Source organism: Cohaesibacter gelatinilyticus (assembly GCF_900215605.1).
Taxonomy (GTDB): domain Bacteria; phylum Pseudomonadota; class Alphaproteobacteria; order Rhizobiales; family Cohaesibacteraceae; genus Cohaesibacter; species Cohaesibacter gelatinilyticus.
In genome coordinates this window covers 172,228-228,973 of record NZ_OBEL01000007.1, presented here as the reverse complement: position 1 = coordinate 228,973, position 56,746 = coordinate 172,228, and the positions used below count along the sequence as shown (strand labels likewise).

The window sequence follows — 56,746 nt, the reverse complement described above, 5'->3', positions numbered from 1 at the left end:
ACGTCGAACGCCGCCGAAACCGTTCCGTCTTGCGGCTCGGTCAACTCAGACGCTTCTTGTTTTGGGCGAAATCCTCGCCTTTCTTGCCATGCTTTGTACCTGGCCTTCCATGTAGGTAGGCCTTTCTCCTCGTTTTTCCTATCCATGATCAGGACAGCAATAATCACGGCAACCGAAGGTATCCCAATCAATGAAGACATCAATGATGCAAAGCCTAAATTGAAAAGCACTTCATCATAATTTTTGAGTTCGGCAACAAAACTGCCAACAAGGTAGAAGAAAGGAAGGGCCACAAAAAACGCGCTGAATATAATGACCAGCTTGATCTTCTTTCGATATTGCTCGTCGGCAAGCCCCAACATAAAGAGCGCAACCACAAACGCGACAACAGATCCAACAACGATAACAATGGCAATAGCAAATATAAGTGATAGAAGTGCGATAACGAGACCGAGTTGGCCTTCATTCGTGGTGCGGCTCATGCTGTCAGCCCTGTAGATTTCGCTCGATATTCTACGACGGTAGTTTGGTCTGGATCGAAATTAATGCGTGTCTATGTGCGAGTATACACTGCAACATCTTCAACTTAAAGGTGTCTACAAATATTCCCTAGATGCCAATGGCTGCTGCACCGAGCAGTATTTCTCATACTGCTGGTGCAACCAATCAGAGTGTATTTGCTGTTGGGTAGATTACCCATGTTTTCGGGTAGCTAGATACAGACCAATTGCAGCAGCAACCCCAGAGAAAAACCAAACACCTCTACCAAGAGGAGCCATCTCAGCACCTTTGGAATAGATATCAATCATCATAAACGACAAGGCTGCGAATATAACTCCGCCGACTAGAAGCAGAATTTTCCCAAGAGGTCGGAGGGCCGAGGAATTTCTCGCTTGGCTAGATGACTCTGTTCCTTGCCCAGAGATTTTCTCTTTGATGTGGTCAAATTCCTCTTCGGATATTTCACCGCCCGCAAATCTTTGCTCTGCAATCTTAAACGCATCTGACATCAGCTTACCTATCCTTGTCGGTTTCGTGTGTTTCCTATCTGAAGTTTTTGAAAATTTCTTTCTGATTTGAGTTCAAGAAATTCTCAGAAGATGGCATTGCCCTGTGAGTGCGAGTGTTACGGTCATTTTTGATGCCTAAGACGCTCTACGCCCTTGCCTACTATTTGATAGTGTTATATTTTCCATATAATGCCATCTTTTGAGAATAAGTTGGCATTGCATAGATTCCAGTCTATTTTGCAGACTCACGGGCATGCCAATAGCGAGCTATATGGAAGCCTGCGATCAGACGCCGTGGACGCCTATCAGCAATGGAGAAGGGCCGGGATTCTATGTCTGCGCATGCAAAGCCAAAAGCTTCCAACCACCCCAAAAAGGGGGCGTCTATAAAGGTTGAACCCATCAGGGATCTTGAAGCAATCAAACGCATAAAGGCACTATGCGCCAGCAATCCTCGTGATCTGTGCCTGTTCACCTTTGGCATCAATACTGCGTACAGAGCCGGGGAAATACTCACGCTGCATGTTGGTCAGGTTGATCATCTAAAGGCTGGAGATCGGTTGGAAATCAAGCAATCCAAGACGCGGAAATATCGTGCCATAACCGTCAATCAAATGGTGGTTGATGCTATTGGCAACTGGCTGAAGAGTCACCCGAACCCAATCCCCGACGCGCCACTTTTTGTATCCAAAAAAACCAGCAAATCACTCACAGTAGCCGCCGTCCACAAGATGCTGAAGCGTTGGTGCGGGGAAGTTGGACTGAAAGGCAACTACGGCTCTCATACAATGCGCAAAACATGGGGTTATCACCAAAGGGTGCAAAACAATCAGCCAATCGCTTTGCTCATGGCAGCTTTCGGGCATACAACGCAGGCTCAGACCATGGAGTATTTGTGCATTCAGGAAGCCGAAATTCAGGACCTGTATGGGCTAGAGTTGTGAAGTTGACGGCGTATAAGCATCTATAATGTCACGTGGGCCTTGCCTTTGGGTTGGTGGGTGGATTGGCAAATTCAACAAGAAATGCAGTCAAACAACAGATATAAATTCATTGACGGAAATGTTATGGTCGTAACTGATAAGACTAAAATGATTGTAATTTCCGTTGGTTATAGAAAATGAGCGCATATATTGATGATATAAAGAGTTTGATGAAAATCATTAATGATGTTCGCTCATCCACGCCAATTGAAAGTAATTTGGCTCTTCGTGTGGGTGTGAATATTGAATTGTCTGCCCAAGCAATTTCGTGTGTTGGGGAAAAAGATTTTAGAGACTACCTCTATGATAAAGGTCAAGAAATTATTCAGGAAGTCGGCGATGATGAATTTTATCCTATCAACCCCGCACCAAATTATGAGCTGATCAAACAGATCATGGACGAAGTTTACGAACGCTTAGAGTTTGAATTGACCTCTGGCTCACCAGTTATCGCTTAGTAGATATTACGTTTAAATTCAGCAAATAGGCTTGTAATACAAATTGCGCTGGTTTGCGCGTAGCGCAATTCGCAAGTTGTGCGGGGTAATACCCGCAAACTTGGAAAGGGGGCCCGCTGGCGCGCCCCCGTTTCATCCCCCCGGCCTTGGCGTTTACTCGGCATTGAGCCTCGCCACGCCATCCAACCCGTATCGCCGGATTGAGCCACTCACGGAAGACTTCGATCACCCTGCACCCATCGACCTAGGCAGTGTTCGTGCCCCTCCAAAAAGCTTTCTGCCTAGATATTACTGGCTGACAATTTGCGGAAACTTACCGCTAGAAAGAATTTTTCAGGCTTCCTGTGGGCAAAGCTATCAACGAAGTTGCAGTCAGCAATCTCAGGTTTATCATTATGGCAACTCAATCTAATTCGATTGGGTGAGAGGTTTATCAGGTGCCAAGTATTGAATTCGATAATGACTCTGTCCGCGCATCTCGTGCGGGTCACACATTTCATGAGAGATGGGCAGCTCGCCGTGCATTGCAACTTCTATTTCCGAGCGATGGTCTTAGTGCTATCGCTGTCGAAGGAATTTCGCACACCGAAACTGGACATCCAGGGCAGCGAGCAGAAGAAGTTGCCGATCTAGTATTTTACTACGGATCAGGTGATAACTTTGAAAACTGTTCAAAGCTTGAAACTGTACAATTCAAGTATAAGAATGACGAAGAGCCTGTTACGGCAGCTTACCTCAAGAAGACTATTGAAAAATTCGCGGACACGATTGTTGGCTACGACAATGAATTTTCTGCTGAAGTGGTTGATGCTAAGGCTTCTTTCATATTTGTTACTAACACACCTTTTAGCGCCTCTCTTTGGGAAGCAATTGCTGCGATCATTGACGGCAAAACACCCTCGAATTTCGGGGCAAAAATACAAACCCAAAATCTCCGGCGTTGGTGTGAGGATCGCAAGCTTGCTGATCCCGCTAGGCTCTTTAGCCGAACAGTGTTCAAGGCAGGAGAAGAAGGTCTGGCTGCTCAGGAAGGCGCTCTGAAGCGAACGCTAACGGACTGGTCTGTCAGTGAAGACACAGAAGCCAAAGCCCGCCTCTTTGAGGTGCAGAATTTGATCGTTAGGAAGGCTGGTCCTTCTGGTCAACGCAACAATCTTATTCGACGAGAAGATATTCTGAATGCGCTTGGCTGTGAGGTCGAGGACTTGTTCCCGGCTGAAAAGTGCTTTGCTACTATCGGGCAGATAATCGAACGAGAAGAGCTTTCGGCAGCTGGCAGCCTTGTAAAAAGCAGTTCTCCCGTCTTTGTTTATGCAGATGGTGGCGTAGGAAAGACGGTCTTTGTTCAGAGTTTTGCTGCTATGATGGCCAACGAGTTCGAAGTGGTTGTCTTCGACTGTTTTGGCGGTGGCTCCTATAGGTCTGACAATCACTCCCGCCACCTACCGAGGATCGGTCTCACGCAGATTGTCAACGAACTTGCTTTGAAGACACTTTGCGATCCTATTCTGCCGAGTGGAGACGACAGCAGGAAAATCGTACGCACAGCACGCCGACGCCTAGCGCAGGCGGCAAAGGCTGTACGAACACAATCCAAGAAGCATGGTCTGCTCATTATCATCGATGCTGCAGACAATGCGCAGCTAGAGGCCAACAGTCGGAGCGAACAGTCCTTTGCAAAACTGTTACTCGAAGCTGTTGACGAAGAGCCCATAGAAGGCGTGAGTCTTCTTCTAACGGCTCGTCCATACAGAAGGGCCAGCGTTATAGGCCACACGAGAGTGACGGAGCTTGAACTTGGTCCGTTTACCGAGGAAGAGGCCCGTGAGTTTCTGGCAGTTCGGAAACCTGATGCTTCTGATATCGAGATAACGACTGCTTTAACTCGTTCTGGCCGGAATGCACGGGTGCTCGACTATCTCGTTAAAACTTGGGATATCAATGTTGTCGCGGGCGATACGACAGCAGAGATAACAGTTCCCGACATTATTGCTCAGCACTGTGACAAGATTATTGGAGAGCTTCGTATCGCCGGATGGTGTGATGCAGAAGTCGTTGAGTTTTTTGCTGCAATATCCCTCCTACCTCCGCCAATTCCGCTTGATGAACTTGCCTTGGCGCTGAGTTGGTCTATTTCACAAGTAAAAACCGCAGCATCCGATCTTGCGCCTTTCCTAGATATGACCTCACATGGTGTTATCTTTCGCGATGAACCCACAGAGACATACGTTAAGGAGACATACTCGCAGCAGTCGGTAGTTCAGCGAGCTATTGCGGACAGGCTCCTTGCCGCACAGTCGAACTCAGCCTATGCTGCCGAGGCTCTTCCTCATTTCCTGGTTATTATAAAAGACAGCGAGCGCGCATTTGCTCTCGCTGAATCCACGAGTTTTCCAAGCTCAGTTCAATCGGATTTTGGGAAACGTCGCTTAGTCCTTGCTCGGCTTCGTTCAGCCTTTCGTTTGGCAACGGATGAGGGGGATTTTGATCGCCTCATAGGGCTCAGTATGCGGCTGGCTCAGATTACAACAGCTAATCTGCGAGGCGACGAGTTCATCAGGCGATCACCAGAACTGGCTATTCTCTTGGGTGATGCTGACTCATACCGTCGCCTCGTTGCTGATCGCACAGGCTGGAGAGGGGCGAAGAGCGCGCGTCTTACCATTGCTCATCAATTTGCTGGTGATAGAGAAGAAGCAGAAATCCAGTGTGACAGCACAGTGCGGTGGATTAATTGGCACGTTGAGCAGCCGAAAGATGAGACGATACCAAATGCGCCTGGTCCTGGTGCTACTGACTATGTAGCAATTCTGCTTCACAAAATAGTTGGCGGTGACTTTGAATTCGTAGATCGCAATCTTTGCAGATGGAATGACCGCTTCTCACTGTCCGTGTGTGCAGAACTAATACAATTAGTAGAGCTTTTCGACTTAAAGATACTAGAGCAACTCGCTGCGTTTGCGGAAAGCGACAAATGCCAGTCTAAGATGCTCAAACTTCGACTGCTTTCGCATCCTTTGATGCTTAGTCGGAAGCAGATCAGGCGACTGGCAACCGGAATTGGTACACTATCTCCGATCAAAGATGATAACCGTGATAACTTCTCACTTCAGCCTCCCAAGAATAGTTCAGGTGAGATTGTTGATGCTGCATTGACTACGCTGATTTACAGTTCCAGGAAATCTGCGGCCAACATATTAGGGAGTTTGATAGTAGATCGTCCCTCTAGCTACGATTATGGTGAGCATCATGCTTATTCTCGCGCGTGGGGGCCAATTCGTTACGCAGCAATTCGTGCATGGTCATCAGGTAAATCCCTAAAGTTCCATCATTTGCTACCGCGTGATGTGAAGATCGATAAAAATGCAAGGTCTGTATCAACTAAAGATGAGGCGAAGGCATTCTTAAAGAGCCTGACTGAACCCAAGCCTGCGCACATGCTTAAGAAAGGAGAGACGAAAGGCCTGCGGGCAAAGTTTAGCGACAGGGAGGTAGCAGAAATCAGTGGAGGTATCGAATGCGCTTTGTCGTTACTTCAACCGATAGAGGAAGCAGTGCTTTCTCGAAAGGGGATAACCGACGCTACGGTTATGACGTTTATGTCGCTTTGGAGCGAACTGTTGCGCAACGATGCCCACTGGCAGGCGGGGCGGTCGGTCGATTTACTTGCTCGCACAGTTGGTATTGGATGCTTAAATATATTGCTGACGCACGGGCATAGCATTGCCGCTCCACAGGCGGAGGCAATCGTAGAGTTGCTTTCCAGCGGTCGTTTTTACATTTCCCAGAAGATTGGCGTGTTGGCAGAACTTGCCCGGAAGAGCGAGTTGCATGAGGTTGCTGGCACATTTGCACAAAAGATAGCTGAGGAAATTCAGTCAGACGACAACATCGATCATCGTGGAACGTCTTATGCCGATTTGGCTTTTGCGCTCATGCCGATGAGCGTCGATGAAGCTAGGGAGTATTATCGACAGGGTTTGGCTCAGTTGGACCAGATGGGCGGGGAGAGCTACGAGCAAATCTATTCATTGCTCCATTTTGCTGCAGCTCAAAAAGGCGGGTTTGTAGCACCTCAACTCGGCCAACGGTTGATGAACCTTTGTCAGACGATTGTGTCTAACGAGCCCAGCAAGTTTGGTTGGACCCTATTTGCGCGAGCCGCTGCAAAGTCAATCGGCTTTCCGGCTATTACAAAGCTTGTTCGATGGCATAATCAAGATGTAGCAAAGCTCTCGTATGGTTTACCACAGCTTGCATGCTTCCTTGCTGAGAATGGGCATTTAGACCGACGACGTGCAGCATTCATACTGACGATATGTGAGGATCATGGCTGGTATGACTGGCAATCTGGAGATGCAGTTTTACAATTGCTCCAAAAGTCGACGCCAAAGGATCAACGGAACATCTTTTTTACGGTCCTTGAGAACTTAAAGATCAAGCACTCAGTCGACGGCTGGCCCAGTCTCTGGAAGAGCTACCTCAGGACAGCATCTAAGTTTCCTGACCTAATAACACCCAGTGATGAAGCTGAGATCGAAGCATTATGGGCTGAGGCACAGAAGAGGCAAGATGAGTTTAATGGACGCTATAGCTCATCGCCGGACTTTTCAGCAAGTCAAAATTCAGACCCAACCGAAGCTGATATAGACAAACGTATTTCTGAATTCGTTACAAACTGCGACCTTTCAAGCGCCCCATCGATTGATAGTGCCCTGAAAGAGATTCGTCTAGAAGACAATCTACCTTTCAATGTCTGGCAGCGTTTTATTTTAGCTCTGCGCGCAGTTTGTCCCTACTCAAAACGGCTATCTTTTATTCTCGCGATTATTGATGCCACAGAGATCGGATACTCCCAGTCCTTAAATATAGTTTCGGAATGTATAGCCGCATGGAAGGCTTCATCCGCACATTTAGTTGCGCAGACTGAAATGTTGGCCAAACGTCTTTTCGAGGCAAAGGGCGTCGAACTCTTCGAAGAGCAGTTTTCCAATCTCTCTCACGAAATTTCCTTGCTGTCTGATTTCTGTGGTGATGGCCAATTGGTATTGGAGCTTTTTATTCGCAAGGTGGCGGCTAATGAAGTGGAACTTGACGGTGATCAGTGGCTTCAGATTGCAACTGCCCTCTGTAATGTTGCTTCGGAGGCAGCAAGCTTGGAGGCTCTAGAGTTCATACTAGGAGGGCCTGCATCTCGCATTGCTGATGAGATCGGTGAAGGGCCCTTGCGCCCGGACCAGTTACTATGCGGAAATGAGGAAGATCTTTTTGCTGATGTGCTCTGGCATCTGCTTGGTGACAGTGATGCCTATATTCGTTGGACAATAGCGAGAGGCGTAAGCGATTTGATACGCCTCGGACTTTTGACGGACATAAGTAACCTTCTGTCTCGTTTTGATGTCAGAAGTGTTCCCGCACTTGCCTCAACCGACCACCTTCTTGCTTTTCAGAACTCCCAGCAGTGGCTGCTCATAGGGTTGGCGCGTACAACCTGGCTTGACCATTCGGCTTTGCAGGGGCTCCGAGCTAAGCTTCTTCAGCTCGCAAAAAGAGATGATATACACGTACTTCATAAGACCCACATCATGCGGGCACTTCGAAATATTGATGGTGGTCTTGATGATGCCGAATTGGCTGCATTACAAGTTGCTATTGATGAGCCCCCATTTGGTGTTGTTGTGAGCGATTCTTACGCTTCTGGCCCTGGTCCCACTACAACTTTTGCTTTCGACTACGACTTCACCAAAACTGAGATCGCGCCTCTGGCCAGATTGTTTAATCTACCACAGTCGAGCGTCGTAGAGGCGATGGGTTGTGAAATCACGAGGCTCTGGCCAGAAGCGGCGTCTATGAAGTTCTTTCCAGGCCAATCACGTTATCGGTGGGAGTTGGATGATCAATACGAATTCTATCGAGAGCATATTCAAAAGCATGCATTGCTGAGCGCTGCGACAACACTTTCCAAAAGTTTTCCTATGGTCATAAGACATTATGAGGTTGATGAAGAATCCCCTTGGCTGAGCTGGCGTAATCGGTACGACATTACCTTTGATGATGGTTCTTGGCTGTCGGATAGGAAAGATGCAGTTCCAGACCAAGCTAACGAGACTTTTCTTGGAAAGGGGAACGATCGACAACATACACTGCAAAGCCAAGAGGCGATCCTTCATAAATTAGGATTAGGGGATACTACAGAAAGTGAATTTCTGCCAATTTACGGGAGATGGACCTCACCTGATGGTGTGACGGTAAACATCACATCAGCTCTCACCGACCAAAAGGGGGCAATTGGGCGGTGCACGAATTTTGCTAAACGGTCCTCAGGGGACTTTTGGCTTCCTGAATTTTGGGAAGAAGGCTTTTATGATCGGCATCATAGACAGGAGAACCCATTTAATCCGTTTATCTGGGCGCCAGAGCGAAGAGGTCTTGGTATCGATGTGGGGGATGAGCTGGCTGCTGAGGGGGCGGCGATCCGCCCACGTCTCGGAATTGATCTAACTGCTACATTAGGCCTCATTCAGAGGTCTAGTGTAGCTGACTGGATTGATGCTGGCGAAAATATCGCTTTGAGGAGCCAAGTGTGGGGGGGATGGAAGCCGAATCCTGACGACGTTCGCTACCGTCATCAGGATAACGGAGAAATTCTTTGGGCCTCATCTAGCTGGTTGGACACCGCGCTAGCAAAATTGAAACAGCGGCTCGTTTTTACCATTACACTTTGGAAGTATAAATCGTCCAGAGACTATGATGATGTCGCTGGTGTAAAATATGTTCTGGTGGGGCTTTTGCAGAAGGATGGATCGCTTCGCATTTGGAATGCAAAAAAGGCGTCTAATCAAGATTACTGAGTGAGCTGTTTGAATAGGTATGCAATACATGCTTGTGTGATCGATTCTGAACCTGGTTCGCTTATAGTCGGCAACAGTTGATCTTGTGTCGAGCCGACGAGTTTGGCTAGGGGCCTCGCCCCGCGCGCTACAAGAGCCTTCCGCCCAGCTTTATTCGCATTAGCTCATTGCAGCCGGTTCCCCGCGAAGGCGCTTTCCGCTTTCCCCCCATTCTCGCCGAAGGGCAGAAGTTCAGTTGTGCCTGAACTTCATTCCCATTTGGTGTATAATTTCACGGACACAATTATTCGGAGATTACATTGAGAAAATTATCAAAAGAGGCAGCAGGAAACCTTCATGTTGATTTAGAATTATCAAGGGATTTCTTAATTTCATTTTCCCGCTTTGAGTATGCTCTAAAAGAAAAGCTGTATGTACATAAAGGTGATGCCGTTAAGCCATTGAAAGTAAATTACAGCAAGTTTGGTGCCGATATTCGAGATAGATTCAAAGAAAAGATGACAGGCGATCCGACACTAAAAAAGGCGGTTGAATATTTTTGTAGTGAACCTCCGAAAGAGCAAATTTGGGATGGAGAAAAGCCTCGCTGGTCTGAGCAAGAGACCGGTGTCGAAGCTACGTCAGACAACATGATCCAGCTAATTTATAGGGTTCGCAACAACTTGTTTCATGGAGGAAAAGGCTGGCTGCATCCAGAGGGAAACAATGAGCGTGACAAGTTGCTAATGGAATACGCGCTCGAGATACTAGAAGCAATGTTAGATTGCGATGAAGCACTAAAACATGAGTTCTCTAGTTATCAGTAAGATCTTTTCTCAGCAATCAGGTGAGTTCAATAAGCTCTTATTTGATTTCACTTGCTCCGTTTTTTCAAAGCTAGCATCCAAATTCAGCCACTGATAACGATCTGGTTTCTTACGAACATCACGTAAATAGTCATCGATTTCAGGGCGTTCCCAAAAATTTTGCATATTAACAATGAAGTACCCAAGGTCGCGAGATTCAAGTAGCGTGGTTTGGCCTAGCGCTTAAGTTTCAGGCTGAGTGTCTGCTCCCGATTGCGAGCGGGGGCGGGTGAAGTTTGCGAATGGGAAAGAAAGCGCGCGATGTCCTGGCGTAAGCTCCGAAGCTGATGCGCTTGCTGATTTCTAAGTTTGGTTATGCGTGTTTGCAGAACCAAACGCTGATTTAGTTGTTTGTCGACAAGCTTTTGATACTCATCGGCATGACGCAGGCGGGTTTTGCTTGCCTCATGTTCATTTGCTTGCCGGATTTTCTGATAATTATCGGTGAACCGATGCCATAGACCGCGAAGGCCACGCGGTAACCGAGCTGCACGCTCCAGATTCTCCGCATTCCATTCTTTACGTTGACGAGTTTCTAGCTTAGATCGTGCTAGTCGGTGCAGTGCGGTTAGCTCGAATCGGTATTTGGCGAATTTGGCTAACTCACTTGTGAATTTTTCACGCGTCTCATCGATATGGCCCCGAATGATAGGTGTCATACGTCTGGCTATGGTCGTCCGAGTTTCTTCGACGCTCAAAAGTCCATCGGGTTTTCCTAGGCGTGCATTGAGCTCTTTGTTTTTTATGCCAAGGAGGCGAGACAATGCATAAATCTCACCATTATAATCGAGGGCGACGAACCCTCGTCGGTCTCCCTTGGCAAGAAACAGTCCGTTATGGTGCATTGCTTGAGCAAAGGCTTTTGAGTCGTCTGAGCATTGCCAAGCTTCTTGGGCAGATTGTTTTAGCCAGCGCGGATCAATGCCTTGCCGCTTAGCCTGTTGCCATTCGGCGAGTGTGAAATTTGTCGGGTCGCGCTCGGAAGGGCTTTTTAATCCGTTCGGCAGTTTCCAGCCGTTTTCTAAGTAAAGTTCGCGCGAAACAGATTGCAGCTTGTTCTTGAAGAAAGAGAGCTGCTTTGCCGTCATGGTGTCCGCGTCAATTCGCGACCAAACACAATGCGCATGACGGCGGCCTTCCTTTTCATGGAAGACAATCGCGCGTGGCTGGCCGTTCATGCCAAGTTGGTCTTCAACCTGCCTTATTGCGCCTTCGAAGATACTGACTGAGACACTTTCACTCGCTGGTGGGTTTAGGCTCACAGAGAACAGATATTGCTGGCACTTGGTGCCAAGGCTGATCGCTTCGGCTTCTTTGAAGGCGTCGTGCAGATTGTCAGAGGCAAAGCCCCTGATTTCATGCACACGCACATGTTCGTTATCGTTTATCTTCATGAGATGAGCGGCGAGATTCGCACCAGAGCCGCGTTGTGAACCCTTGATAATCATTGATCGCGCTCTGTTTTAAGGCCTAGCGCTCTCATCAACAGGCTGCGAATCTCCTGCACGTCGCACAGACAATCGCACAGAAACTTCTCTGTTTCAGGGGTTATGGGTAGTGAGCCGATATTTGCCGCATGGGCGAGCTGGTTGAGATTGCTGGAAAGACGTGACTTCCCGAGCAGCGCAAGTGTTTTGGCCAACGCCTCCCGGTCCTCAATGGAAAGGCCCGTCCGGCGTCTCCTAAGAGGTTCGCCAAGCGCTTTAGCCTTGATGTAGGCACCAAGCGGCACGCCTGAAGCCTCATCGGCCAGGCGTGCGCGCTGCGTCTCGCTCAGCCGAATACAGAACGGGGAGGGCCGCTTGCGTTTCATCGATTTGGCGGATTCATTAAACTGGCACTTTACGGACATGGTGGCACCGGAGGCTTCTGCCTCAGGTGCTCAAGCTGGGTGTTCCATTCGGTCAGCGTTTCGAGCAATTCGTTCGAAGTTTCGCCATCAAGGCGCGCCATATTTCCTGCCTCCATATCTGTTCGGACCAGAAATTGTGCTTATCCGGAGGCATATATATTCAGCTCTACCCCCTGCGATCTTCCTTGCCGTCGAGCTTCTCTTCAATTCTTTGCAAACTATCAAAGATGCGTTCAATAGCACGGGAATAGCCTTTTACCTTTTCTTCCAGCACCATTACCCGCGCACGCAGCATGAAATGGGATCCGGCGACGCCAATGGCCAGTGTTACGACGTAGAGCAAATCTTTAATTGCGACTTCCATTGGACCTCTTCCAGCCACAGCGTTGGCGACCATATTCGTTATCTGCGTAGATTTTGCGCAACTCTTCCGGTTTCATGGCCCTTATGCTTTGCTTCGACAAATAAGTAGGGCTGTTCGTCTGGCACCAGCTATCGCGACCAGTGGTCGTGCATGCGTTTAGCAATGTCATCGTCATCAAGATGATCAATATCCGCATCGAGTTTCCTCCTGTTCTCGATATCTTCCAATATCTGACGTTGATGCTTGGTGCGCATGGCGGTCTTGCCTTTGGCATAAAAGTGGGCAGCGATAAGGGCAAGGCTACCTAGCAGGGCAAAAGTGGTAGCAACCCAGCGTCCCACTTTTGTGGCTGATAGCCAGGATAGGAGCACGCTCATGCGAAGATCTCTGTTGGAGAAGGGCGACCTGCATCATCCCAACGGGAATAGAGGGCCCATGCCGTGCCAATGAGGATGATGATGCCGATAGTGATGCCGATGATTGTGCCGCTACTGAGGTGATCTGCACCTTTCTGCAACTGGTCGACGGCTTGTTGGATGTTTTGAGTACAGATTGCACCGCCGCCAACAAAGCCAACACCGCTGCCTTTCAAGGTGCGGGATTTGGCAAGTGGCTTGGCATTCTGCGCCTGTTCGTGATCTAGGGGATGATCCGTTATTTCTAAGCTATTCTCCTGCCAGTTTGCCCATTTTCCAGAAGCTAGCTGATTGGCATGCTGTTCCATCTTGCGGGCATAGCGGCCTTTCAATCCTCCTCCGTTATAGCGGGCTTCTACAAGAGAGAAATCGCCTTCGCGAATAGCACGAACGAGCTGTTTGTTTTTCAGGAAGTTGGCAAAGGCAATGAGTTGAGCTTTTTCGCCAACCAGGAAGTCCTGCCACATATGATGGACGCTTTTGAAACCACAGACCTCATAGTTGAAACCCATGATCTGATAGGTGCCCATGGAGATGGATTTCAGAGCCGCCGTTGGATCAATATCCATAGCCATTTGCAAAAGCTCATAGCGGGCCTTGCTGTTACGCTGATCTTTGTAGCCACCGCGGCTGGGGGAGATGAAACGACGGCGAGCCAGGCCTAGCCGGATGGCTTTGTTCAGTTTGGTCTTGTTTTTCTTGCCACGCAGCTGACGATAGAAAATGTGTTTTTCAAAGAGGATCTTTATTCGCCCATCTTTGAACCAACCAAAACCACGGCTTTCAACCTTTGCGATGGCTTCCAGATTGGCAGGGTGACAGGATAGTTGTCTTGCGAGATTTTCAAAATCATCAGGCTCCAGGGCCTTTGCCGCACCTTTTCCCAGCATGATTGTCTCCTGAATTATCGGTGAATGGGGAGAGCGATCTTGAATTTCAAATTGAGCTCATGAATTTGCTGCACTGATTTTTTGCGCGCTTGAAGTAAACCAAGACTTTTGCGTTGGTTTTTTAACGGAACTTGACCAAGAACATGACAGCGACGGTTCGAACACGGTTGGTTGCTGCGCCTGTGGTGCCCGATAAACCTTGAACAGAACCGTAAGCTTCGAGGTTTGAATGTCCAGCTCCTGCAACATTGCCAACGCCACCGCCGTAAACAGGAACCTTATAGCTACCAGCGCTGTGGTTATGTGCTTTCACCGCGTCGGCTTGCCATGTCAGCATTCCACGACCGGTGTCTATCCCACGGCCATGATCCCAGCCGATGAGGTGCTCGCCGCGCCAATCTGGGAGAGAGAAAGTTGTCGAACCGTCCCCATTCCCCCATTGGGTATGTTGCTTGGAACCTTGGGATTGCAGCATTCCAGCGCTATTAACCGTAGCGAACAGATCGGGATAGTCGGTGCGATTGAGTGTGGCTCCGTTGAGCTCCAGATAATCCGCAGGTGGGACTTCAAAAGACCACACAATAATGGAACCAACTGGTCCGGCGCTGAAGTTGTTGACCTGATTCTGCAAGCTGTTAAGGGCGACTTTGGTTGCTTTCTCGGCCAAGGCGTCAATAACAACTTGAACTGAGGAATTACTCGCAGCGCCCAGCACTGTCCGCATCTCGGCTTCGGTTGTTTTGCCTACCAGTTCTCGGCCCTTGTTGCTCGCCGTGATCGGTGTGGCGCTGAGGGCGGTGTCTCTTGCGGCTTCGGCGGCGGTTTGAGCGAGGATGGATTGGTCTTTTGCGGTGATGGCTTGTGTCTTGGCGTCCAGTGCGGTGGTCGCGCTGTTGGCCGCATTTGTGGCGCTGGTTGTCGCTGTTTGAATACTGGCAATATTGTCGGCGCATTCCACCAATTTGGCCTTCACACCGACCAATGCTTTGACACCATCGGAGGCGTCAGCCAGTCGTTCGATGTCGGCCAGCAAGTCATCCAGATCTGCCAAATCATTGGATGCCTTGATCTTTACCGAACGGGAGACCTCTTCGCGTAGTTTGAGGAGGCAAGATGTGAGTTTGTCGAGGGCGCTTTCGACAATTTTCGGGTTCCAGGCGCCTTGATTGGGCAGGTCCGAGAGCTGAGTGAAAGGCGGGTTGAGCAGCAGGGTGATCTTTTCACCAGTGGGCAAGGGTGAGGGCAGAATGATATGGCCGGTGCCGTCTTCGTCCTGTGTTACCTGATAGGCATCCCCGCTCAGCTGGGTTTCTGTACCCTCGCCATTGGTATGCAGCACCAGCAGATGGGCTGGCTCACTGATCTTGAAATCAAACTCAAAATCAGTAGCCGAGCCATTGCCATCATAGGGGCCGGATTTGTTGATTTCGGAAGAAATTGTCATCGCAAAGACCTTCACTGTTACTGGATTGATGCTATCATCGCATTATCGATTTGTCTTTTGCGTAAATCACAACATTTGTTTTATGAAGATTGCCACCTTGTTCAATGACGTTGCGCCCTCTAGAGCGAGTCAAAGCCTTTCAGCTGAATCAGAAATCATGCAGAGAGCTTTAGTCAGCCTTGAGGTTCAAAATCAGATAAGCGCCAATTTCAGTATATTCGCTTTTGGTGCGGGCATTGACGATGCCGGTCGAGATCGTCACCAAATGTCCGTCCTCATGCTCAAACTGCATGGAGATCGAATCTCCGTTCTCGGATATATTGGCGGCGCGAAAACCGGCTTGTTCCAGACGGTGCTGATAATCCTGCAGATAATCTTTGCCTGGCTCCTTGGTGCGACCATACAGATCGATATGACAGTTTCTTCCCTCATTGACCGAGAGTAGCCCACCAATCTTGCTCAGTGCTTGTGGCGCTGGAAATTCAGATGGCCATGCGGGCGGAATATCGGAAAGCTGATATTCCTTGCCTGCTTCATAATCCTCGCAATAGCCGGCAGTCACAGGCAGGGAAGACAAAAGAAATAGAGAGATCACATAGGTCAAAAAACAGGGAAATTTCATCATTGTAAAAATAACCTTTTGTTTTCAAATCGAATTTTTCTCTTCGCTCAGTTGCTCTTTGTACGGTGCCTGCCGGGGTGAGGCTTGTCAAATATGTGGCACCGCCAAGGGTGGCAGTGGGGCTCTTTCAGCTTTGCCAGATTGGAATGCTCCCTGACCAAGGAAGCTAGATCATGATTTCATTTTGAAACAGAGCAATAATTTCAGCGTCTTTGAACTCTTCTTTCATCAGTTCAACAGCCCTACTTAGCACAGGGTGCGCATTTCTTATTTCGGTAATGCCGAAATAGCTTACTGAATGAAAATTAAACCCAAGTTCTTCAAGGATTTCATTGTCCAGCTCGCTAGACACCCTAACCATAGAATAGCTGTAGGAACTTGTAGAAAGCAGAGCATGCTTTGCTTGTACCTGTTTAAGGCGTTCCTCAACTTCCCGAGCGTCCAAACTGGTATGGAATACGGTTGCGGTTGACATGGCCTAAACCTCCCCTAAAAAGAGTGGAGTTACATTAAACCTCCACCTTCATTTTCTGCAGCGAATTTCACATCAGAGAATTCCTTCTTCATGTAGGCGATTGCGTCATTCAGGGTGAAGCCTTCTTTTCTCGGTCTTGACGACATGGCAAAATAACACATTGTATCAAAGTCCGTGCCATACTCTCTTAAGACTTCAACATCAAGAGAGTCGCTCTTACGTAGGGCATCGAACGGATAGTATTTTGTGAACAGGTCTCCCGCGTTATTTTATGAATATGACTTCCGCAACCATCACGCCGGACTGATCGTCGATCGCTTTATTAATTTCATTTTGCCCTAGGTCGCGGCATCGCCAGAGAGGATAAAGGGCAGTGACAGATCCTGATCCAGCCTTCGGTCAGCAACCGGACTGGCAATATTGAGGTAAGTGAGGGGGGCATGCGATTGCCAGTGGCCAAACGCAAAACCGGATAGCACGGGCCTTCCGGTTTTGGGGGAGGAGTGGGGCTTAGGTGTTGCGTCTCGGCAGGTTGTTCACTCACATTGATTATTGTTGACTGATTGGTGCGACCCGTATCGATCGAAAACCAATGGAATGACTATTTGATAGATCCATTAGCGACCATTGATGTGGTCTTATAGAAACTAAAGATGGAGTCTTCGGCACCATTCTCGATATGTTTGGCTACCTTGTTAAACGGAAAAGCAAATGTGTCATTGCCAAAGTCTATTCCCAAAGACCCTTCAGAATATGCCCATTGGCCACCATAATTCTTGACTATTGCTTCCCCAAGAAAAGACCCAAGAATGCTAGTATGTTGTTGTTTTACTTCTGGCTCCCAAAATTCACGGTTCCTTTCAACATAACCATCCAGCCATTCAATCGACTGTTCGTCCAAATCAAGCCTAACTTCCAGATTCTCGGCCAGGACGGTTTTAACAACTTCAACATTGGCTTTTATTGCTGCCAGGTTTTTCTCATCGACTAACTGATATTCATTCTCAGGCACAAAAGTGATCCCTCCAACTTGCGACAAGCTGCACTTGATGCAGCTGAGATAGCATCAAGAAATCGCTATCTATCAGATAGCATGTAGCAATTTCTAGCAAATCGCAAGCTTTGCGAGTATTCATTTTTTCTTCTTCTAGTGATTTAGTTTCTGTGCTTTGATTGGGTTTCTTGGACTATATGATGCTTGAGCTTTCTCATCCTGTTCCAGCCGTCCTGTGATGATTGTTTTGCTTCCGTCAGGTGCAGTAATGGTCAGGGTGTGGGCCGGGGCTGAGCCATGGCCAGTCACATTGAGTGAGCCATAGTCTCCAAGGTCAAAGCTCTCATTGATGTCTTCACCGCCTGCGGACTTGGTGCCACCCAGAACAAAGGCGTTGGTATTCCCATCATCAATGGCGGCCCAGAGCTCGCGCGCAGCATTCAATTGACCGGCCTTGTCCTGTTTGCTTTGCCGGTCCAGATTGATCTGCAGGTTTGCGCGGGCCGCTTCCTGCAGATCCGGATTGTCGATGGCAGATACGGCTTCTTCCATCTGCTTTGCAGATGGCCCAAGGGCACGGGAGGATGGACTGTCGAGAGAGGCGACAAGCACTCTATCAAAACCGTCAGTAATGCGTTCCTCTGGTGATGACTCGCCTGCAGCGGTAGAGCCAACCGGCAGGAAGAGTCCGTAAGCGGCGCTATTGTCTGCCAGCCAGTCCTGTACTTTGCCGGGTGCCTTGGAAAGGCTCTGCCCCTGATAGCGGATGAGGACCTTGTTCTGACCTTGCTGCGCACTCCAATAGTCATGATCCCCACCGGGTTTGATGGAAGCACGATCCTGATAAGGGAGTATCTCCAAGCCGTCCTGTATATCCTGCGGTGCATCTTCCATCAGGGCATCAAGATTGGTGGCAAAGGTCGGTGTCAGATCCTGATCCAGCCAATTAGATTGGCCATATTGAGGTAAGTGAGGGAGACTGGCTTGTGCGAGGCCAAACGCAAAACCGGGCAGCGCGGGCCGTCCGGTTTGGTTGAATTGCATGATTTAAGAGAAACATGCCACTACATGATGGTTTCATTGTCAAAAAGAGCAATGAATTCCACATCGCTGAACTCTCGTTTCATCATGTCTGCACCGTCTTGCTCTGCTACATCATGTTCATTTCTTAGGTCTGCCATGAAAAAACTGACTGTGTCAAAGTCAAATCCCTGTTCCAGCATCACTTCCTTTGTTTCTCTATCAGATGCCAGTGGAGGATCTATTTGAAAGTATATTTCAAACAACTCAGGATGCTTTGCTTCGATTTGCTTAAGGCGTTTTTCCAACTCTTTTACATCCAGGCTCGTATGGAAGAAAATCGCTGATGACATGAATGTTCTCCGGGTTATCACTATTTGATGATGATCAGATCTTCGAGGCCTGTTATTGGGGAACGAGCAGGATCTTGGGCAGACAGCAAGAAAGCGATCCGGTCGCGGAGTGGAATGAATTGCGATTTCATCACTATCCCTGAAAGACCAGTCTATTAGTCATCATCGTCATCCGGATCACCATCCAGAAACACCCACGAAACCGGATTATCCTCCAATATTGGGAGCAAATCGCACAACTTGTCAAAGTCCTCCTCTGAAAGATATCCCCATTCCAGCAATGATGCCAGATACCCATCCCAGCAGATAATAATTTCCCTTTTATGGCCTTCAGATTTAGCCGCTGCCAAGTGTCGGCTTATGCGACCTGACAATTCTCGATAATTTGGTTTGTCTATATATTTTGATTTGTCTGTCATTTTAGCTTCCAATCTTTTTTGAACTCAAAATCCTTGCCGATAATACGAACACTAGGGGCCGCTACGCCCCTCCTGCGGAAGTCACCCTTGGCCCGACTCCAGGCTCGTTCAACGATCTCTATAGTAATCCCCTCCTGCCCAATTACATCTACGGCAATGTTCAAAGACTGTCCCCGTCCTTTTGTTAACTTTCTCGACAGGCCCCGGGAAATCTTAGCAGAGTCAGTTTCCAGATCACCGATGAACTCAACGTCTTTCATACTTTTAAACTCGACTTCTATTCTGGTCTTTCCGTCAGAAATCCAGAAATCGGCCGATCTTTTCCCTTTCACCTTGCTTTCGGGAATCCTCTCCACTGATCTGCCCGCAGCCAATTCTTTCTCTACGAAAGAAAGCTCTTGCTTGCTCATGTTTTTATAGCTGCCAGTGAAGGTCCCGCTTTTGACACCAGTGCCATTTTTCTTACTGTTTACCGCAAATGACGGAGCGTCATCGCTAGATTTATTTGTTGCTCCGCCCGGAGCCTGCTTGCTGTTTGGGGCCGGGCCATTGTCCACTTGAGCATTGGCAGATGGTGCGGTTTTTGGACCTTGTGCCTTTCTTTTTACGGCATCGATAAGTCTGGAGAAGGGTGATCGGGTTGCCTTGATGATCCTTACTCGATCTTTCTTAGAAGCCGTCAGAAGAGCGGCACCAAGGCTTCCGGCAGCAACGACGAGGGTATCGTTCGGATCAATTTCTCCTCTTTCAACTTTTTGGATCAGGTCTTCCAGATATGGCTGAACGGCTGTTATGGCTTCTCCCGATACATCATCGAATGCTTGCGCTATCTGCTTGTAGCTTTCATCCTCCAGCAGCCCGGTCGCTCGCATACCTTCAGTGAAAGGATCGAGAAGCCGAAGCCCGTTGTGAAATCCCTCGGGGTCTTCTTCATAACGCTCAAAAAAGGTCTCAACGATCCCTGCAACAACATCTACTGATTTCGTTTTTATCGTTTCCCAAACTGTCGGTGAATCATTGGTCGAGACGGAGCTGCTGACGTCCTGCAAGGCTTGCAGTTCTGCTGCCTGATCGGGGAAGTCTGCTGCCAGTTGTTTTTGGATCAGGCTCTGCAGCAAGCCCGGTTCTGCGGCATCAAAGCTGCCCTTGGCGAACTCTTGGTCAATGCGGTTTTTGAGATTGATGAGGAATTGAGCGTTCAGCTTGGCTGCTTCCGGGTCAATTTCCCCATCGGGGCCAGCGGTAGAGCGGCCCAATTGCTGCAGCAACTGATCGGCCTGCTCGAAGGTGGCTTTGTAGAGCTCGGTTCTCTTCAGGGCCTGACTGTCTTGCTTCAGAAGGTCAGTCTGGTGTTGCTTCAGCTCTTTGAGGTCATTCCGGCTTATCTGATTGCGATAGGCATCAAGATCCTGCCCGGCAAAGCGGTCGGGATTGCTTGCCATCATGCGGTTGAGTTCCGACAGGGTAACTGCATCCGTTTGGATGATCCTGCCGCCCTCTCGAGCACGGATAAAATTGGTCGCCTCAGCAATGGTGGCGCTGCCCGCTGCCACGCGAATGTTGATCGGCACATCATCAAGGCTCTTGCCGTCATCAATGGCGGCCCAGAGCTCGCGCGCGGCGTGCAATTGCCCCGCCTTGTCCTGTTTGCTTTGTCGGTCCAGCTGGATCTGCAGGTTCGCACGGGCCGCTTCCTGAAGATCCGGATTGTCGATGGCTACAATGCCTTCTTCCATCTGCTTTGCAGATGGAAGAAGGGCGCGGGAAGATGGACTGTCGAGAGAGGCGACAAGCAATGTGTCAAAGCCGTCAGCAATGCGGGTCTCTGGTGATGTCTCGCCTGCAGCGGTAGAGCCAACCGGCATGAAGAGGCCATAAGCTTCGGCATTGTCTGCCAGCCAGTCCTGTACTTTGCTGGGTGCCTTGGAAAGGCTCTGCCCTTGATAGCGGATGAGAACCTTGTTCTGGCCTTGCTGCGCACGCCAATAATCACTCTCCCCATCTGGCTTGATGGAAGCACGATCCTGATAAGGGAGTATCTCCAGTCCGGTGCCGATCTGCTGCTGCGCATCTTCCATCATGGCATCGAGATTGGTGGCAAAGGTCGCGTTGGCTTCAAAACAGAAGCTTGGCAACTCTCAAACGATTACTGAGAACACGTCCAATTCTATTGAGACTTGTCACATTTCACAGAAGAGACGATTTTGTTACGATGTATTTTGTGATTGCTTGATTTGAGGAACAGTGATAATTTTTTCGTGGTTGCTCGTTCGACCGGACAAGCTGTACCGGCGGGTCACAAGTTTCTAGAGCTTGCGGTATCCCTAGGCAGGACGCTCTCTGCTGAAATGCTTTGAGTATGCAGCCCCTGCACGAGCAACTATTTTCTCTTAGTTTTCGGGGGCTGCTCTACGCTCAAGTTTTGTGAGCCTAATGATGAGTTCAACTCTTAAGGTGGGCTTTTGTCAATTGGGATGGCTGCATATGGCGATGCTGGATAAGGCAGTCAGTTTATTTTGGGGATGGAGAAGCTGTGCCTGCTAGTCCGTTCAACGCTCCGGTTTGGATACCTTTCATAAATGCTGCCTTCATTTTATCGGACCACCATCTAAATTGATCTTCATCACCGGGATTTGGATATATTGCATTTTCAGGAAACTGATTTAACAATTCTGCAAAATATTCTTGAGCTGCTCCTTCCCCGGCAGATACCAGAATATCAGAAGCGAAAGACATCAGCTTTGTCCTGATCGCATTATTTGCAGACATTTTGTTGAGAAGATCTGCAACCGGTTTGAAATTTTTTATTTTCGAAAGGGGAATAGCAGCCGGAAGAGCAGTCAAAGCCGCATAATTGGAGATACGCTGAGCTCGTTCTTCATCATATCCTTCCTTTCTTGCAAATTCATACAAAGCCTGACTTTTATCGCTATATGTAACCATATAGGTCATTAGTGCAGCCCCAGCTCCCCCGGTAAGAGCATTAGCCCCGCTGACCACTATAAGTTCAATAAGTGCTTTACCGGCTTCCTTGCCCAATTCTCCCCCGCTTAGCAGATCATTTGTTGCCCAGTTCTTTTCGATATACCCGTCAATCGATGTTCCTAGCTCATAGAGGAAGTGTTCTTCTATAGATTTTTTTTGATATTCGTGCAGAGCGGTTTCTTTTCTGGCCTTCGCTTCCATTCTTTTCCAAAGCTCCTCAGACATTCGGGTTTCAGCCTCGGCGGTGATAGCGGAACTATTGGAGTGTTTCAAAAGAAGCGATAAATCTGATTTGATCTTTCTTTGATCTTCTCGAATTTCGATTTGTTGGGTTCCTATATTCAGTTCCTTGTGTTTTCGGGCTATCGTTTGGAGACCATCTGAAACAAGACTGCCGCTACCATTTGCTACCCCTCGAAGAGTATCCTCAACTTCGCTAACGGCCAGATCTCCGGATCGCATCTTTTGAATTTTGTCCAGTGGAATGTCGGTGAGCTTGGAGAGTTCCTCATCTTTGAGAATGTGACCGAAAGGTTCCATGCCTCTGATATTCAAGATTTTAGATTGTAACTTGTGGTCTTTACTGGCTCGTAAAATAAGATTTCTTATCTCTTGTGGATCAAAGTTTTCATCATCTGCATGAAAACCAAGGCGTCTTCGAATTTCATCAGTCGGGATATCTATAATTTCATCTGGATGGAAAACTCCCTTTTTCACTTCCACCTGATTGCCAAAATGTGGCTTAATAACTCCTTGATTAAGAACACCTTTCTTTCCTCTATAATGGAACACGAACTGCCCTGGTTTGACAGGTTTTGCGACCAGCCCATATTTCTGCTCAAGTGCCACTCGGACATTCTTAGTTCTGGCCTTCTCCTCTGCATTTTCTTGTGAAATCCAGAGCTGTTCACGTTTTTTTAAAGCATTCAGATCAGCTGCTAGTTCCGCTGATCCAGAATTTGATAGTGGTCTGTTGACCATATATTGGTCTTTTAAAACAGCCGGATCAGTTTCATTTTTCTTCTGCCAATCCGGGATGAACTCAAAGAGACTTTGATATCTGTCACCTTTGTTTTTGTCGTAGTCAGTACTGGCTTTTTGCAGATATGACTGAAGATCTTCAAGGCCAGCACGTATCATGGCAGGTTCAAGATTGAGAAATTTCTGAAGAATTCTGACTGTTTCGTCTTCATCCTTCTCATTCATGACTTGCAGTAAATGTCGGATGACGAAGATCTCTTTTGGTGGAGTTTTCCCGCCCATCTGTTCCTGAGCGTTCTCAAGAAAATCTCTGCGGTATTCCTGCTCTTCGGGTGATAAATATTGCCTGGCTTGCTTGTGCGAGATATCGAGATCTCTTGAAGATTGCTCTTCTTGCCGGGTTGTGTTGCTACCGGTTTGCGAAGTTGGTGCAATCTGATCGTTACTCAAGACAGGTTTCTCCGTTGCAGCCTCCTGCGAACCAGCTCCAAATAACTTGGAAAAAAAGCCGCCAGATTGAGCCCACCTGTTCTCTTCTCTGAAAATTGACTTCTGTCTTGCAGCATTGTTGCTCATCATCATTGCTCCGAAAGAAAAGTTTGGTAGAGGCGAACACTCTCCTCGCCTGAGGGCTTGCGGCCGTTTGCTTGCTCGAACCGGTTCTCAAGCCGTTGACGCACGCTTGCCGGGATCTCGTCGGGATGGATTTTCAGGCGATAGGAGGAGGGGTCTGCAGGGTCGTCCACTTCAAAGAAGTGGCCGGCGCGGTCCAGATTGAACAATGGAATTCCGTCATCCAGCATGACTGGCAGAATGAGCCGATTGGTTATTTCCTCCAGCTCGTTATAGGTTGGCATGCGTGGTGTGCCATTGGGACGGTTGGCAACAGATTCGGCGATGAAATCATCAATCTCTTGCTTCAAAGTGTTTCGGAACTTGGAGAGCTTGCTCAGCCTTAGCCTTCTGGTCGTATGATTGCGGAGCCCCAGTTTGGTTCCAAAAAAGAAGTCATTTTCTTCCGGAAAGGTATCGAGTAGCCCGATCCGTTCCATCGCCGTTTCGGCTTGCTCGAAGGTGGCTTTGTAGAGCTCAGTTCTCTTCAGGGCCTGACTGTCATGCTTCAGAAGATCAGTCTGGTGTTGCTTGAGATCTTTGAGATCATTGCGGCTTATCTGGTTGCGATAGGCGTCAAGATCCTGGCCGGCAAAGCGGTCAGGATTGTATGCCATCATGCGGTTGAGTCCCGACAGGGTGACTGCATCCGTTTGGATGATCTTGCCGCCCTCACGGGTGCGAATAAAATCGGTCGCATCAGAAATGGTGGCGCTGCCCGCTGCCACGCGAATGCTGATCGGGACATCTTCAAGGCTCTTGCCATCGTCAATGGCGGTCCAGATTTCGCGTGCGGCGGCCAGTTGGCCTGCTTTGTCTTGTTTACCTTGCCGGTCCAGCTCGATCTGCAGGTTTGAACGGGCTGCTTCCTGAAGATTTGGATTGTCGATGGCTGCAATGGCTTCTTCCATCTGTTTGGCAGATGGTCCAAGGGCGCGGGAGGATGGACTGTCTAGAGAGGCAACAAGCACTCTATCAAAGCCGTCAGCAATGCGGGTCTCTGGTGATGTATTGCCTGCAGCGGTGGAGCCAACCGGCAGGAAGAGTCCGTAAGCGGCGCTATTGTCTGCCAGCCAGTCCTGTACTTTGCTGGGTGCCTTGGAAAGGCTCTGCCCTTGATAGCGGATGAGGACCTTGTTCTGGCCTTGCTGCGCACTCCAATAATCACTCTCCCCACCGGGCGTGATGGAAGCATGATCCTGATAAGGGAGTATCTCCAGTCCGGTGCCGATATGCTGCTGCGCATCTTCCATCAGGGCATCGAGATTGGTGGCGAAGGTCAGTGTAAACTCTTGATCCAGCCTTCGATCTGCACTTGGACTGGCCAAATTGAGGTAAGTGAGAGGGACAGAGCTGCCTGATGGCTGATCATTCTCACCCTTTGGCATAGAGGCTTGCCGGGATTGCGAGAGACTTGTGTCATGACGTCTTAAGGAGAGGATACCGGATATCTGGCTTTTGATCGCTTCCTCCTTGCGAACGAAGGAAAAGGTTCTGTCCAGCTCCTGTCGGTCTGTCTCGATCAGGCGTGGGCGCAGTTGGTCATAATCCTCAAGGGCAAGGGCCGGATCATCCTCCAGCTTTGCCAGCACCACATCCCTGTCGAGCTTTGAAGAATAGGCATGGGCAAGGACTGCAGCCTCACCTTCATCCAGTCCGTCCCGCTCGGCGCTGGCGCTTATATTGGCAAGGCCTGCCAGCCGGTATTTTTCCACGGCAACAGGATCATTGCGATCGGTTACAGCCTCTTGAACAAAATTATCGAGATATCGCTGATCCGCCTGCTGACCGTTCTTCAGGGCCTGCTCTTGCAAAAGCTGGTTGGCACGGTTGGAGGCATTGACCTGAATGGCCTCCATACCCGGTCTGATGTTATCTGCTTCGTCCTTGGGCGCGGTCTTCAGAAAGCCTTCCACACGGCGCACATCATCGACAGAAGAGCCGAAGTCTTTGAGATCTGGATCATCGGCATAGGCCTCGGGACCCTGCGCAATTTTCTGAACATCAGCGCGGTTTTTCTCCATGCTTTCGCTGAGCTGGTTTTTGACGCGGGTTTGCCTCTCGCGCTCGGCCATCTGGTCTTTCTGGTCCTGCTGCTCGCGCTCTTTTGCCTGGGCCTTGGCATTGTCCAGTCTTGCTGTTGCATGCAGGGCCTTGCCTGCTGTGCCGATGCCCTGACCAAGGCCGCTCAGCCCCCGGCCAATGGCTGCACCCATATGCTCAGATGTAGCCGAGACCTCAATATTGCGCTGATAGCGCGGTGTAAGACGGGCCGATCTTTTATAGTTCGGGACGATAGCCATTACTTGAAATACCCCGCTTTCTTCGCGTCACCGTAAGCCGTGCCAAAGCCGCCAATGAGCGAGCCCATGGCGCTGAGATAACCGCCTGTCGTGGCGGCCTTGGCTTCCATGCGATGGAGTTGTGCCTTTGAGCGTTTGTTCACTGCGTCGACATCATGGTTGTAGGCCTCGCGGGCTGTGTTGGTGCGCACGGTCAGGGCGTCCAGCTCGCCCATGGTCTTGGCATCCACCAAGGTATCGAGCGGGGAGCCATAGGCGATATCGACGCCATTTGCTGCCATGGCGGCGCGTTGGCGGCCAATCAGTTGGGAGACTTCCTCGCGTTTGGCCTGTTCTTCCTTCTGGCCGCGATCAAAGGCATCCTTGGAGCGCTTTTCGGCCAGACGGGCATTCATCTCGGCGACTTGCGCATTGTAATTGGCAGCATCGGCTTGCGCCTGTGCCTGCGCCATGGATCCGGCCGCGCCAATTGCCGTGCTGGCAAGGCCGAGGGCAATTCCCAAATCACACATCACATTTTCCTCATCCAGAATTCGCGGAAATGCAGGCCATTTCCGATATCGATGGCCGGGCCCAGCTCGAAGCCGAGCCATTGCAGCCAGCGCTTGCTCACCTTGTTGCGATCATCCACCATGTTGTGTAATTCGCTGTATTGAGAGTTTAGGTGCGATTTCCACAACAGTGACTGCCGCAAAAAGGCGCGGTAATGGGTCTTGATGGCATCGCTGCCCAGCAGCCAGGGGGCCCCGATGCCATAGAGCATATTGATGGTGCCGACCCCGAACATGACCTCCACCCGGCCATCGATGAAGGCTGTCCAGGCCTCATCCGATTGCTCCATGGAAAAGAGCAGCGCCTGAAGCGGCAATTGCCCGGAGCCTGCCATGACCTCGTCGCGATCTGCCTTTCGCATACGCGGAGCAAGGTCGTGGGCATGGTCCTTTGTGGCCGGTATGATCCTGATCTCAACCACCGATGACGATCTCCGGCATGATGGACAGCACGCTCATGGGCAGCGGGTCTTTTTGTTTGATGATGGTGGTGGCCCCTTGCGACCAGCGACCAGAGGGGTTGAACTGCATGATGCCGGTAAAGAGATCGGTCGGCTCGTTCCAGTCTTCCGTGGATCTTTGTTTCCATTCATGCAGATTGTCCTCATCTGGGCCGATCCAAAGGCCGCGTGACTGGTTCAACCGGACCGAGATGGAACCAATGGCCTTTTGGCGGCCCTGAACCGTGCCAAGGCCCTGAACGGTGCCAAGGTCCAGATCCAGTGTTTGCAGCACCGCTTCATAGGACAGGCCCACATGAATGATGGAGGCTTTGATGGGCAGAGTGATCTGGCCACCGCTGACGCTGAGATCGCGCACCACATTGCCATCGGCCAGCGCTACGACTGTTTCGCCTTCCAGATGGGTCAGGCCGGAGATGCTATCGACCGGAGAGCCGCTATAGCTGAGGCCGCTATCGACAAAGAAGCATTGCTTGCTGTCTTCAAAGACGCGGGTATGCATCTTTTCGATGAAGCGTTTTTCCTGACCACCAATCATGCGCTTGATGACGAAATAGACCACATCCTCATTGCCTTCGGCGATGACGCAGACATCTTCAAACTGGCCTTTGGTCTTGAATTCAGTCCAGCCCCAGACTTCATGTTCCTTCATATAGGTCATGACGGCGCAGGCACCGTCGTCCAGCACCACCGGCACGATGGAATGGGGCGCTTGGGCATAGGCCCAGGATTTGATTTCCTTGCCTTCAAACAGATGCCGGGCCAGAACGGTGAGATCCGCGCCGCCATAACTATCTGATGAGAAGTCATAATTGAAATCGCGGACCACGCCGCCACGGGCGACCGCATAGAGGATGGTTTTGCCACAAATAATGGGCTGGACCCTGCTGGAGCCATAATAGGATTGCTGGCGCACCAGCGGATTGGAGGGGGTCAGGTGATCGTCGGAGCTGCCCTTGACCACCCATTCCCCGGCTGTGCCAAAGACTGCCAGTCCGCGCGGCATGCTGACCACGCTGTTGATTTCATTTCGGCGGGAAGAGGGAATGCGAAAGGCGATGGCGTCCGATGCCTTGGCCGGAGAGGCAGAGCTGAAATTTTCGTAATTGGCTGATTGGCTGAGATCGATGGCGGATGGATTGTTGTTGGTCGAGGGCAGGGTCAGGCGTTGTTCGAAGAACCCCACCGCACCGGGATAGTTGCCCGCGCCATCAAAGGGATTGACCACTTCCTGCGGAGCGTCGGACAGATCGGCGGTGATATTTTCATCAATGAAACTGGTGGCAGTCGTGGTGCCGGCCAGGCCATAAAGACCGTTGTCTTCCTTATAGACCACATATTTTCTGGCATCCGAATGGGCGGTCCAGCTGATCTTGTTCTTGTGGCCTGCGGTGGTCAGATCATTGCTGACGCTGACCGAAACCGAGGGCAGGCTTTCTTCCTTGGTGGATTGATGAACGGCCGAGACCTTGTAGCTATAGCTGGTGGAGCCGGAGCCGGATTCCGCTGATGCCGCCACATCGGTCGGGGCTGTCATCTTGATGGAGAAATCCATCTCTTCCAGCCGCCAATCCAGATCGCCATAGCGAGAGAGCTTGTGCGGCGGGTGATTTCGGTGGCTGATATAGGCAATGTCCTTTTCCTGTACCATCACCAACTGATCGATATCGGTGTCGGTATAGGGAGTATCCACCTCATAATAGGGGCGATTGCTGTCGCCCACATTGCCGGATTTGATGGGGGAGCCGGAGCGGATGATCCGCAGTTTTTGATGGGTGAAGACAAGGATATAGGTCTGATCGGAGCCGACGTCGAAATCAAACGGCAGCAAGCGGGCTTTGCCGCTGGTGCGGGTCTCGTCGACAAAGACAAGGCCGGGCCGGTTGGATGCACCGCCATGGGCATGGAGCAGGATATTGTCGGCACGCTTCAGACCGGTGGCATATTTGGACAGATCCACCCGCGACCAAAGAGTGCTGGACAAAAGGCCGCCGACAAAGGCGGGCTGCATGTTACGAAGGACTGACATCAGGAACGCGCCTCCAGATGATTGGCGGGCAAGTCCCAGCTGTCTATTTCATTATTGGCGTTGATTTCTTCTGCCTTTGGCTGGCGCATTTGTGCGATCTGAAAGGTTTCCTGCCGCAGCTTCTGGTCTTTGGTCAGCGGAAAGCAGATGCGCGCTGCCAGTTCCCAGCTAAGGGCGTCAATGAAGCTGGGCGGGAAGAGCGAGCTATCGAGCACCGGCTTGGTATAGGTGAGATAGGCCGGGGAGATCTTGCAATGCAGCTGTCCGCCGCGCAGCGCATAGTCATGCACCGGCAGGCTGTTATCATCAATCGTGCTGGCCAGTTTGATCAGGCGGATCATGTCACGCGGCAAATCATAGACATGGTCGCCATTCTCTCCATGGCCGATCATGGCCAGAGAGCGGGTGGTTTTCAGAAAATCGTAGGGAAAGTTCTGCAAGGCGCGCACCGCATGGGCAAAATGCAGCCGGCATTGCTTCGCCTCGTTGCTCTTTTCCGTTGGCGATGCAACCGGCACGGTGATGCCGATGTGAGACAGAGCGAGATTATAAATTTCAACTTCGGATGTCATTGTCCATCTCCGGGAGAGCCTGGGCTTACGATCAGTCGGTGGCAGGGAGAGAAGGGGCGCATGTCCCTTCTCTAAGATGGATTATTGGGCCTGATTGCTTGCCCGTTTGGCGGCTGGTTTGCGCAGGGGCTTCTTGATCGGAGCTTTGCTGGCCGGGACGGATGGTTCTTGCGGGTCCATCCAGCTGCCCAGAATGCCGTTGAAGTCGAAGATCTCGCCTTCCTTGCGCACCAATCCGCCGCAATAGCCCGGGCGCATGGCCCGGACCTTGCCGTCAAAGCGTCGGGGGCTAGCCATCGGTCTGGACCGCAGCCACCAGACCAGCAGTGATTTTACCTGCCGTGGCATCCGAGCCGGACTTGACGTAATTGATGGACAGATAGCGGCCCATGCCGTCCTTATCTGCCACCGGCAGAGAGGTGACGCCGAATTTCCAACCAGCTTTCAGCTTTGCCACCGGTACCGGACCGGAGCTGGTATGCAGGCGCACATCAGAGCTGAAATCAGACTGATCAGAGGTCTGTACCTGGATTTCCAGTGACGTCAGGCCAGCAAAATCCTCGGTCACTTGAACCAGAAGCGGCAAGGGCGTGCCTTCGCCGATGTCGCGTACTGGTGCCTGTTTGTTGCCATGGGGAATGCCCATGTCGCCCAGATCCAGCACATTTTCAGACCGGGCAGAGGCGGTGACCGCTTGCTGATCGGAAAAGAGAGTTTGAGTATCAAAGATCATGTTGAATGTCCTTTTGAAATGAATGAGAGCCAGCGGGGTTATTGCGCAGCTGGAACCATCTCTTCTGAATTGAGCAGGGCATCGGTTTCGCGAATTGGAATGCCGCGATAGGTCAGCACTTCCTCACCGGCAACGTCCTGACGGGTCAGGCGGACAAAATTGTCCGAACTGCCAGCATTGGTTGCCAGCTTGTCCAGTGCTTCCATCATGTCGGAATTCATGTAGATGCAGGTCTTGCCACCCGGCACACGACGAGATTTCAGGCGATAGTAAGCCTGACGCATCAGGGCATAGACATCGACATTGCCTGCTGCGACTTCGCTTGCATCGATGTTGGCAATTCGAGCATTGTAGCGCCAGTCATTGACGGCCATGCCCACATGCCAGCTGAACAGCTCTTCCTTGACATAGAAAGGATTGCCCTGATCATCGTGAATGCGCTGCTCGCCCTTGTCCTCACGCTGGACACCAGCAGTGGAGCCTTGTGGATAGAGCAGATGGGTGAAGCGATCGCCCCAGGTGACAAACCAGATGGAGGTATTGTCGGAGCCACGGCCGCCGCCATCAATCACCTGATTGGCTGCGCCCTTGCCTTTATCGCCGGTGGCATATTCGGAATAGCGCACGGACAGACCCATGAATTTTTCCGGGCCGGTCTTGGTGTCATGATAGAAGATGCCGGTTGCGACTTCCTGGTTCAGAGCTTCGATGAAAGCAGAGCTTTCGGTCAGGCGCACCTGTGCCGGATTCTTTGACAATTTCAGCAGGCGGGAATCGATGGTTGCCAGCGCTTCCACGAAACCGGTGGTGTCTTCGACCTGCTGGATGTCGGATTTGCTCTGCGGGATGCCTTTATACAACTTGCCCCAAGCCACCTGTGGCAGGCGGGTGCGGATATTGTGCAGATGGCTCTTGCCCTGGTTACATTCCATGGCAACCGCATCCTCAAGGATGGGGTTTTCCTGAGCCAGAAGCTCAATCACCTGAGCCATTTCTGCTCCCTTGCCACCGCCACGTTTGGCGAGATCTGCAAGCGTTAAGAATTTTTGAGCCAATACAGCCATTGACTTCGACCTCTCTGTTAGTCGTCTGGGTAAAGAATGGACGCAGTATCAAGCTTTCCGCCGCTTGCTTTGCCGCCCGGGTTGTCCTCTGCCAGTGCTTGTCCTGCACGGGCAAAAGCACGGATGATTTCTGGATGATTGCCACCACCGGAGCTGATCAGATAATCGCGCAGCTCCTGGGTGCCGAATTCGTCCAGAAATTTCTCGGATGCCTGAATGGAGGTTCGCAGATTGTCTCCGCCAATCTCCCGATCCGATTTCACGGAATTCTGCCAATCGCGGTTGGTTTGATGCCAATCCTCGATCTGTTTCTTGCGCATGTCGGTGAGGACGCCAGCCACCGCATTGGCCTGGTTCTGGCTCATGTTGGCCTCGGCCATGCGCGGGCCAGCCATGGCGGACAGCTGGTCGTCAATCTCCATGCCTTTTGGCAGATCAAGCGAGGAGAAATCATAGACGCCATCTTCCGGCACATGGTCGAGATGGGAGCCTTCGTTCTCGCCCCCGTTCTCTTGGTCGCCATCACCATCAATATTTTGTGCGTCTGCTACATCGTCCCCGATGAGGGAGCCGGGCTCGTGGCCCAGAGCGTCGCCTCCCTCATCAGGGGCTGGTGCCGCATCTCCATAAAGCGTATCGCTTACAGATTGCTCACCAATGCCCGTCCCATCCTCGGGAGACAGAACAGGACGAGGCAGTTTCAGGACGCCTGCAAAAATGGAAGCGTTGGATGCTCCAGGCCTTACGGTGTCGGGGCTGGCTGCCTTGGTTTTTCGTTCACTCATCATCGCTCTTTCCTGCCTCCTCGGCTTCCTTGATTTTTGCTTCAAACTTGCTCATTTCGAGCATCAAGGTCGGATAGGCCGTCTCATCCACTTCTGCGATTTTCTGGATGATGGTCAGACCGATGGATCTTTGGCCTTCCCGAAATGCGGTCATCTCGTCCCCGGTGAAGCTGACGCCGTAAATTCCGCATTGTTGTAAAATCCACCATATGCATCTCATGCTTTGCGGATTTCGCAACATGTTGTACGTATCTTCACGGAGTTGGCGCTCTCGCTCGCCCAATTCCTGATCCTGTTCTTCACTTTGATCTTTGCTCATCAGCTCAATCCAAGTTGTGCGAGGAGATTGTCACCGTCATCCGCCGCCTTTGTTTGCGACATCAGATGAGCGGCTTGTGCGCCATCTTTCACCGCTGGCATCATCTGGCTGGCCATGGAGGCTTGCTGCTGTGCCTGCATTTGCTGTTCTCGCTCGTCGCGCATGGCTTTCACATCATCGTCGGATTTGATCAGCGTCGATGGGGAGCCGATGGCTTCGGCATATTCATCAATGGCCTGATCCAGATCCAGCTTGTCTGCCACGTCCGGTTTGACCGAGAGGATCTGTCCGGCAAAACCGACCAATCGCTCGATGGATCCGGTTGCCACAGCCCGTTGAGCTTGGGCCAGAAGAGAGATATTTTCGATCTCCAGCTCTTCTTCACGCTCCACCAGTTCCGTCGGTGGCTCGGGCAGAAGTCCGGCTTCCTCGCAGGTCTGAAAGACGATCTCGACCAATGGATTGGTCTGTTCATGGATCTGACGTTCCACCACCGGGCCAAGCTGCAGCAACTGCTCTTCCTTGCGCTGGGTCAGTTCCAGCACATTACGGGGCTGCACGCCTTGCATCTGGGTGATGGCGAAGAACAGATCCGCATACCAGATCTTGTCGATACGGTTCTGGATGTCCTGAATATCAGCGGCCAGCTCACCAAGGCGCAGATTGACCTCCATGACCGGACGCAAACCGGCGCGACCTGATGGATCATCGATATAATTGATCTTGCCGGGAAGGGTGGAGACCCCTTGCGCCCGCAGGCTGCTTGGTCCCTGCATGGGCGGGCGGACAATCTTGTCGATGCCTTGGCCTTTCATCCGCTGTTCGGACTGCAATTGCTTGACCGCAGGCAGGCTGACCTCGCCCGGATGGCCGGAGCCATAAACATCTTCGCCATCGGCTTCATAGCGTGGAGCCAAAATGCGGTTGAAGTCAAAGCCATTCTCCGACAGCATCCCATCGCCCGATTGCCCATCTTCCCAATAATTGGAGGCAAAGGGCTTGTGAGCCTTGGTCTTCTTGCTTTGGTCGCGGTTCTTTCTCGGCTCCACCGCGTGGCAGATGTCGATCCAGCTGTCATATTTTCCCTGATCCCAGAGCGTCTTGATGGTGTTGGAGACACGCGACCAATCCATATCGCCATTGGCTTTGGCGACGAATTTGCCAACCACTTGCTCCACCGTCATCTTGATCTGACGATAGAGGGTATCAACCCGGCCTTTGTCATTCTGAGCGATCCAATATTGACCGGTCATCATGGGAATGGCGCGCAGGCCTGGCCCGTCTCCGACAATCAGCATACAGGACTGACCGAACAGGCCCAGATCACCATAGGCGGAATGCAGGGCGTTATAGACATTGGAGCCACGCATCACATGCTGGATGATCTGTTCACAGTGATAGAGGTAGTCCTTGACCGGGCCGAACTCCTTCATGTCCGGATCCATGGTGCGCAGTTTCATCCAGGGACGTGCAGGGGACGTAAGGCCCGAATGCATGCCGGACTGGAAGGTGCGTTTGGCCAGCAGAGCCGTCTCGTCCAGAATGTCCTGCATGTTGCGTTCGCCCTTGCGCCGTTGGCCATTCAGGCGCAACCGACCGGGGGCAATATATTTGTCATAATCGCGCCAGTTGGCCTCGTAATAGCTGCGCTCTTCGCGCATGCCTTCGAGGCGAGATTGATGGCGCTGACGAATGGATGGAGCCATTAGTGCCCTCCATGCATGGGTGAGACAAGATGATAGAGACTGTAGAGGCTATAGCCCGCGCCCAATGTCACGATGGCCAGAATGGCTGCGATAAACAGGCTTGCTGGGCGGCTCATGTCAGCAAGGCGCATCCTTATGCCCCCAGCAATTTCTTCTTGCCGCTGGTATCCAGCACACCAACGCCGCTCGGGCTGGTCAGCAAGGTCTGCGGGCGAGAGGCCACTCGGTCGCGCACGCGCTCACCAGCGCTTTTTGCCTGTGCCCGTGTCGGTGACTTGGCGGCTGCATATTCTTTTGGTGGGGTAGGAGGCGGTGGGGATTTGGAGCCAAACATGCACATGAATAAAACCTCTTACAATCCAATGACTGGGATGGAGAAGAGCGGAAATACCGCGAAAAAAGCTGTGGCTGGAGCCAGATTGGTCAGGCGCAATTCATCGATCAGCCATGCAAGGCAGAGGGAGAGAATGGGCATCAGGGCAAGGAGAAAATATAGCGGATTGACCACAGCACCGAGGACAAGCATCAGCGTGAAACTGAGAATGACAATTAAACGGCTATTGGCGGCCGAGTTGCTGGCCAATGCCAAATCTTGCCGGTCAAAGGCGTTCTCATAAAAGCCTTTGCGCATGTGCTCCAGCTCAAACCCGATCCGCTTCTCAACGCTTTCCAGACCCTGACGGCCGTCTTGCTTTTCTGTCATAGCTACACCTAACCAAATGTCGTGTAGCCATCATTTCAAGTTGTGTTGTATTGGTCAATATATGGTGTGATAATCGCAATTATAAGGCAGATTAAAGTATGTTGATGCTGAGGAAATACATGCAGCGGTAATGATAACAACGAAGAGTAGGGTGCTTCTCAATGGTTTGCCGAATGTCAGAAAGGCCTTAACTATCTCCCCTCCAGATATCCTTTAAGCCCCTTTTCAACGGTGCCTTTGTTAATTGCGTTCAGGAGTCCGAAATAACTGCCCATATTTCTGCCGGAAAAATTTTTATTCGGGGAAGAACTGAAAGTTTGCGGAAGGGTGTTCAGATATTGCTTGCCAAGATTTCCTGCCAAGGCCAATCCAACGCCGCTATTTTCTGCAAAACTTGTCGCATCATCTGTTACGCCATCATAAGAACCCAGCAGATGTTGCAATTCGGTCGGGTGGTTTAGCCCCATGAAAACATATGATGCCAATCGTTGTACCAACTGATTGTCGTTGGTTTTTGCTGTCAGCATTCCTAAAGCATTAGGCAAGGATAGCTTGGCTTCGCGTATATCATATTCCTCATCCGTCTCCATCTTTGCAAGGGGCTTTTGGAGGATCTGGAAGAGCAGTTCCTTGTCAGCACTTGTCCCTCGCAATGCCAGAACGAAAATGGCCTTGCTATAATATTGAGTTTTTCCCTCCAAAATGAGGGACCGTGTTTTTTCTATATCATCTGGGGTCAGACGATTAACCTGATCCAGCGGAATGCCATCACTCCACTCACTTTCAAAGAGTTGTTCGAAAGGAGATTTCTCTTTCTGAGATGGCTGCGGCGAATCTGGTGAAGATTTTGAATTTTCTGCTGATGGTTCGGTTACCGCCAATACCTGACCGGAAATTCCCGATGCAAATACCTTGCAGTGAGACTTGTTCATGCCGGTACTTGCTGTTGGACTCATGATATGTCGATGATCGGGGCTATGGCCATTGAAGCCAGCATTATGACCGAATTCATGTGCGATTTTTTTGCCAAGTCTTGATGTCGATCCTCTTGTAAGAGCAATGCCTTTTCGTCCTACAGATCCGCACCCACCCCATGTGGTGCCTTCAGGGACCGGCTTCCCACAAAATAGTACATTTCTGACAAAAACCACGTGATATGGGAGTGCTCTGACACGCTTCATATCATTAGCAGAATAGAGTGCTTCCGGAATTTTGTTGTCATATTTCAAAGATCCATTGGGTTTGAGTTCAACACTGCATTCATAGTCATCACTATATTGTCTTTGAGTGATCAGCTTGGTGGCTTCTTTCATGCCTTTTGTAACACTGCCGTCAGACATGACGGTTTGTTTATATGCACCGGTTTTGAGCTTGAATGTGCTGTCGGCGTTAACATGACTGAATAACTGGATAAAAAATGCGGAAGAAATTATGGATAAATTGAACGTATATTTTAAAATAGAATGTACCTTCACAGTATTATCCTTTTTTATATTTGTAATAATTTATATTGTGGTGATTTATGTTTAATGAACTATGATTTATTTTAGCTCTTCTATTATCGATTGTGCAACTGTTTTGTATTTGTAGAGCTGATGCCGTTTTCTTTACTCTCCCGGTAAATCCAGACCATGCGATCAAAGGCCCAGGTCTTGAACAACATGGTTAGCGTGAGCGACCAGAGAGTTGTGGGAAGATCATGCGTCCAAAGACCCCAGAGCCAGATGATGGCAGCAAGAGCGGTACATGTGGAGAGAATGTGGATGGCTCGGACATGGCCCAAGCGGACGTTATTCTCTTGTCGCTTCAGATAGATCCGCTCTCCAATGACCCCTTCCGATGCCCAGCCAGAGATCGTATCGACTGCTTTGAAAGCGCGTGGGTTATACCAGTTCCAAAAGAGTGCAAGTGCAATGAAGGGGACACACCACCCGCCAATCCAGTCATAGGACCAGATGGCCAATGTCAGCAACGGTAGAATTGTGAAGCGGCTATAAACGCTCAAGGGATTGGCATGGCGACGCCAGGTGGCGTCATCCATTAGCATCATTTTTTCAAAAATTTCATCTCAGTTCCACGCCAAGCTCTCGTTGTTTAGACAGTGCCAAAGGTATAGCTTCATTCAGATGACAGAGGCTTGAGATTAAAGCACTATTCGCAATTTTTGAACTGCGAATAGTGCTTTAAATCTTTGTTTCAAATCGAGTTCTTATCCGAAAAGTGCTACAACTTTTCAGCAACACGTACTAAAGCAATTGACCATGAATGGTGCGGGCTATTTCGTCCATGGGCTCGCGGGGAAGGCCGCCAACGAGGGAATAGCGCCATGGGCCATCTTGCCAGAAGATGGTCAGATATCCGCCTGTCTCATGAAAACGGAAAGATTGGCTTTGATCTTTTGTGCCATGGGTCGCCAGCAGGCTGATCCGGTCGCCTTGGGCATTTTCATACATGAAGAGGGCTGAAGCCTTGTCGCCGGCGGGTAACAGACGGCCGCCGATCAGGGAAAAGCCGGTCTCGCCCAGTTTCGGGGCGATGATGGCCGCGCCAAGACGATTGGAGAGCCAGGTTTGCAAATGATCGCGCTCGGCTGCCACCACTTCCACCGGATGCAGAACCTCGCTGACATAAAGTGAGTGGGCGGCATGGGCTTGCTGCGCAAAGAGGCCCAGATCGCCGTTTACACTTTTGTCCTGACGCGGGATGGACAGGCCAAGAGCAATACCAACGACGAAGATGGCAAGGGACGCTGCAATGCGTGGCATGGAATTGATCCGGCGCGGCCGTGCTGCATTGGCTTTCAGCTGCGCAAGATGTTCGGGCGATGGAACAGGGACGCTATCTTTGATCAAATCTGACTGATGAGAGAGGGATTGATAGCGCTCCGCCTCTTCCGGGTGAGCATTCAGATAAGCATCCAGCTCCTGTCGCTCTTCGGGCGTCAGTTCATTGTCGATCCCTTGCTGGATCAGATCTTCAATGCTCTTTCCCTCAGTCATGTCACGCTCCTGATCTTGGGGGAGGTGGGGTTATCCATCTCGGTTTTCAACTTGCTGCGGGCGCGGGCGATGCGGGACATCAAGGTGCCTTTGGGAATATCCAGTGCCGCTGCAGCGTCACTATAACTCAGACCCGCAACGACGACACAAAGCAAGGCTTCTTTTTGCTCATTGGGGATCTTGTCCAAAGCGCTCCAGATCTCCTTCACCTCCAGCCGTTCATGGGGGCTGGCGGCAATCTCGGCAATATTGTTTAGCTGATCCAGTGCTACGGTCTGGTGGCGAGCATTGTGCCGCCACTGGTCGCGGAACAGATTGAGCAGTATTTTGGTGAGCCAGGGCTTCAGGGATCGTCCGGGAAACCATAGCAAGCGCTTTCGCAAGGCTCGTTCCACGCAATCCTGCACCAGATCATCGGCACTATCCCGGTCCCGGGTCAGTGACCAGGCATAGCGCCAGAGATCTGGCAGCGCTTCTTCCAATTGTTTGTCAAAGCTAAGGCGTAAACTCATAAATGTGATCTGACTGGTGATGGAAATGGATGGGGGCAGATCAATGCTCTTCCCCCATTGCTGCATGGTTACGGGCGTGCGGTGCGCCAAACGCCTTTGACGCCGTCGCCGCTCATATCGCCGGGTTTCTTGTCTTTGAACCACAGATATAGCGGCTGGCCTTTATAGGCAATCTGCATCTCGCCACCCTTGCGTTCAATCAGATCATACCCTTTTGGCAGATTCATGCCTTTCTTGCCCATCAGGGGAGGCCATTTCTTGGCGCAGCCATCATAGCAGTTGGAAGTGTTTTTCTTGTCCTTGTCAAAGACATAGAGGGTCATGTCGTGATTGTCGGCCAGATAGGATTTGCCGTTTGAAGCTTGGATGGTTTTCGGCGCACCGATATGGCCAGCAGCATTGGCGGATAGAGCTGTCATCATCAGCGCGATGCTAGCCGCGCCAGCGGATTTCAAAATGGATTGGGTGTTCATGTCTTTGTCTCCTGTTTTCCGGTGCCAATTCAGCACCCGACAAGAGACATACGGCTGGGCGAGACAAATAATCCCCGTGCTTTGAAAAAAATATCAAAGCTGATCATTTGGTGAGGTTATGCAGTTGCTGCCAGTACCTTTGCGCCAAGGCTTTCTCTTAGAAAATCGATCATGACCCTAACTTTTCTTGGCAGGTAGGAGCGGTTGGGATAGAGCGCCCAGGCGGAGGTTTCAAAATCTGTGATTGAGCAATGATGGTCAGGGAAGAGCTCGATCAGTTTTCCTTCCTTTAAATCGCGCTGGATCAGCCAGTCAGCAAGGATGGCAATACCTTGTCCCATGCAAGCAGCTTTGCGCAAGCCCAGAGCGTTGGAAATCAGAAGATTGCCAGAGACATCAATCTCAAAAGGGGCGGCATCGCCCTTTTGAAAGCACCAGCTATTTTGCAGGCCGGGCAGGGCGAAGCGCAGGCAATTATGCGCGGCAAGGTCCGTTGGATCTTTAATCGCCTGCTTGGCTTTCAGATAATCCGGGCTGGCCACGACCCGATAATGGGTTTGAACCAGGCGGGTTGAGATGAGATCACCTTGCGGGGTGGGAGCCAGACGCACCGCCAGATCAATTTCATTTTCGACCAGATCGAGATTGCGATCGCATGATTGCAGATCAATGGTGATTTCAGGAAAGCGCTTTTGGAAGTCAGGTAACACGGGAATGATCATTTGATCGCAAAAGGCAACAGAAGCGGTCATGCGCAATAGCCCGGTTGGTTGTAATCGGTGGCGTTGCGCTTCTTCCTTAGCTGCATCCATTTCATCTATCAGCGGGGCCAGTCGTTGTAGATAGGCCTGGCCTTCTTCGGTGACGGTCAAACGGCGGGTGGTGCGCTGAAACAAGCGGATCCCGAGTTCGGCCTCGACTGTCGCGACAATGCGAGAGACCGAGGATGGATCCAGATCCAGAACGCGGGAGGCGGCGGCGATGCTGCCACGGGTCTGAACCAGCAAAACAGTCTTGAGAGAGGTGATATCCATTCGTGCAAAATATGCATGACTGTGATTATTAATCAATCATTTTTGTAAAAATAGCAGTAATTAAGATAGACCTCAGTCAACCAAATGAGGAAATCATGTCGACACTTTTGCGAATTGACAGCAGCGCCCGTATCAACGGATCTCATTCCAGCCGTCTTGCCGATCTGGCCGAAGAGAGCTGGTTTGAGGCCAATCCCGGTGGCAGAATTTTGCGCCGCCATGTGGGGGCAGAGACCATTCCGGTTCTTTCTCAAGAGACAATCACCGGCTTCTATGCGGCGTCTGATGAGATGACCGATGAGTTGAAACAGGCAACCTCCATCTCTGATGCGTTGATTGGTGAATTGCACAGCGCTGATACGTTACTGTTGGCAGTGCCTATCTACAATTTTGGCGTTCCGGCGGCGCTGAAATGCTGGATCGATCAGGTGACGCGGATGGGCCAAACCTTTGCGTATGAGGATGGATCGTTCAAGGGATTGCTCACCATTCAGCGGGCCATTGTCATTTGTGCCTATGGGTCTGAGGGCTATTTGCCGGGCCAGTCTTTCGAGCAGGCGAATTTTCTGGAGCCTTATCTGCGCTTCCTGCTATCCTTCCTCGGAATCAACGAGATAGACATCATCAATGTTCAGGCCACCACTGCTGATGACGCGACTGTCGCGGCTCATCTGGCTGGTGCCAGAGCCGATATAACGGCTGCCTTTGCGCCAAAATAACAAAAGGATAATCCATGTCAGAGTTTCAAGGGAAAACCGCCATCATCACCGGGGCGAGCCGAGGGATTGGTGAAGCGGCGGCGCGTCATTTGGCGGAATTGGGAGCCAATGTGGTTCTGGCTGCGCGCTCTGCTTCGGCTATTTCCAAGATTGCCGATGAGATCAAGGGCCAAGGTGGCAAAGCCTGTGCTTTTGCCTGTGATGTCAGCGATCATGAAGCGATGGCCGCACTGATCAATCATGCAGTTGAGACCTATGGGCGGCTGGATATTTTGGTCAACAATGCCGGTCTTATCGATCCTATCGCTCGGATTGCTGATAGCGATGTCGAGGAATGGGGCAAGGTCATTGATGTCAATGTCAAAGGGGTCTATTACGCTCTTCGTTATGGCATCCCGGTCATGGAAAAGCAGGGGGGTGGCACCATCATCAATATCTCCTCCGGTGCTGCCAATGCTGCCCTTGAAGGTTGGTCCCATTATTGCGCCTCCAAAGCGGCGGTGTTGCGCCTGACTGGCGGAGCACATCTGGAATATGCCTCAAGCGGCGTGCGTGTCATTGGCCTTAGCCCGGGGACAGTTGCGACCGAAATGCAGGTTAGTATCAAGGCATCGGGCATTAATCCGGTCAGCCAACTGGATCCGTCGGTTCACATTCCGGCAGAATGGGTCGCCAAGACCATCGCCTATCTCAGCGGCCCGGGAGGTGATGAATATGTAGGGCAGGACTTCTCGCTGAAGACTGACGAAGGCCGCGCCAAGGTCGGTTTGCCTGCGGTTTGATTAGGTTTTTGAATATGTGAAGCCGCCATTGGCGGCTTCTTCTACAGCTATTCGTCGTTTATCCAGCAAAGCTATTACCTGTACTGGATGGGTTTAACCTGATCAGACGGCTATCCAGAACACCGGCTTGTCTGTGTGCCATGGCTTGTCGGTATGTGGCATCTTTCATCAAGCTGACGAATGCCTCCACGCTTGGATATTGCGCAATGAAGGCAAGATCCCAGGTCTCATTATCTGGCCCAACCATGGTCAGCTCAAAAGTACCGCGCCAGACAATTCTCCCGCCCAATCTTTCAAAAATTGGCTGGCTGATATCGCTATAGCGTTGAAAGGCCTCTTCGCCTGAAGATTGGGTACCATCAGAATAGAGGGCTTTGTCTCGCAGCCGAATGAGATTGAGCATATCAATGGGGCCGGGCCGTTGATCGCTTTTGAAGCTGTCCCAGGTTTCTTTCGAAAAGCTGGTATGAAAGTGACTTTCTTGCATCCTACTGTCCTGCATAAATTGGCTCGCGTCTTTCTATCCAGGCATGCAGCCCTTCCCGCACATCGGAGGTTGCTGCCATACGCGCAAATTGCTCGCGTTCGATCAGCAGGCCTTCATCGATTGTGGTGTTGATGCCTCTTGTCACGGCCGTGATGATCCTCGATGCCGCAAGCGGGGAGTGGCGGATGATACGATGTGCAAGGGCGAATGCCTCTTCCAATAACTGCTCGTGCGGGACGACCTTATTGATCAGCCCCATTTCATAGGCGCGTTGTGGTGAGAAGCGATCTCCGGTTAGAAGCAATTCCAGTGCCCGTTTGCGGCCTGCAAGGCGTGGCAATCTTTGTGTTCCGCCGAACGTTGGCGGAATGCCGATATTGATTTCCGGTTTGGAAAAGAGCGCCCTTTCGCTGGCTATGGCCAGATGCACGGCTTCAGTGATTTCACATCCGCCTCCAAAGGCAATGCCATTGACGGCCGCAATGATTGGTTTTGGAAAGCTCTCCAAGCGTGAGGTCATGGTCTGGCCGCGTTTACAGAAGGCTTTCACGGCTCCGTCTATGTCTGCTTCGATGCTCTGGGAAAACTCATGAATATCACCCCCGGCTGAGAAGGCTCGCTCGCCTGCACCGGTAAGTATTATCGTTCTGATCGAGGGATCATCTTCGATCTTGTCCAACAGTTCGAGCAATCTGTCATTGGTGGCATAATTGAGCGCATTCAGCTTTTCCGGACGGTTCAGGGTCAATAGAGCAATGGGCCCGTGGGTTTCATATTTGATCAAGTCGGTCATGCAAATCTCCTTTGATAAGGAGAGCCTAGCGCGCCGAAAATTTGACGTATACTCACTATGTAGTATACATAGATATGCCGACCACAAAGCCTTCTGCAAAAGACCGTATTCTGGATGCTGCCAATCGCTTGTTTTATGACGAGGGGATTCGGGCTGTAAGTGTGGATGCCATCGCGGCAAAGGCCGGGATTACCAAGAAAACCCTCTATTACCATTTCAAGAGCAAGGACGATCTGATCGAGGCTTATTTGGTGTCGCGCGATCAACCCAATCTAGCCCTATTTAGAAAATGGTTTGAAGAGGCGGAAGGGACGCTTGCCGAAAAGGTTGAGGCGATCTTCGTGAATTTGGCCCGATCAGCCCGCCACCCGAAATGGAAGGGCTGCGGCTTTTTGCGCACCGCCGCCGAGTTGGCCAATATGCCTGGCCATCCGGCCATGAAAGTTGGCTCTGCTCATAAAAAGAAATTCGAAGCCTGGTTGAGCGAAATCTTTCAGGAACGGGGGCTGTCCAGTTCGCAAGAATTGGCGCGCCATATTGTGTTGCTGATGGATGGGGCTTTCTCAACCATCCTCGTGCATCATGATCCAGCCTATATCGAAGCCGCAGGGCGCGCTGCAAATTCGATGGTTTTGAATGCTGAATGAGACGGTAGGTCTGTGTGTTCTTTGATCTTTGATAATTTTCTGCTAGCGCTTTACTTGCTCGCTTCTATCAAATCCTTCAGTTTCATGCGTCTGGGTTTTTATTTGTCTCCTCATAGAAGTTTGGCACCGGTGGTCGGGAGCAAAACGCTATAAAGACTGGTGGAAGCGGTGATGAAGAGGCGGTTTCTCTTTGGTCCGCCAAAGCAGACATTGGAGACTTCTTCCGGCACAAAGATCTTGCCGAGCAAGGTTCCATCCGGGTGATAGCAATGCACGCCATCTTGTGCGCTGGTCCAGATGCGGCCCTGATTGTCCAGACGGAAACCATCAAAGACACCGGCCTCACATTCGGCAAAGACATCGCCACCGCTCAAACTGCCATCTGGCTCAACGGCAAAGGCGCGGATGTGATGCTCACCGCTGGCATAGCGCGTACCGCCACTATCGGCGATATAGAGGGTCTGTTCATCCAGTGAAAAGACAAGGCCATTGGGGCAGGCAAAGTCTGTGGTGACCTGGCGGATCTCTCCTGATTGCGGATCCAACCGATAGACATGTTCGCCATCCAGCTCGGGCTCGGCCTGAAAGCCTTCATAGTCGGATTCGATGCCATAAGCGGGGTCGCTGAACCAGATGCTGCCGTCCGAGCGTACCACCACATCATTGGGGCTGTTGAAGCGCTTGCCCTGAAAATGACTGGTGAGCGTGGTGACGGAGCCATCATGCTCAATGCGGGTGACGCTACGGGTGCCATGTTCGCAAGCAATGATCCGACCTTGCCGGTCGAGGGTTGAACCATTGGTATAGCAACCAAGGCCACTGCGGATATCGGCGACGGCTCCGGTTAGCTCGTCCCACTTCAGGCGGCGGTCATTGGGAATGTCGCTCCAGATCAGGTAGCGATAGGCTGGGGAATAGACCGGGCCTTCTGTCCATTTGCCTCCGGTCCAGATTTGCTCAATAGGTTCATCCAGTTTCACGCTGCGGCGGAATCTGTCGTCCCGGATTTCATAATTGGCTGTTTTGGTCATTGGCGATCTCTGTGAATATTGCTATAAAATTTATAGCAATTCTAATCTGCTATAAAAAATATAGCAAGCCTGATTAATGAGAGAGAAGTCGATGACCAAAATTCCGATGCCGGGCCAGCCGGTGCGTGGATCCAGGAGCGGGGCTCCCATCATGGCATTGTTCGATCTTCTTGGCCGTCATTGGGCCATGGGGGTGCTTTGGACGCTTTGTGAGATTGGGCCGTCAACCTTTCGCCGTTTGCAGGAAAAGTGCGAAACGATTTCTCCGGCCGCACTCAATACACGCCTGAAAGAGCTGCAAGCTGCGGGCTTTGTCTACAAAAGTGATGAGGGCTATGCGGCAACGGAGCTGGGCTTGCGCCTCTATGATCAGCTTTGCCCCTTGGGAGATTTTGCCAAGGACTGGGCGGTGCATCTAACGGACAACAGAGAGAGTGATCAATCTTCTGAGTGATTACTTTTCATCTCGTGCTCTTGCATTTCAAAAGAGAATCATTAATTCTCTTTTGAGTTACCAGCAAAGAAGGAATTCAGCATGAGCATGGATGCAGTGATAAAAAGCGTGACTTCAAGCGATGACTTTGTGCATTTGGATGGATTGGCGCAGGCTGATCTGATCAAGAGAGGAGAGGTGACATCCAAGGATTTGGTGCAGGCAGCCATCAGACGCATCGAGCGGATCAATCCGGATATCAATGCCATTGCCTCTCACAATTTCCATCTGGCCTTGCAGCAAAGCGAGGCGGTATCAATGGATGGTCCCTTTGCCGGGGTGCCAACCTTGATCAAGGATGTGCTCTCCTATCCCGGCCATGCCAATGGCTTTGGGTCCCGCTTGCTTGATACTGTCCCCGGTCTGACCTCATCCCCGTATGTTGAGGCAATAGATGCCGCAGGTTTTATCACTCTGGGTAAAAGCACCACATCGGAATTTGGCTTGCTCGGCACCACGGAGACTTTGGCCAAAGGCGCGACCCGTAATCCCTGGGATTTGTCTCGCTCCACTGGCGGCTCATCAGGTGGGGCGGTTGCTGCAGTAGCTGCTGGTCTTGTGCCTGTCGCCCATGCGTCCGATGGCGGTGGATCGATCCGTGGGCCTGCATCCTTTTGTGGGCTCTTTGGTTTTAAGCCAAGCCGGGGCAGAACCGTTTCCAACGGCATGCCAGCCGAACTGCCAATGACTGCCATTAACAGCGACCATTGTGCCAGCCGATCCGTGCGTGACAGCATTGCCTGGTTGATGGCAACAGAAGAGGAGACTGTCCCTGAGAAGCTGCAATGGGATCAGCTTCAAAAGCGCAAATCCGCACGCCTCCGCATTGGCTATTATGCGATAGATGAGAACGGACCCAATCCATCCGCATCCGCCCTGGTTGCGCTCTCTTCTACCCTTCGTCTTTGTGAGGAACTGGGACATGAGCTTGTCGAGATTCAGTCTCCACAATTTGAACGGGGTGAGGTGGCGGAGACTTTCTTCTCGCTTATGGGCGTGGTGATGGCACTGACCTTCGAGCAACTGAAAGCTGGTTTTGGTGAGCATTATAATGAAGATGGGTTCGAACCCTATACCCGGGCTTTGGTCGCCAAAGGGCGGGAACTGGGGCCTGATTATCTGGCGCAAGCAGGGCTGTCTTTGCAAGAAGCTTCCAAATCCATTGAGGCCTCACGGGCGGCGTGCGATGTCATCCTCACGCCCACCACGCCTTATGCGGCATTTCCCTTGGGACAATATCGCCCCGATGGCCCGGTCGATGCGCTAAAAGCTTTCGTGGAAGAGGTCGCCTGCTATACGGTCATTCCATCCATTGCTGGCTGGCCTGCCATGTCTGTTCCGCTTTATTGGAATGAAGGCGGTCTGCCGCTGGGCAGCCATTTCTCGGCCCGGCAAGGGCAGGATGATGTGCTCTTCTCTCTTGCTCTGCAATTGGAAGAGGCGCAGCCATGGCAGGGCAAGATATTTGAGATGTGGGAGCGAAACGCTTGGTACAAAGACTGAAGCCAGAAGTCCGGCAGCGCATTCTGGATGCTGCCGCCCTTGTGTTCGCCGAAGATGGGTTTGAGAAAGCCCGACTCGCTGACATTGCCAAGCGTGCCGGGACGGTGACCAGCAATCTCTATAAATATTTCAAGAACAAGGAAGAGGTCTTCTATGCCGTCGTGCCGCCGTCTCATGCGGCGCAGCTGCTGCGATTGTTGCGGGCAAGATTGCGAGAGCTGGAGGCAAGGGGCGATTGGCTGGAAAGCGATCAAAAGGACTGGCCAGCTGCGCAAGCCCAGCTCGATTTCTGGGTGAGCGAGCGGCTTTCCGTCCTCATTTTGCTGCGCGGAGCAAACGGTACGCGCTATGATCACATCCGCGATCTGTTCATCAAGGAGATGGAACGTCAAACCCTCAATTACTTACGTAAGAATAGCGGGCTTGCTGACCCCGACGAGCATCTGAATTTTATTCTGCGTCGCCAATTCACCCGCACTGCCGAAATGATTGTCGATATCCTTGAGTGCTATTGCGAGCGTTCAGATATCGAAGCCACGCTGACTCATTTCTGGCGATTTCAACTGGCGGGGTTGAGCCATTTGCTCAAGGGGTAAGCTCTTTATACAGCCCGATTGGGCGGTCCTGATTTACGTCGATAGCAACTTGTTTTTCCCTTTGCTATGGTGGCCAAAAGAGCTTCACCGAACCAAGGGTTTCATGATGACGAACTGGATCACGCAAGCCATCAAGAAGATTGAGGCTGACAGTCAGCGTTCTGCTGATACGCATTTGTTCAAACTGACGGTGCCGGGTTTGAATGGCGTTGATCTGTATCTGAAAGATGAAAGCACCCATCCGACAGGAAGCTTGAAGCATCGTCTGGCGAGATCCCTTTTTCTCTATGCTTTGTGTAATGGCAAGCTGGATGAAACAACCACCATCGTTGAGGCGTCCTCTGGCAGTACAGCGGTATCGGAAGCCTATTTTGCGCGGATGATTGGCCTACCCTTTGTTGCGGTCATGCCGCGCAGCACGGCGCAGCGCAAGATCGATGAGATCACGCTTTATGGTGGCCAATGCCATTTCGTCGACAAGGCGACCGAGATGCATTGTGCTGCGGTGAAACTGGCCGAAGAGACCGGCGGCTATTTCATGAACCAGTTCAAATATGCCGAACGGGCTACAGATTGGCGCGGCAATAACAACATTGCCGAAAGCATCTTCGAACAGATGTCCAAGGAAGATCATCCAATCCCGCATACCATCGTCATGAGTGCTGGCACAGGCGGAACATCAGCCACCTTGGGACGCTTCATTCGCTATAAAGGGCATGAGACCCAGTTGATGGTGGTCGATCCGGAAAATTCGGTTTTCTATGACGCCTATATCCAGAAAAACCGGGATCTGACCATTCAGGCCTCCAGCCGGATCGAGGGCATCGGTCGCCCTCAGGTCGAGCAATCCTTTCAGCCAGATGTGATCGATCACATGATGCAGGTGCCTGACCGTGCCAGCGTCGCCACCATACTCTGGCTGGAAAAGCTGATCGGCAGAAAGGCAGGGGCCTCCACCGGGGCCAATCTCTGGGGCGCATTGAAGATCGCACAGGAGCTGAAAGCACAAAACAAAAGTGCCTCAATCGTCACCCTGCTTTGTGACAGCGGAACCCGTTATCTGGACACCTATTACAATTCGCAATGGGTGGCAGAAAAGCTCGGCGATATCAGCGACTATAGCGATAAGTTGAACAGACTGAACTGATCTAAGGGGCCGTCGATCATGTCCTTTTGTGCCGTTCAATCCTGTGGCTTTCTATAGTCCATGGGCGTGATTGTGTTGTCTCTGACCACATTGGTTTCCATGCCGGGAACGATATCGGTATTTTGTGCAGTTATGACTTGCCAGCCAGTGTCAAAGCGTTGAGCTACAAAGACCAGGATTGCGAAACGAGGCTCGAGTGTCTGGCCATCTGGGTCCAATTGGTCCGATAGTTTGAAGCGAGCGTGAACGATTGCAACATCGTCATTCACCTGACGCAGTTTGGTTCGTCTGACTACTAGAGTTGAAGCGCGAAAGAAGGTGGTGAGGCCGTAATGATGTGCTTTTTCTATGTCCTGACGATTGTGCCACCACAGACCGACCACATTTACGAAATCTGCGTCTTCGACAAAAAGGGATGCCAAGGCATGGGCATCCTTTTCATTCCAGAATTTCGCAAACAGGTGAGGGATGTCTTCAGGTTGCTCTGCGAAATTCATGGTTTGCTCCTGATAGTCTGATTTAAAAATCCCGAGCCGAGCCCTCTCCCCCTCCCAAACCGCCCACGAGGGTACCATGACGGGTGGCTTGGGAGGGGGAGAGGGCTGGACATGCAGCCGAAAAATCTCAGGCGGAGATTTTTCAATCGGGCACTGCAGGTTCAAGTGCAAAGTCTGCCCTGCGGACTTCAGGACGTAAACTCACAAATCTTCGGATGCATGGTTTTTGTGTGTCTGGATCCTTGGTGTACGGCTGATTGTTACGCAAAAGGATTTGTGCGAGTTTTTTGTAAAATTTGCATATTTATCGCAATTTATATCATATATGCGCGTTTGAATTTAATATTTTGACAATCATTGCACACTGTTTGCATCTGTTTTTCGCTATTTCTAAAGGTAGGAGATAGGGGAGAATACTGATGAGCCGCAAACTGAATGTCCATCAAGCCATTGCTCAGGCCGTGCGTGACCATAAGGTCGATGTCGTGTTCGGTCTGATGGGGGATGCCAATCTGTTCATGGTTGATAGTTATGTGCGCGATTGCGATGGCAAATTCGTGCCGGCTGCCCATGAAGGAAGTTCGGTTCTCATGGCTTTGGCCTATGCTCATGTCACGGGCAAGGTTGGCGTGGCGACCGTTACCCATGGTCCGGCCCTGACCAATTGTATGACGGCCCTGACCGAAGGGGTGCGCGGACATGCTCCCATTGTATTGTTGGCTGGGGATACACCAGTGGCCAACCCCCGGCATCTGCAAGGTATTGATCAGCGCGAAGTGGTGAAAGCAACGGGAGCGGGATTTGTACAAGTGCGTACGCCAGAGCTGGCCAGTCGCGATGTGGCGCGTGCCTTCTATCGGGCGCAGGTTGAACGCCGCCCGATCGTGTTGAACATGCCTGCTGATTTCATGTGGGAAGAGGTGGAGTATGAAAGCCATGTGCTGGATGTCTTCACCAAGCCTGGTGGCGTTGCAGAAGGCGATATTCTGGATGAAGCCATCGGCATGATCGCCTCGGCGCGTCGCCCACTCATTTTGGCTGGTGGCGGTGCGGTTGATGCAAAAGAGCAATTGATAAAGTTGGCCGAGCGTCTGGAATGCCCCTTGGCAACAACCCTGAAAGCCAAGGGCTTATTCTCTGACTATGCCTATAATATCGATATTTTCGGCACGCTTTCCACACCTGCTGCCTATGATCTGATTGCCCAGTCCGATTGCATCATCTGTTTTGGTACCAGTTTGCATGATTTTACCACAGATCGCGGCAAGCTGATGAAGAGCAAGCGGATTGTGCAAGTGGATGTGGAGCCGACGGCGATCGGTGGCGGGCTTCATCCCGATGCGGCGCTGATTGCCGATTGTGGTCTGACGGCTGAGACCATTTTATGGTGGTTGAATGAGGCAGAGATTCCGGCCAGTGGCTTCACCCGAGAGCTGGATATCGATATTCTGACTGCTCATCCGGTTGGGTCGGACCAGACAAGCGAAGGTTATGTCAATTATGTCCATGCTCTGGAGCGGCTGGAAGAAACCCTGCCAAAAGATCGAGTTCTGGTCACGGATGGCGGGCGTTTCATGACCGAAGTCTGGTGTCGGATTTCGGTCTCTCATCCGCGGAACAGCATTGTGACCGCCAATTTCGGTGCGATTGGCCAGGGTCTGCAAGAAGCGATTGGTGCAGGTGTTGCCGCACCTGATCGTCCTGTCGTGCTGTTCAGTGGGGATGGCGGTTTCATGATGGGCGGCATCAATGAGTTCAGCACCGCCGTGCAGCAAGGACTGGATCTGATTGTCATCATTGCCAACGATTCCGCTTATGGCGCCGAGCATATCCAGTTCCTGGATCGTAAGATGGACCCAAGCCTCACCGAATTCCATTGGCCATCCTTTGGTGAAGTAGCCACTTCTCTTGGTGGGCAGGGGATTGATGTGAGATCCAGTGATGAATTGGAAACAGCCATCAAGGCATTGGAAACACGTAAAGGGCCAATGCTGATCAATCTCATGCTTGATCCGCATGATGTTCCGCGTATGCGGATCTGAACGAATTGCGTGAAAATTCAAAATGACGCATCGCGGCCTTTCTACTGTCATGAAGGGTCGCGTTTTTTGTTGTTTGATCCGACCTTCTTTTTATCTCTTTCCAGCTGAAAATTCTCGGAAATCTGCCAGTTTTCGTTGGTCGTAAAATGCTGAATTTGCACGCCTGATTCTCAAAAAATCAAATTGTAATACCATGCTGACATCCACAGAGTTTACGGAAATTCAAGAAAACAGTTGAAAGGATATTGTATCCAATCTACTCTATCCAAAATACAAAATCTGCCATAGTCCTTACAAGAGCAGATCATTGCCGCCGCTGATAACAAAAAAATCCAATCCAAAATCATAGTGGAAATGGCCAATGAAAATCACAATCCAGAGCCAAGGAAGCTCTTTTCGGAGGAGAAGATAATGATTGAATTCAGTAGTTTACCTAAGGTTGGCGCTGCTGCGCTTGCGGCATTTCTGGTCGTTGGCAGCACGTCTGTTCAAGCTGCGGACGTGACATGGAAAATGACCGCTGCCATTGGCGAAGGGTCGTTCTTCTACCAGAATTTCATGGAGCGTTTTGCCAAGAATGTTGATGTCGTCACCAATGGCCGGGTTGAGATCAAGCCGTTTGGTGCGGGTGTGTTGGCCCCTGCCTTCAAGGCTTATGAAGCTGTTCAGGATGGCATCGTGGAAGCCGGTCACTCCACCCCGTCCTATCTGGTCAATCAGGACCCGACCAATGCCATCTTCGCCAGCTTCCCGGGTGGTATGTCTGGTGAGGCGACCTTGCATTGGCTCTATGAGGGCGGTGGCGAAAAAATGCTGCAGGAATTCCGGGCCAAGGAAATGGGTCTGCACACCATGGTTGTGGGTGTCGGTACGTCCGAGATCATGGCTCATTCCAATGTGAAGATTGAAACAGTCGATGATCTGAAAGGCGTGAAATATCGCACTTCCGGTGCCTTTGCAGCAGTTTTGAAAGAAAAGTTTGGTGGCGTGCCGACCGTTGTTCCGGGCAACGAGATCTATACCCTGTTGCAGCGTAAAGGCGTGGATGCCATCGAATGGTCCACTCCGGGTGCTAACATTTCCGAAGGTTTCCATGAGGTTGCCCCTTACATCATCATGCCAGGTGTTCATCAGCCTTCCTTCGTTTGGGAAGTATTCGTGAAACAGGATACCTGGAAAGAGATGCCGGATGATTTGAAGGCATTGGTAAGCGCCGCTGCCAAGTTGACCACCTATGAAAGCTTCACTTACTTTGGTGACAAGGACATCAAGGCGATGCAGGATCTGCGCAAAACCAAGGTGCAGTTCGTCAATATGAAACCAAAGGATTCGGAAGCCATCCGTGCCGCTGGGCGTAACTGGGCGCAAGAGCAGGCAGACAAGATGGCCAAGGATGGCAAGGACCGCATGCAGAAAGTCCTGTCTGATTATCTTGCCTATCAAGCAGCCTGGTCGGAAAATTCCGGCTATCTGGTAAGAGATTCCAAAGACTAGGACCTGAAGGCGGCACCGGAAATTCTGGTGCCGCCTTTCTTTATTCATCTGATTGATGAGTTTGTGTCCTAGCCAGTTTCAGTTTGGGAATCTCTTATGCGTCCTGTCATATCCATGATTGATCGGATGGCCGATTTCTTTGCCTTTCTGGGCAAGGTGGCCATTCTGTTGCTTATCGCATCCATGCTCTATGAAGTCCTTGCGCGCTATCTGCTCAACGCGCCGACCTTATGGGCTTTTGATATCTCCTATATGCTCAATGGCTCCATCTTCCTGTTAGGCGCAGCCTTTGCCCTGAAAGAAGATGCCCATGTTCGTATCGACTTTCTCTCCCAGCTTTTCCCACGCCGCACACAGCAATGGATCAATGGATTGCTCTATCTGCTGGTTCTGCTGCCCATCTTTGTGGCCTTTTCCTGGGTCTCGAGTTCCAAGGCTTACAAGGCATTCCTGACACAGGAAGTGGAAAGCGTCAGCCCCTGGGCGCCGTTGGTGTGGCCTTTCTATGGTTTGATCGCGCTTGGTTTGATCGCCTTTTCCTTTCAGTTCCTCAGCGAGGGTTTGAAATTTGTCCTTGGCTTGTCGCATCCGGGTGAGGGAGCACAGAAAGAGTTGGATGACGAAACTGGCATAGCCAATACAGTCATGGGAGACAGTGACAAATGAGCCTCATGCCTCTTTATATGTTTGGCCTGCTCTTCGTTCTGGTCTTTGCAGGCTTGCCGGTATCCTTTGCGCTGATCACCACAGCTGTTGGCTTTGGCTGGTTGATGTTCGGTGATGTGGTCTTCTTGCAGCTTTATGGTGCTTTGCTTCATACCGCTTCCAATTATCTGTTGGCTGCCATTCCGCTTTTTATTTTCATGGGCGCTGTACTGGAGCGCTCGGGCATCGCCAAACGTCTCTTCTGGGCTTTGCAGCTTTGGATGGGGCGGATGCCGGGCGGTCTGGCTCTTTCCACCATTGCCATGTGTGCGATTTTTGCAGCGGCCTCCGGCGTCGTCGGTGCGGTCGAAATCGTGGTTGGTTTGATGGCCATTCCGGCCATGACCAAGGCTGGCTACAAGAATGATCTGATTGCAGGCACCATTTGTGCGGGTGGCTCTTTAGGAACAATCATTCCGCCGTCGGTTATCGTTGTGGTCTATGCCTCCATCGCGCAGCTATCGATCGGAACCTTGTTTGCAGCATCGATCATTCCCGGCCTTTTGATGGTGGCTTTCTTTGTTCTCTATATTCTGGTGCGCTCAATACTGAAACCAGAAGACGCTCCGGTGATCAAGATCGAAGACAATGACATGCCAATTGGTGAGAAGCTGAAAACCACCGCGTTGGCGCTTTTCCCTCCCTTGATCCTGATCGTTCTGGTGCTTGGCTCGCTATTGGCGGGTGCTGCATCTGCAACCGAGGCTGCGGCCGTTGGGGCGGCGGGTACTCTGGTGCTGGCTGCCAGCTTCAAGGAATTGAACCTTGAAATGCTCAAAGGCACCTTGATCGTAACCTTGAAGATCACCGCCATGATCATGCTGATCGTGACGGGCGGCACCATGTTTACCAGCATCTTTGCGGTTCATGGGGGCGGCAGCATGGTGCGCGATATGGTGGGTGTCATCGGCTTTGGCGATGCAGGCGTGATCATCTTCTTCCTGCTGGTGGTCTTTGTGGCCGGGTTTATTCTCGATTGGGTGTCGATCGTACTGATCTTCATTCCAATCTTCACCCCGGTGATCAATGCAACAAGTATTGATCCGGTCTGGTTTGCCATGATGGTTCTGGTCGTGATCCAGACATCCTATCTGACCCCGCCAATGGCGCCGTCCATCTTCTATTTGCGGGCCATTGCTCCCAAATCGATGACCTATGGCCATATGTACAAGGGTGTTCTGCCCTTTGTGGTGGCGCAGGGCCTTGTTCTGCTGGTCATTATCCTCTTCCCCGAAACCACTACCTGGTTGCCAAGTCTTCTTGTCGGGCTTTGATTGGGAATATTCGGCTTTGCATGCTTTTGACCCTCTGGGTGAGCGTGCAGAGCTGATATCTTCCACCATATTTGCATTGTGGACTTTGGGTCTCTGTGCTGGTTTCCATGAGTGCTGTCTGTTTATGTTTGCCGCAACAGCTGAACAGGACAGGAAGACCCATCTATGTCGAAGCCGATCTGGCAATGGAGTGCATTGGAAACCCGTGATGCGGTTCGTGAGCATCGTGTTTCTGTGCTGGAGGTTGTTCAGGCTCAGCTTGACCATATGCGGCGAACCAATCCTTCTATCAATGCCATCACGATTGATCTGGGTGATCATGCCATCAAGCAGGCCAAGGCATCGGACGAGGCGCTTGCTTGTGGTGTCGAGCCGGGCCCCTTGCATGGGGTGCCTGTTACTCTCAAACATAATATTGATATTGCGGGTTTGCCAAACTCATCGGGTGTCGCAGCGCTCGCCGATAATATTGCGTGGCTTGATGCTCCCGTTGTCAAAAGGCTGTATGATGCAGGTGCAGTTTGTATTGGCCTGACAAATACGCCCGAATTTTCGATGCGGGCTTTTACTGACAATCCCCTTTATGGCCTGACTCTCAATCCATGGGATGAGGCAATCACCTGTGGAGGATCGTCCGGTGGTGCCGGGGCGGCTCTCGCTTCAGGTATTGGGACATTGGCCCATGGTAATGATATAGGCGGATCCTTGCGCTATCCGGCGCATTTCAATGGCGTGGTTGCGATCAAACCAGGTCTGGGGCGTGTGGCTCATCATAATGCCAGCGCTCCGGATAATCGGCCCATTGGCATGCAGCTCTTCTCGTCACAAGGGCCAATGGCACGCAATGTCGCAGATGCCAGATTGTTTCTGGATGTGATCAGTGGCTTCGATATCCGTGATCCATGGTCTGTTGCATCGGCTTCAGATTTGGATGTCAAAAATATTGGTGCAAATCCTGTCAGAGTTGCTGTTGCCAAGGTTCCAGGCAGTGTGATGGCCTCTGCAGCTGTCATGGGCATCATCCGGCAAGCTGCTGACTGGCTGGACAATGCAGGCTATGAGGTGGAAGAGGTGACGTTGCCCGACCTTGATCCATGCTGGCAAAACTGGTGGGATATTCTCTATACCGAGCTATGTGTTGCCATGCGCGATGATATGCTGTCCATGGGGGGGAAGGATTTCAAGACATCGCTGTCTTTCTGCGACACTTATGGTCGGATGCTTGACCTTCCTGACTATATGGCTGCCTTTGGAAAGCGTCTCCACCATCTTCGTGTCTGGTGCACTTTCATGGAAGATTATCCGCTCGTTCTCACGCCTCTTGTTGCGCAGGATGCGCCCTCACCACGAGGCGATATAGAAAGTGAGGAGCAAAGTCGGGCATTCTATCAGGATAGTGCACGCTTCATCGGTATCGTCAATTATCTGGGGCTGCCGGCTGCCGCTGTTCCGGCAGGCCTGTCAAATGGTCATCCGGTTGGGGTGCAATTGATTGGCAGGGCTTTGTACGAATCTCAGGTTCTTGATGCGGCGGCAATAATCGAAAATCAGGCAGGAATTCTTGTCGAGACGTTATGGGAGCGGTCCAATAGTGGCGTATAGCAGATTTATCAGACCCGAGCCTTCTTGTGGTTGGTCGTAAATCGCTTGTCGACATCAGTCAGAATCCATATTATCTATAAAATATCATGACCACCAAATCAGAACCCCTCGCCGACAAAATTTGCCGTGAACTGGCCAGCCGGATCATATCAGGCAAAATTGAACCTGGTACCAAACTCCTGCAAGATCACATTGCTGAAGAATTTGGTGCAAGCCATGTGCCTGTGCGAGAGGCCTTCAGACGGCTCGAGCAACGGGGTTTGGCAAAAAGTGAGCCCCGTCGTGGGGTGAGGGTTTCGGGTTTTACCGCTGACGATGTGCGTGAGGTGGCCGAGATGCGGGCATCGCTTGAAGCTCTGGCCTTGCGTCATGCTGCTCCTCACTTCACTCAAGCCATTATAGATGCTGCGGAAAAAGCCATATTGGACGGGGATAATGCCAGAGATGTCCAGAGTTGGGAAGAAGCAAACCGGCGGTTTCATCGTGTCCTTCTGAAGCCATGTGGCATGCCGAGGCTATTACAGACTATCGATGATCTGTATTTGACGAGTGCCCGGTTTTTGTTTGCAGGCTGGCGCACGGAATGGGGCATGCCAACCAATAGGGAACATCATGCCATCCTGAATGCCCTGCGCAATCGCGATATTGATCATGCAGTACAATTGTTGGCCAGACATGTGCGATATCCAGGGCATAGAATAAAGATCTGAAGGTCAAAATTATAGATAAAATTAAACTGAATTTATAGATATATAGATAATTTGCGCAATAAATTTGAATAATTAGAGATAATTTTGAAAATTGGCTCATAATCCCTTGCAATATGGTCGAATTTGTAGAGGATAATTATCGATAGAGGTAAATTTTATCTATAATTTAAGGAAAAGCCAATGATTGACGCAAATCTCAGCGCGGCTGGATCTGTCCTCAGCCCTCTCAATCTCGAAAATCGTTCTCTTCTTTGGAAGATAGCAGCAGTTGTCTTTGGAACCATGTTTTTGGCACTGATGTCCCGGATCGAAGTTCCCATGTATCCTGTCCCAATGACCATGCAAACCTATGGGGTGATGCTTGTCGGTGCACTCTATGGTTGGCGTATGGGAGGCATTACCATTA

Annotated in this window: 57 protein-coding genes (2 of these 57 running past the window's edge); 18 read left to right on the top strand and 39 right to left on the bottom strand. The window is 50.9% G+C overall.

The genetic code is table 11. The annotated features are described in order from the left end of the window. On the bottom strand, positions 1-482 hold the 5' portion of the coding sequence (locus CRO57_RS22130) for a hypothetical protein (RefSeq protein WP_097155699.1). The gene continues 19 nt to the left of window position 1, outside the view; only the first 482 of its 501 coding nucleotides appear in the window; its start codon is at positions 480-482; its stop codon lies beyond the left edge, outside the window. Between the two features lie 210 nt (positions 483-692). Continuing rightward, on the bottom strand, positions 693-1,010 hold the full coding sequence (locus tag CRO57_RS22125) for an SHOCT domain-containing protein (RefSeq protein ID WP_097155698.1): 318 nt from the start codon (positions 1,008-1,010) through the stop codon (positions 693-695). Between the two features lie 311 nt (positions 1,011-1,321). Between CRO57_RS22125 and CRO57_RS22120 the strand changes: the two genes are divergently transcribed. The 4 genes from CRO57_RS22120 to CRO57_RS22105 all read left to right on the top strand — a co-directional run bounded on the left by CRO57_RS22120 (position 1,322) and on the right by CRO57_RS22105 (position 10,108). Beyond that, on the top strand, positions 1,322-1,954 hold the full coding sequence (locus CRO57_RS22120) for a tyrosine-type recombinase/integrase (protein ID WP_342068292.1): 633 nt from the start codon (positions 1,322-1,324) through the stop codon (positions 1,952-1,954). Between the two features lie 176 nt (positions 1,955-2,130). Continuing rightward, entirely contained in the window at positions 2,131-2,451 is a 321-nt protein-coding gene (locus tag CRO57_RS22115) for a hypothetical protein (RefSeq protein ID WP_097155696.1), read from the top strand. Between the two features lie 437 nt (positions 2,452-2,888). Next, positions 2,889-9,302 (top strand): NACHT domain-containing protein, encoded by a 6,414-nt coding sequence (locus CRO57_RS22110; protein ID WP_097155695.1) that lies wholly within the window; start codon positions 2,889-2,891, stop codon positions 9,300-9,302. A 299-nt stretch (positions 9,303-9,601) separates the two neighbouring features. Beyond that, positions 9,602-10,108 carry a hypothetical protein gene (locus tag CRO57_RS22105; RefSeq protein WP_097155694.1) on the top strand — a complete coding sequence of 169 codons (507 nt, stop codon included), beginning with the start codon at positions 9,602-9,604 and terminating at the stop codon, positions 10,106-10,108. A gap of 215 nt (positions 10,109-10,323) precedes the next feature. Here CRO57_RS22105 and CRO57_RS22100 read toward each other — a convergent pair whose 3' ends face one another. The 33 genes from CRO57_RS22100 to CRO57_RS21945 form a co-directional block, all read right to left on the bottom strand. After that, complete coding sequence (locus tag CRO57_RS22100; RefSeq protein ID WP_097155693.1) at positions 10,324-11,595, bottom strand: relaxase/mobilization nuclease domain-containing protein; 1,272 nt, start codon at positions 11,593-11,595, stop codon at positions 10,324-10,326. Next, on the bottom strand, positions 11,592-11,999 hold the full coding sequence (locus CRO57_RS22095; RefSeq protein ID WP_097155692.1) for a hypothetical protein: 408 nt from the start codon (positions 11,997-11,999) through the stop codon (positions 11,592-11,594). The genes CRO57_RS22100 and CRO57_RS22095 overlap by 4 nt, the downstream gene beginning before the upstream one ends. A 166-nt stretch (positions 12,000-12,165) precedes the next feature. Further along, positions 12,166-12,363 (bottom strand): hypothetical protein, encoded by a 198-nt coding sequence (locus tag CRO57_RS22090; protein ID WP_141401317.1) that lies wholly within the window; start codon positions 12,361-12,363, stop codon positions 12,166-12,168. 128 nt (positions 12,364-12,491) lie between these two features. Further along, complete coding sequence (locus tag CRO57_RS22085; RefSeq protein ID WP_097155690.1) at positions 12,492-12,740, bottom strand: hypothetical protein; 249 nt, start codon at positions 12,738-12,740, stop codon at positions 12,492-12,494. Continuing rightward, complete coding sequence (locus CRO57_RS22080) at positions 12,737-13,669, bottom strand: N-acetylmuramidase family protein (RefSeq protein WP_097155689.1); 933 nt, start codon at positions 13,667-13,669, stop codon at positions 12,737-12,739. The genes CRO57_RS22085 and CRO57_RS22080 overlap by 4 nt, the downstream gene beginning before the upstream one ends. Before the next feature lie 121 nt (positions 13,670-13,790). Further along, positions 13,791-15,113, bottom strand: a complete 1,323-nt coding sequence (locus CRO57_RS22075) for a tail fiber protein (protein WP_097155688.1) — start codon at positions 15,111-15,113, stop codon at positions 13,791-13,793. 169 nt (positions 15,114-15,282) lie between these two features. Continuing rightward, positions 15,283-15,738, bottom strand: coding sequence for a hypothetical protein (locus CRO57_RS22070; RefSeq protein ID WP_097155687.1), 456 nt, complete (start codon positions 15,736-15,738; stop codon positions 15,283-15,285). A gap of 163 nt (positions 15,739-15,901) precedes the next feature. After that, entirely contained in the window at positions 15,902-16,210 is a 309-nt protein-coding gene (locus tag CRO57_RS22065; protein WP_097155686.1) for a hypothetical protein, read from the bottom strand. 601 nt (positions 16,211-16,811) lie between these two features. Then, positions 16,812-17,222 (bottom strand): hypothetical protein, encoded by a 411-nt coding sequence (locus CRO57_RS22060; RefSeq protein ID WP_097155685.1) that lies wholly within the window; start codon positions 17,220-17,222, stop codon positions 16,812-16,814. Between the two features lie 135 nt (positions 17,223-17,357). Further along, positions 17,358-18,248, bottom strand: coding sequence for a hypothetical protein (locus CRO57_RS22055; protein ID WP_097155684.1), 891 nt, complete (start codon positions 18,246-18,248; stop codon positions 17,358-17,360). 20 nt (positions 18,249-18,268) lie between these two features. Continuing rightward, a complete protein-coding gene (locus CRO57_RS22050; protein ID WP_097155683.1) occupies positions 18,269-18,577 on the bottom strand; it encodes a hypothetical protein in 309 nt (102 codons plus the stop codon). A 155-nt stretch (positions 18,578-18,732) separates the two neighbouring features. After that, the gene (locus CRO57_RS22045) at positions 18,733-18,996 is read right to left on the bottom strand and encodes a hypothetical protein (RefSeq protein ID WP_097155682.1); all 264 of its coding nucleotides are present in this window, start codon (positions 18,994-18,996) and stop codon (positions 18,733-18,735) included. After that, positions 18,993-21,131: a hypothetical protein gene (locus tag CRO57_RS22040; protein WP_097155681.1), complete on the bottom strand. Its 2,139-nt coding sequence runs from the start codon at positions 21,129-21,131 to the stop codon at positions 18,993-18,995. The genes CRO57_RS22045 and CRO57_RS22040 overlap by 4 nt, the downstream gene beginning before the upstream one ends. 376 nt (positions 21,132-21,507) lie before the next feature. Next, on the bottom strand, positions 21,508-23,538 hold the full coding sequence (locus tag CRO57_RS22035) for a hypothetical protein (protein WP_141401316.1): 2,031 nt from the start codon (positions 23,536-23,538) through the stop codon (positions 21,508-21,510). 2 nt (positions 23,539-23,540) lie between these two features. Continuing rightward, complete coding sequence (locus tag CRO57_RS22030; protein WP_097155679.1) at positions 23,541-25,877, bottom strand: hypothetical protein; 2,337 nt, start codon at positions 25,875-25,877, stop codon at positions 23,541-23,543. Further along, positions 25,877-26,389, bottom strand: a complete 513-nt coding sequence (locus CRO57_RS22025; protein WP_097155678.1) for a virion core protein, T7 gp14 family — start codon at positions 26,387-26,389, stop codon at positions 25,877-25,879. The genes CRO57_RS22030 and CRO57_RS22025 overlap by 1 nt, the downstream gene beginning before the upstream one ends. Continuing rightward, a complete protein-coding gene (locus CRO57_RS22020; protein ID WP_244580182.1) occupies positions 26,389-26,790 on the bottom strand; it encodes a hypothetical protein in 402 nt (133 codons plus the stop codon). The genes CRO57_RS22025 and CRO57_RS22020 overlap by 1 nt, the downstream gene beginning before the upstream one ends. A gap of 52 nt (positions 26,791-26,842) precedes the next feature. Further along, positions 26,843-28,918: a phage tail protein gene (locus tag CRO57_RS22015; RefSeq protein ID WP_097155676.1), complete on the bottom strand. Its 2,076-nt coding sequence runs from the start codon at positions 28,916-28,918 to the stop codon at positions 26,843-26,845. Next, positions 28,918-29,490 (bottom strand): phage connector family protein, encoded by a 573-nt coding sequence (locus CRO57_RS22010; RefSeq protein WP_097155675.1) that lies wholly within the window; start codon positions 29,488-29,490, stop codon positions 28,918-28,920. The genes CRO57_RS22015 and CRO57_RS22010 overlap by 1 nt, the downstream gene beginning before the upstream one ends. 81 nt (positions 29,491-29,571) lie before the next feature. Further along, on the bottom strand, positions 29,572-29,787 hold the full coding sequence (locus tag CRO57_RS24430) for a hypothetical protein (protein WP_141401315.1): 216 nt from the start codon (positions 29,785-29,787) through the stop codon (positions 29,572-29,574). Beyond that, on the bottom strand, positions 29,780-30,223 hold the full coding sequence (locus tag CRO57_RS22005) for a Bbp16 family capsid cement protein (RefSeq protein ID WP_097155674.1): 444 nt from the start codon (positions 30,221-30,223) through the stop codon (positions 29,780-29,782). The genes CRO57_RS24430 and CRO57_RS22005 overlap by 8 nt, the downstream gene beginning before the upstream one ends. 38 nt (positions 30,224-30,261) lie before the next feature. Next, complete coding sequence (locus CRO57_RS22000; RefSeq protein WP_097155673.1) at positions 30,262-31,287, bottom strand: major capsid protein; 1,026 nt, start codon at positions 31,285-31,287, stop codon at positions 30,262-30,264. Positions 31,288-31,304: 17 nt separating this feature from the next. Then, positions 31,305-32,075 carry a hypothetical protein gene (locus CRO57_RS21995; RefSeq protein WP_097155672.1) on the bottom strand — a complete coding sequence of 257 codons (771 nt, stop codon included), beginning with the start codon at positions 32,073-32,075 and terminating at the stop codon, positions 31,305-31,307. Further along, positions 32,065-32,391 (bottom strand): Bbp19 family protein, encoded by a 327-nt coding sequence (locus CRO57_RS21990; protein WP_097155671.1) that lies wholly within the window; start codon positions 32,389-32,391, stop codon positions 32,065-32,067. The genes CRO57_RS21995 and CRO57_RS21990 overlap by 11 nt, the downstream gene beginning before the upstream one ends. Further along, complete coding sequence (locus CRO57_RS21985) at positions 32,391-34,097, bottom strand: portal protein (RefSeq protein ID WP_097155670.1); 1,707 nt, start codon at positions 34,095-34,097, stop codon at positions 32,391-32,393. Before CRO57_RS21985 ends, CRO57_RS21990 begins: the two co-directional genes overlap by 1 nt. Before the next feature lie 133 nt (positions 34,098-34,230). After that, positions 34,231-34,437, bottom strand: coding sequence for a hypothetical protein (locus tag CRO57_RS21980; RefSeq protein ID WP_097155669.1), 207 nt, complete (start codon positions 34,435-34,437; stop codon positions 34,231-34,233). 12 nt (positions 34,438-34,449) lie between these two features. Next, positions 34,450-34,800 carry a hypothetical protein gene (locus tag CRO57_RS21975; RefSeq protein ID WP_097155668.1) on the bottom strand — a complete coding sequence of 117 codons (351 nt, stop codon included), beginning with the start codon at positions 34,798-34,800 and terminating at the stop codon, positions 34,450-34,452. Between the two features lie 191 nt (positions 34,801-34,991). Then, positions 34,992-36,275 (bottom strand): hypothetical protein, encoded by a 1,284-nt coding sequence (locus tag CRO57_RS21970; RefSeq protein ID WP_141401314.1) that lies wholly within the window; start codon positions 36,273-36,275, stop codon positions 34,992-34,994. A gap of 83 nt (positions 36,276-36,358) precedes the next feature. After that, positions 36,359-36,850 (bottom strand): DUF6653 family protein, encoded by a 492-nt coding sequence (locus CRO57_RS21965; protein ID WP_141401313.1) that lies wholly within the window; start codon positions 36,848-36,850, stop codon positions 36,359-36,361. A 196-nt stretch (positions 36,851-37,046) separates the two neighbouring features. Beyond that, complete coding sequence (locus CRO57_RS21960) at positions 37,047-37,799, bottom strand: anti-sigma factor family protein (protein ID WP_097155665.1); 753 nt, start codon at positions 37,797-37,799, stop codon at positions 37,047-37,049. Beyond that, complete coding sequence (locus CRO57_RS21955) at positions 37,796-38,401, bottom strand: RNA polymerase sigma factor (protein WP_244580181.1); 606 nt, start codon at positions 38,399-38,401, stop codon at positions 37,796-37,798. Before CRO57_RS21955 ends, CRO57_RS21960 begins: the two co-directional genes overlap by 4 nt. Continuing rightward, complete coding sequence (locus CRO57_RS21950; RefSeq protein ID WP_097155664.1) at positions 38,380-38,784, bottom strand: COG4315 family predicted lipoprotein; 405 nt, start codon at positions 38,782-38,784, stop codon at positions 38,380-38,382. Before CRO57_RS21950 ends, CRO57_RS21955 begins: the two co-directional genes overlap by 22 nt. A 116-nt stretch (positions 38,785-38,900) precedes the next feature. Next, the gene (locus CRO57_RS21945; RefSeq protein ID WP_097155663.1) at positions 38,901-39,818 is read right to left on the bottom strand and encodes a LysR family transcriptional regulator; all 918 of its coding nucleotides are present in this window, start codon (positions 39,816-39,818) and stop codon (positions 38,901-38,903) included. A 95-nt stretch (positions 39,819-39,913) separates the two neighbouring features. Between CRO57_RS21945 and CRO57_RS21940 the strand changes: the two genes are divergently transcribed. Both CRO57_RS21940 and CRO57_RS21935 read left to right on the top strand, forming a co-directional pair. Continuing rightward, entirely contained in the window at positions 39,914-40,537 is a 624-nt protein-coding gene (locus CRO57_RS21940) for an FMN-dependent NADH-azoreductase (protein WP_097155662.1), read from the top strand. A gap of 14 nt (positions 40,538-40,551) precedes the next feature. Beyond that, positions 40,552-41,319: an SDR family oxidoreductase gene (locus CRO57_RS21935; RefSeq protein ID WP_097155661.1), complete on the top strand. Its 768-nt coding sequence runs from the start codon at positions 40,552-40,554 to the stop codon at positions 41,317-41,319. 58 nt (positions 41,320-41,377) lie between these two features. Here the strand turns inward: CRO57_RS21935 and CRO57_RS21930 are convergent, their stop codons facing one another. Together CRO57_RS21930 and CRO57_RS21925 are read right to left on the bottom strand one after the other, a co-directional pair. Continuing rightward, positions 41,378-41,806: a DUF1330 domain-containing protein gene (locus tag CRO57_RS21930; protein ID WP_097155660.1), complete on the bottom strand. Its 429-nt coding sequence runs from the start codon at positions 41,804-41,806 to the stop codon at positions 41,378-41,380. 1 nt (position 41,807) lies between these two features. Next, positions 41,808-42,599 (bottom strand): crotonase/enoyl-CoA hydratase family protein, encoded by a 792-nt coding sequence (locus tag CRO57_RS21925; RefSeq protein ID WP_097155659.1) that lies wholly within the window; start codon positions 42,597-42,599, stop codon positions 41,808-41,810. Between the two features lie 74 nt (positions 42,600-42,673). Between CRO57_RS21925 and CRO57_RS21920 the strand changes: the two genes are divergently transcribed. Beyond that, entirely contained in the window at positions 42,674-43,246 is a 573-nt protein-coding gene (locus CRO57_RS21920; protein WP_097155658.1) for a TetR/AcrR family transcriptional regulator, read from the top strand. A 110-nt stretch (positions 43,247-43,356) separates the two neighbouring features. Here CRO57_RS21920 and CRO57_RS21915 read toward each other — a convergent pair whose 3' ends face one another. Then, the gene (locus CRO57_RS21915; RefSeq protein ID WP_097155657.1) at positions 43,357-44,277 is read right to left on the bottom strand and encodes an SMP-30/gluconolactonase/LRE family protein; all 921 of its coding nucleotides are present in this window, start codon (positions 44,275-44,277) and stop codon (positions 43,357-43,359) included. A 91-nt stretch (positions 44,278-44,368) separates the two neighbouring features. On the opposite strand from CRO57_RS21915, the gene CRO57_RS21910 reads away from it, so the two are divergent. From CRO57_RS21910 to CRO57_RS21895, 4 genes are all read left to right on the top strand, one after another. Then, positions 44,369-44,731: a winged helix-turn-helix transcriptional regulator gene (locus CRO57_RS21910; protein ID WP_097155656.1), complete on the top strand. Its 363-nt coding sequence runs from the start codon at positions 44,369-44,371 to the stop codon at positions 44,729-44,731. Between the two features lie 81 nt (positions 44,732-44,812). Continuing rightward, positions 44,813-46,273: an amidase gene (locus tag CRO57_RS21905; protein WP_244580180.1), complete on the top strand. Its 1,461-nt coding sequence runs from the start codon at positions 44,813-44,815 to the stop codon at positions 46,271-46,273. Beyond that, positions 46,258-46,869, top strand: a complete 612-nt coding sequence (locus tag CRO57_RS21900) for a TetR/AcrR family transcriptional regulator (RefSeq protein WP_170956212.1) — start codon at positions 46,258-46,260, stop codon at positions 46,867-46,869. The genes CRO57_RS21905 and CRO57_RS21900 overlap by 16 nt, the downstream gene beginning before the upstream one ends. A gap of 103 nt (positions 46,870-46,972) precedes the next feature. Further along, positions 46,973-48,016, top strand: coding sequence for a PLP-dependent cysteine synthase family protein (locus CRO57_RS21895; protein ID WP_210200971.1), 1,044 nt, complete (start codon positions 46,973-46,975; stop codon positions 48,014-48,016). A 35-nt stretch (positions 48,017-48,051) separates the two neighbouring features. Here CRO57_RS21895 and CRO57_RS21890 read toward each other — a convergent pair whose 3' ends face one another. Next, a complete protein-coding gene (locus CRO57_RS21890; protein WP_097155654.1) occupies positions 48,052-48,513 on the bottom strand; it encodes an SgcJ/EcaC family oxidoreductase in 462 nt (153 codons plus the stop codon). 419 nt (positions 48,514-48,932) lie between these two features. Here CRO57_RS21890 and CRO57_RS21885 point away from each other — a divergent pair, with 419 nt between their 5' ends. The 7 genes from CRO57_RS21885 to CRO57_RS21855 form a co-directional block, all read left to right on the top strand. Then, complete coding sequence (locus tag CRO57_RS21885) at positions 48,933-50,555, top strand: thiamine pyrophosphate-binding protein (protein WP_097155653.1); 1,623 nt, start codon at positions 48,933-48,935, stop codon at positions 50,553-50,555. Positions 50,556-50,966: 411 nt separating this feature from the next. Next, entirely contained in the window at positions 50,967-52,049 is a 1,083-nt protein-coding gene (dctP, locus tag CRO57_RS21880; protein ID WP_097155652.1) for a TRAP transporter substrate-binding protein DctP, read from the top strand. Positions 52,050-52,145: 96 nt separating this feature from the next. Then, positions 52,146-52,715 carry a TRAP transporter small permease subunit gene (locus CRO57_RS21875; RefSeq protein ID WP_097155651.1) on the top strand — a complete coding sequence of 190 codons (570 nt, stop codon included), beginning with the start codon at positions 52,146-52,148 and terminating at the stop codon, positions 52,713-52,715. Continuing rightward, on the top strand, positions 52,712-54,028 hold the full coding sequence (locus CRO57_RS21870) for a TRAP transporter large permease (protein WP_097155650.1): 1,317 nt from the start codon (positions 52,712-52,714) through the stop codon (positions 54,026-54,028). Before CRO57_RS21875 ends, CRO57_RS21870 begins: the two co-directional genes overlap by 4 nt. Positions 54,029-54,193: 165 nt before the next feature. Continuing rightward, a complete protein-coding gene (locus CRO57_RS21865; RefSeq protein WP_097155649.1) occupies positions 54,194-55,630 on the top strand; it encodes an amidase in 1,437 nt (478 codons plus the stop codon). A gap of 86 nt (positions 55,631-55,716) precedes the next feature. Next, on the top strand, positions 55,717-56,340 hold the full coding sequence (locus CRO57_RS21860) for a GntR family transcriptional regulator (protein ID WP_097155648.1): 624 nt from the start codon (positions 55,717-55,719) through the stop codon (positions 56,338-56,340). Between the two features lie 180 nt (positions 56,341-56,520). Then, positions 56,521-56,746, top strand: the start of a protein-coding gene (locus CRO57_RS21855) for a biotin transporter BioY (protein WP_097155647.1). It continues 365 nt past the right edge of the window; only the first 226 of its 591 coding nucleotides appear in the window; its start codon is at positions 56,521-56,523; its stop codon lies beyond the right edge, outside the window.

What these genes read in the sequence shown, in the direction of transcription:
- CRO57_RS21965 (WP_141401313.1), bottom strand. Translation starts at nt 36,850, where the DNA reads ATGATGCTAATGGATGACGCCACCTGGCGTCGCCATGCCAATCCCTTG.
- CRO57_RS22005 (WP_097155674.1), bottom strand. Translation starts at nt 30,223, where the DNA reads ATGATCTTTGATACTCAAACTCTCTTTTCCGATCAGCAAGCGGTCACC.
- CRO57_RS21905 (WP_244580180.1), top strand. Translation starts at nt 44,813, where the DNA reads ATGAGCATGGATGCAGTGATAAAAAGCGTGACTTCAAGCGATGACTTT.
- CRO57_RS22085 (WP_097155690.1), bottom strand. Translation starts at nt 12,740, where the DNA reads ATGAGCGTGCTCCTATCCTGGCTATCAGCCACAAAAGTGGGACGCTGG.
- CRO57_RS22125 (WP_097155698.1), bottom strand. Translation starts at nt 1,010, where the DNA reads ATGTCAGATGCGTTTAAGATTGCAGAGCAAAGATTTGCGGGCGGTGAA.
- CRO57_RS21895 (WP_210200971.1), top strand. Translation starts at nt 46,973, where the DNA reads ATGATGACGAACTGGATCACGCAAGCCATCAAGAAGATTGAGGCTGAC.
- CRO57_RS22045 (WP_097155682.1), bottom strand. Translation starts at nt 18,996, where the DNA reads ATGACAGACAAATCAAAATATATAGACAAACCAAATTATCGAGAATTG.
- CRO57_RS21975 (WP_097155668.1), bottom strand. Translation starts at nt 34,800, where the DNA reads ATGACAGAAAAGCAAGACGGCCGTCAGGGTCTGGAAAGCGTTGAGAAG.
- CRO57_RS21870 (WP_097155650.1), top strand. Translation starts at nt 52,712, where the DNA reads ATGAGCCTCATGCCTCTTTATATGTTTGGCCTGCTCTTCGTTCTGGTC.
- CRO57_RS21980 (WP_097155669.1), bottom strand. Translation starts at nt 34,437, where the DNA reads ATGTGCATGTTTGGCTCCAAATCCCCACCGCCTCCTACCCCACCAAAA.
- CRO57_RS21945 (WP_097155663.1), bottom strand. Translation starts at nt 39,818, where the DNA reads ATGGATATCACCTCTCTCAAGACTGTTTTGCTGGTTCAGACCCGTGGC.
- CRO57_RS21935 (WP_097155661.1), top strand. Translation starts at nt 40,552, where the DNA reads ATGTCAGAGTTTCAAGGGAAAACCGCCATCATCACCGGGGCGAGCCGA.
- CRO57_RS21960 (WP_097155665.1), bottom strand. Translation starts at nt 37,799, where the DNA reads ATGACTGAGGGAAAGAGCATTGAAGATCTGATCCAGCAAGGGATCGAC.
- CRO57_RS22030 (WP_097155679.1), bottom strand. Translation starts at nt 25,877, where the DNA reads ATGGCTATCGTCCCGAACTATAAAAGATCGGCCCGTCTTACACCGCGC.
- CRO57_RS22095 (WP_097155692.1), bottom strand. Translation starts at nt 11,999, where the DNA reads ATGTCCGTAAAGTGCCAGTTTAATGAATCCGCCAAATCGATGAAACGC.
- CRO57_RS22020 (WP_244580182.1), bottom strand. Translation starts at nt 26,790, where the DNA reads ATGCGAAAGGCAGATCGCGACGAGGTCATGGCAGGCTCCGGGCAATTG.
- CRO57_RS22035 (WP_141401316.1), bottom strand. Translation starts at nt 23,538, where the DNA reads ATGAGCAACAATGCTGCAAGACAGAAGTCAATTTTCAGAGAAGAGAAC.
- dctP (WP_097155652.1), top strand. Translation starts at nt 50,967, where the DNA reads ATGATTGAATTCAGTAGTTTACCTAAGGTTGGCGCTGCTGCGCTTGCG.
- CRO57_RS22090 (WP_141401317.1), bottom strand. Translation starts at nt 12,363, where the DNA reads ATGGAAGTCGCAATTAAAGATTTGCTCTACGTCGTAACACTGGCCATT.
- CRO57_RS21875 (WP_097155651.1), top strand. Translation starts at nt 52,146, where the DNA reads ATGCGTCCTGTCATATCCATGATTGATCGGATGGCCGATTTCTTTGCC.
- CRO57_RS22080 (WP_097155689.1), bottom strand. Translation starts at nt 13,669, where the DNA reads ATGCTGGGAAAAGGTGCGGCAAAGGCCCTGGAGCCTGATGATTTTGAA.
- CRO57_RS24430 (WP_141401315.1), bottom strand. Translation starts at nt 29,787, where the DNA reads ATGGCTAGCCCCCGACGCTTTGACGGCAAGGTCCGGGCCATGCGCCCG.
- CRO57_RS21865 (WP_097155649.1), top strand. Translation starts at nt 54,194, where the DNA reads ATGTCGAAGCCGATCTGGCAATGGAGTGCATTGGAAACCCGTGATGCG.
- CRO57_RS22120 (WP_342068292.1), top strand. Translation starts at nt 1,322, where the DNA reads ATGGAGAAGGGCCGGGATTCTATGTCTGCGCATGCAAAGCCAAAAGCT.
- CRO57_RS22050 (WP_097155683.1), bottom strand. Translation starts at nt 18,577, where the DNA reads ATGTCATCAGCGATTTTCTTCCATACGAGCCTGGATGTAAAAGAGTTG.
- CRO57_RS21885 (WP_097155653.1), top strand. Translation starts at nt 48,933, where the DNA reads ATGAGCCGCAAACTGAATGTCCATCAAGCCATTGCTCAGGCCGTGCGT.
- CRO57_RS21940 (WP_097155662.1), top strand. Translation starts at nt 39,914, where the DNA reads ATGTCGACACTTTTGCGAATTGACAGCAGCGCCCGTATCAACGGATCT.
- CRO57_RS22015 (WP_097155676.1), bottom strand. Translation starts at nt 28,918, where the DNA reads ATGTCAGTCCTTCGTAACATGCAGCCCGCCTTTGTCGGCGGCCTTTTG.
- CRO57_RS21890 (WP_097155654.1), bottom strand. Translation starts at nt 48,513, where the DNA reads ATGAATTTCGCAGAGCAACCTGAAGACATCCCTCACCTGTTTGCGAAA.
- CRO57_RS21990 (WP_097155671.1), bottom strand. Translation starts at nt 32,391, where the DNA reads ATGAGCAAAGATCAAAGTGAAGAACAGGATCAGGAATTGGGCGAGCGA.
- CRO57_RS21930 (WP_097155660.1), bottom strand. Translation starts at nt 41,806, where the DNA reads ATGCAAGAAAGTCACTTTCATACCAGCTTTTCGAAAGAAACCTGGGAC.
- CRO57_RS21925 (WP_097155659.1), bottom strand. Translation starts at nt 42,599, where the DNA reads ATGACCGACTTGATCAAATATGAAACCCACGGGCCCATTGCTCTATTG.
- CRO57_RS22115 (WP_097155696.1), top strand. Translation starts at nt 2,131, where the DNA reads ATGAGCGCATATATTGATGATATAAAGAGTTTGATGAAAATCATTAAT.
- CRO57_RS21860 (WP_097155648.1), top strand. Translation starts at nt 55,717, where the DNA reads ATGACCACCAAATCAGAACCCCTCGCCGACAAAATTTGCCGTGAACTG.
- CRO57_RS22065 (WP_097155686.1), bottom strand. Translation starts at nt 16,210, where the DNA reads ATGTCAACCGCAACCGTATTCCATACCAGTTTGGACGCTCGGGAAGTT.
- CRO57_RS22075 (WP_097155688.1), bottom strand. Translation starts at nt 15,113, where the DNA reads ATGACAATTTCTTCCGAAATCAACAAATCCGGCCCCTATGATGGCAAT.
- CRO57_RS21985 (WP_097155670.1), bottom strand. Translation starts at nt 34,097, where the DNA reads ATGGCTCCATCCATTCGTCAGCGCCATCAATCTCGCCTCGAAGGCATG.
- CRO57_RS21910 (WP_097155656.1), top strand. Translation starts at nt 44,369, where the DNA reads ATGACCAAAATTCCGATGCCGGGCCAGCCGGTGCGTGGATCCAGGAGC.
- CRO57_RS22025 (WP_097155678.1), bottom strand. Translation starts at nt 26,389, where the DNA reads ATGTGTGATTTGGGAATTGCCCTCGGCCTTGCCAGCACGGCAATTGGC.
- CRO57_RS21995 (WP_097155672.1), bottom strand. Translation starts at nt 32,075, where the DNA reads ATGATGAGTGAACGAAAAACCAAGGCAGCCAGCCCCGACACCGTAAGG.
- CRO57_RS22055 (WP_097155684.1), bottom strand. Translation starts at nt 18,248, where the DNA reads ATGCAATTCAACCAAACCGGACGGCCCGCGCTGCCCGGTTTTGCGTTT.
- CRO57_RS22000 (WP_097155673.1), bottom strand. Translation starts at nt 31,287, where the DNA reads ATGGCTGTATTGGCTCAAAAATTCTTAACGCTTGCAGATCTCGCCAAA.
- CRO57_RS22070 (WP_097155687.1), bottom strand. Translation starts at nt 15,738, where the DNA reads ATGATGAAATTTCCCTGTTTTTTGACCTATGTGATCTCTCTATTTCTT.
- CRO57_RS21950 (WP_097155664.1), bottom strand. Translation starts at nt 38,784, where the DNA reads ATGAACACCCAATCCATTTTGAAATCCGCTGGCGCGGCTAGCATCGCG.
- CRO57_RS21915 (WP_097155657.1), bottom strand. Translation starts at nt 44,277, where the DNA reads ATGACCAAAACAGCCAATTATGAAATCCGGGACGACAGATTCCGCCGC.
- CRO57_RS22010 (WP_097155675.1), bottom strand. Translation starts at nt 29,490, where the DNA reads ATGACATCCGAAGTTGAAATTTATAATCTCGCTCTGTCTCACATCGGC.
- CRO57_RS21920 (WP_097155658.1), top strand. Translation starts at nt 42,674, where the DNA reads ATGCCGACCACAAAGCCTTCTGCAAAAGACCGTATTCTGGATGCTGCC.
- CRO57_RS22100 (WP_097155693.1), bottom strand. Translation starts at nt 11,595, where the DNA reads ATGATTATCAAGGGTTCACAACGCGGCTCTGGTGCGAATCTCGCCGCT.